The organism is Clostridium thermopalmarium DSM 5974 (assembly GCF_002995795.1).
Classification (GTDB): domain Bacteria; phylum Bacillota; class Clostridia; order Clostridiales; family Clostridiaceae; genus Clostridium_H; species Clostridium_H thermopalmarium.
Genome location: NZ_PVXN01000021.1, coordinates 57,672 through 115,342, shown reverse-complemented (window position 1 = coordinate 115,342; position 57,671 = coordinate 57,672). Strand labels below are relative to the sequence as shown.

52 protein-coding genes, 1 other RNA gene and 4 riboswitches (1 of these 57 only partly in view) are annotated in these 57,671 nt (G+C 30.9%); of the genes, 47 read left to right on the top strand and 6 right to left on the bottom strand.

Annotated features, from left to right (window positions below; all coding sequences use genetic code 11):
- Positions 1-41 precede the first annotated feature (41 nt).
- The 27 genes from gpr (at position 42) to CPAL_RS05280 (ending at position 27,806) form a co-directional block, all read left to right on the top strand.
- On the top strand, positions 42-1,019 hold the full coding sequence (gpr, locus tag CPAL_RS05410; RefSeq protein WP_061858656.1) for a GPR endopeptidase: 978 nt from the start codon (positions 42-44) through the stop codon (positions 1,017-1,019).
- Between the two features lie 55 nt (positions 1,020-1,074).
- On the top strand, positions 1,075-2,172 hold the full coding sequence (locus tag CPAL_RS05405; protein WP_061858657.1) for a stage II sporulation protein P: 1,098 nt from the start codon (positions 1,075-1,077) through the stop codon (positions 2,170-2,172).
- Positions 2,173-2,223: 51 nt separating this feature from the next.
- Positions 2,224-2,661 carry a hypothetical protein gene (locus tag CPAL_RS05400; RefSeq protein ID WP_061858658.1) on the top strand — a complete coding sequence of 146 codons (438 nt, stop codon included), beginning with the start codon at positions 2,224-2,226 and terminating at the stop codon, positions 2,659-2,661.
- 90 nt (positions 2,662-2,751) lie between these two features.
- Positions 2,752-4,560, top strand: coding sequence for a translation elongation factor 4 (gene lepA, locus CPAL_RS05395; RefSeq protein ID WP_061858659.1), 1,809 nt, complete (start codon positions 2,752-2,754; stop codon positions 4,558-4,560).
- Positions 4,561-4,594: 34 nt separating this feature from the next.
- Positions 4,595-5,716, top strand: a complete 1,122-nt coding sequence (gene hemW, locus CPAL_RS05390) for a radical SAM family heme chaperone HemW (RefSeq protein ID WP_061858660.1) — start codon at positions 4,595-4,597, stop codon at positions 5,714-5,716.
- A gap of 195 nt (positions 5,717-5,911) precedes the next feature.
- Positions 5,912-6,979 (top strand): heat-inducible transcriptional repressor HrcA, encoded by a 1,068-nt coding sequence (hrcA, locus tag CPAL_RS05385; RefSeq protein ID WP_061858661.1) that lies wholly within the window; start codon positions 5,912-5,914, stop codon positions 6,977-6,979.
- 11 nt (positions 6,980-6,990) lie between these two features.
- Positions 6,991-7,662 carry a nucleotide exchange factor GrpE gene (gene grpE, locus CPAL_RS05380; RefSeq protein WP_061858662.1) on the top strand — a complete coding sequence of 224 codons (672 nt, stop codon included), beginning with the start codon at positions 6,991-6,993 and terminating at the stop codon, positions 7,660-7,662.
- A gap of 159 nt (positions 7,663-7,821) precedes the next feature.
- Positions 7,822-9,666, top strand: a complete 1,845-nt coding sequence (dnaK, locus tag CPAL_RS05375; protein WP_106024231.1) for a molecular chaperone DnaK — start codon at positions 7,822-7,824, stop codon at positions 9,664-9,666.
- Between the two features lie 93 nt (positions 9,667-9,759).
- Positions 9,760-10,887 (top strand): molecular chaperone DnaJ, encoded by a 1,128-nt coding sequence (gene dnaJ / locus CPAL_RS05370; protein ID WP_061858664.1) that lies wholly within the window; start codon positions 9,760-9,762, stop codon positions 10,885-10,887.
- A 118-nt stretch (positions 10,888-11,005) separates the two neighbouring features.
- Entirely contained in the window at positions 11,006-11,938 is a 933-nt protein-coding gene (gene prmA / locus CPAL_RS05365; protein WP_061858665.1) for a 50S ribosomal protein L11 methyltransferase, read from the top strand.
- A 14-nt stretch (positions 11,939-11,952) separates the two neighbouring features.
- The gene (locus tag CPAL_RS05360) at positions 11,953-12,708 is read left to right on the top strand and encodes a 16S rRNA (uracil(1498)-N(3))-methyltransferase (protein WP_061858666.1); all 756 of its coding nucleotides are present in this window, start codon (positions 11,953-11,955) and stop codon (positions 12,706-12,708) included.
- Positions 12,708-14,009, top strand: a complete 1,302-nt coding sequence (mtaB, locus tag CPAL_RS05355; protein WP_061858667.1) for a tRNA (N(6)-L-threonylcarbamoyladenosine(37)-C(2))-methylthiotransferase MtaB — start codon at positions 12,708-12,710, stop codon at positions 14,007-14,009. Before CPAL_RS05360 ends, mtaB begins: the two co-directional genes overlap by 1 nt.
- Before the next feature lie 69 nt (positions 14,010-14,078).
- Positions 14,079-14,423 (top strand): histidine triad nucleotide-binding protein, encoded by a 345-nt coding sequence (locus tag CPAL_RS05350; RefSeq protein ID WP_061858668.1) that lies wholly within the window; start codon positions 14,079-14,081, stop codon positions 14,421-14,423.
- Positions 14,424-14,559: 136 nt separating this feature from the next.
- Complete coding sequence (rpsU, locus tag CPAL_RS05345) at positions 14,560-14,742, top strand: 30S ribosomal protein S21 (RefSeq protein WP_061858669.1); 183 nt, start codon at positions 14,560-14,562, stop codon at positions 14,740-14,742.
- 27 nt (positions 14,743-14,769) lie between these two features.
- Positions 14,770-15,213 carry a GatB/YqeY domain-containing protein gene (locus CPAL_RS05340; RefSeq protein ID WP_061858670.1) on the top strand — a complete coding sequence of 148 codons (444 nt, stop codon included), beginning with the start codon at positions 14,770-14,772 and terminating at the stop codon, positions 15,211-15,213.
- Between the two features lie 127 nt (positions 15,214-15,340).
- Entirely contained in the window at positions 15,341-15,628 is a 288-nt protein-coding gene (gene yqfC / locus CPAL_RS05335) for a sporulation protein YqfC (RefSeq protein WP_061858671.1), read from the top strand.
- Positions 15,625-16,800: a sporulation protein YqfD gene (gene yqfD, locus CPAL_RS05330; protein WP_061858672.1), complete on the top strand. Its 1,176-nt coding sequence runs from the start codon at positions 15,625-15,627 to the stop codon at positions 16,798-16,800. Before yqfC ends, yqfD begins: the two co-directional genes overlap by 4 nt.
- 76 nt (positions 16,801-16,876) lie before the next feature.
- The gene (locus CPAL_RS05325; protein ID WP_061858673.1) at positions 16,877-18,934 is read left to right on the top strand and encodes an HD family phosphohydrolase; all 2,058 of its coding nucleotides are present in this window, start codon (positions 16,877-16,879) and stop codon (positions 18,932-18,934) included.
- 3 nt (positions 18,935-18,937) lie between these two features.
- Complete coding sequence (gene ybeY / locus CPAL_RS05320; protein ID WP_061858674.1) at positions 18,938-19,444, top strand: rRNA maturation RNase YbeY; 507 nt, start codon at positions 18,938-18,940, stop codon at positions 19,442-19,444.
- 26 nt (positions 19,445-19,470) lie between these two features.
- Positions 19,471-20,232, top strand: a complete 762-nt coding sequence (locus tag CPAL_RS05315) for a diacylglycerol kinase (protein WP_082787885.1) — start codon at positions 19,471-19,473, stop codon at positions 20,230-20,232.
- A 97-nt stretch (positions 20,233-20,329) separates the two neighbouring features.
- Entirely contained in the window at positions 20,330-20,728 is a 399-nt protein-coding gene (locus tag CPAL_RS05310; protein WP_061858675.1) for a cytidine deaminase, read from the top strand.
- A 9-nt stretch (positions 20,729-20,737) separates the two neighbouring features.
- Complete coding sequence (gene era, locus CPAL_RS05305; protein WP_061858676.1) at positions 20,738-21,622, top strand: GTPase Era; 885 nt, start codon at positions 20,738-20,740, stop codon at positions 21,620-21,622.
- Positions 21,623-21,722: 100 nt separating this feature from the next.
- Positions 21,723-22,493 carry a DNA repair protein RecO gene (gene recO / locus CPAL_RS05300; protein WP_061858677.1) on the top strand — a complete coding sequence of 257 codons (771 nt, stop codon included), beginning with the start codon at positions 21,723-21,725 and terminating at the stop codon, positions 22,491-22,493.
- Entirely contained in the window at positions 22,486-23,112 is a 627-nt protein-coding gene (locus CPAL_RS05295; RefSeq protein WP_061858678.1) for a DUF4342 domain-containing protein, read from the top strand. The genes recO and CPAL_RS05295 overlap by 8 nt, the downstream gene beginning before the upstream one ends.
- 232 nt (positions 23,113-23,344) lie before the next feature.
- Positions 23,345-23,989, top strand: a complete 645-nt coding sequence (gene ccpN / locus CPAL_RS05290; protein WP_106024230.1) for a transcriptional regulator CcpN — start codon at positions 23,345-23,347, stop codon at positions 23,987-23,989.
- A 70-nt stretch (positions 23,990-24,059) separates the two neighbouring features.
- Complete coding sequence (gene ppdK, locus CPAL_RS05285) at positions 24,060-26,696, top strand: pyruvate, phosphate dikinase (protein ID WP_061858679.1); 2,637 nt, start codon at positions 24,060-24,062, stop codon at positions 26,694-26,696.
- Between the two features lie 327 nt (positions 26,697-27,023).
- On the top strand, positions 27,024-27,806 hold the full coding sequence (locus tag CPAL_RS05280; RefSeq protein ID WP_106024229.1) for a protein-ADP-ribose hydrolase: 783 nt from the start codon (positions 27,024-27,026) through the stop codon (positions 27,804-27,806).
- A gap of 82 nt (positions 27,807-27,888) precedes the next feature.
- On the opposite strand, the gene CPAL_RS05275 is transcribed toward CPAL_RS05280, so the two are convergent.
- Positions 27,889-28,950: a CotS family spore coat protein gene (locus CPAL_RS05275; RefSeq protein ID WP_061858681.1), complete on the bottom strand. Its 1,062-nt coding sequence runs from the start codon at positions 28,948-28,950 to the stop codon at positions 27,889-27,891.
- A 401-nt stretch (positions 28,951-29,351) separates the two neighbouring features.
- Here CPAL_RS05275 and dnaG point away from each other — a divergent pair, with 401 nt between their 5' ends.
- The 6 genes from dnaG (at position 29,352) to rnpB (ending at position 35,248) form a co-directional block, all read left to right on the top strand.
- A complete protein-coding gene (dnaG, locus tag CPAL_RS05270; protein ID WP_106024228.1) occupies positions 29,352-31,136 on the top strand; it encodes a DNA primase in 1,785 nt (594 codons plus the stop codon).
- Positions 31,123-32,250: an RNA polymerase sigma factor RpoD gene (gene rpoD, locus CPAL_RS05265; RefSeq protein WP_061858683.1), complete on the top strand. Its 1,128-nt coding sequence runs from the start codon at positions 31,123-31,125 to the stop codon at positions 32,248-32,250. Before dnaG ends, rpoD begins: the two co-directional genes overlap by 14 nt.
- A 70-nt stretch (positions 32,251-32,320) precedes the next feature.
- Positions 32,321-33,211 carry a PH domain-containing protein gene (locus tag CPAL_RS05260; RefSeq protein ID WP_061858684.1) on the top strand — a complete coding sequence of 297 codons (891 nt, stop codon included), beginning with the start codon at positions 32,321-32,323 and terminating at the stop codon, positions 33,209-33,211.
- Positions 33,212-33,221: 10 nt separating this feature from the next.
- Positions 33,222-33,911 carry a tRNA (adenine(22)-N(1))-methyltransferase gene (locus CPAL_RS05255; RefSeq protein WP_061858685.1) on the top strand — a complete coding sequence of 230 codons (690 nt, stop codon included), beginning with the start codon at positions 33,222-33,224 and terminating at the stop codon, positions 33,909-33,911.
- Complete coding sequence (locus CPAL_RS05250; RefSeq protein ID WP_061858686.1) at positions 33,902-34,717, top strand: Nif3-like dinuclear metal center hexameric protein; 816 nt, start codon at positions 33,902-33,904, stop codon at positions 34,715-34,717. Before CPAL_RS05255 ends, CPAL_RS05250 begins: the two co-directional genes overlap by 10 nt.
- 139 nt (positions 34,718-34,856) lie before the next feature.
- Positions 34,857-35,248: RNase P RNA component class A (gene rnpB / locus CPAL_RS05245), an RNA gene on the top strand.
- Between the two features lie 46 nt (positions 35,249-35,294).
- Here rnpB and CPAL_RS05240 read toward each other — a convergent pair.
- The 4 genes from CPAL_RS05240 to CPAL_RS14010 form a co-directional block, all read right to left on the bottom strand.
- Positions 35,295-36,314 (bottom strand): hypothetical protein, encoded by a 1,020-nt coding sequence (locus tag CPAL_RS05240; protein ID WP_061858687.1) that lies wholly within the window; start codon positions 36,312-36,314, stop codon positions 35,295-35,297.
- A gap of 11 nt (positions 36,315-36,325) precedes the next feature.
- Positions 36,326-37,207 (bottom strand): MBOAT family O-acyltransferase, encoded by an 882-nt coding sequence (locus CPAL_RS14225; protein ID WP_341372128.1) that lies wholly within the window; start codon positions 37,205-37,207, stop codon positions 36,326-36,328.
- Positions 37,208-37,224: 17 nt separating this feature from the next.
- The gene (locus CPAL_RS14220; RefSeq protein ID WP_341372129.1) at positions 37,225-37,812 is read right to left on the bottom strand and encodes an MBOAT family O-acyltransferase; all 588 of its coding nucleotides are present in this window, start codon (positions 37,810-37,812) and stop codon (positions 37,225-37,227) included.
- Positions 37,813-38,098: 286 nt separating this feature from the next.
- Entirely contained in the window at positions 38,099-38,347 is a 249-nt protein-coding gene (locus tag CPAL_RS14010) for a hypothetical protein (RefSeq protein ID WP_061858688.1), read from the bottom strand.
- 160 nt (positions 38,348-38,507) lie between these two features.
- A riboswitch (THF riboswitch) is annotated at positions 38,508-38,610 on the top strand.
- 57 nt (positions 38,611-38,667) lie between these two features.
- Here CPAL_RS14010 and CPAL_RS05225 point away from each other — a divergent pair.
- The 11 genes from CPAL_RS05225 to CPAL_RS05180 all read left to right on the top strand — a co-directional run bounded on the left by CPAL_RS05225 (position 38,668) and on the right by CPAL_RS05180 (position 53,908).
- Positions 38,668-39,180 (top strand): folate family ECF transporter S component, encoded by a 513-nt coding sequence (locus CPAL_RS05225; RefSeq protein WP_242862639.1) that lies wholly within the window; start codon positions 38,668-38,670, stop codon positions 39,178-39,180.
- A gap of 180 nt (positions 39,181-39,360) precedes the next feature.
- Positions 39,361-39,465, top strand: a riboswitch (glycine riboswitch).
- Positions 39,466-39,542: 77 nt separating this feature from the next.
- The gene (locus CPAL_RS05220) at positions 39,543-40,928 is read left to right on the top strand and encodes an alanine/glycine:cation symporter family protein (RefSeq protein WP_061858689.1); all 1,386 of its coding nucleotides are present in this window, start codon (positions 39,543-39,545) and stop codon (positions 40,926-40,928) included.
- Positions 40,929-41,149: 221 nt separating this feature from the next.
- Positions 41,150-41,251: riboswitch (purine riboswitch) on the top strand.
- Positions 41,252-41,361: 110 nt separating this feature from the next.
- Entirely contained in the window at positions 41,362-41,841 is a 480-nt protein-coding gene (gene purE, locus CPAL_RS05215) for a 5-(carboxyamino)imidazole ribonucleotide mutase (RefSeq protein WP_106024227.1), read from the top strand.
- A 1-nt stretch (position 41,842) separates the two neighbouring features.
- Complete coding sequence (purC, locus tag CPAL_RS05210) at positions 41,843-42,550, top strand: phosphoribosylaminoimidazolesuccinocarboxamide synthase (protein WP_061858691.1); 708 nt, start codon at positions 41,843-41,845, stop codon at positions 42,548-42,550.
- A gap of 17 nt (positions 42,551-42,567) precedes the next feature.
- Positions 42,568-43,974 carry an amidophosphoribosyltransferase gene (gene purF, locus CPAL_RS05205; RefSeq protein WP_165815354.1) on the top strand — a complete coding sequence of 469 codons (1,407 nt, stop codon included), beginning with the start codon at positions 42,568-42,570 and terminating at the stop codon, positions 43,972-43,974.
- Positions 43,975-43,984: 10 nt separating this feature from the next.
- Complete coding sequence (purM, locus tag CPAL_RS05200; protein ID WP_106024225.1) at positions 43,985-44,980, top strand: phosphoribosylformylglycinamidine cyclo-ligase; 996 nt, start codon at positions 43,985-43,987, stop codon at positions 44,978-44,980.
- Positions 44,968-45,573, top strand: a complete 606-nt coding sequence (purN, locus tag CPAL_RS05195; protein ID WP_106024224.1) for a phosphoribosylglycinamide formyltransferase — start codon at positions 44,968-44,970, stop codon at positions 45,571-45,573. Before purM ends, purN begins: the two co-directional genes overlap by 13 nt.
- Before the next feature lie 45 nt (positions 45,574-45,618).
- Complete coding sequence (purH, locus tag CPAL_RS05190; RefSeq protein WP_106024223.1) at positions 45,619-47,121, top strand: bifunctional phosphoribosylaminoimidazolecarboxamide formyltransferase/IMP cyclohydrolase; 1,503 nt, start codon at positions 45,619-45,621, stop codon at positions 47,119-47,121.
- A 54-nt stretch (positions 47,122-47,175) separates the two neighbouring features.
- Positions 47,176-48,441: a phosphoribosylamine--glycine ligase gene (gene purD / locus CPAL_RS14005; RefSeq protein ID WP_061858696.1), complete on the top strand. Its 1,266-nt coding sequence runs from the start codon at positions 47,176-47,178 to the stop codon at positions 48,439-48,441.
- A 12-nt stretch (positions 48,442-48,453) separates the two neighbouring features.
- Entirely contained in the window at positions 48,454-52,218 is a 3,765-nt protein-coding gene (locus CPAL_RS05185; protein WP_207654918.1) for a phosphoribosylformylglycinamidine synthase, read from the top strand.
- An 84-nt stretch (positions 52,219-52,302) separates the two neighbouring features.
- A riboswitch (purine riboswitch) is annotated at positions 52,303-52,404 on the top strand.
- Positions 52,405-52,492: 88 nt separating this feature from the next.
- Positions 52,493-53,908 carry an NCS2 family permease gene (locus tag CPAL_RS05180; protein ID WP_061858698.1) on the top strand — a complete coding sequence of 472 codons (1,416 nt, stop codon included), beginning with the start codon at positions 52,493-52,495 and terminating at the stop codon, positions 53,906-53,908.
- A gap of 24 nt (positions 53,909-53,932) precedes the next feature.
- Here the strand turns inward: CPAL_RS05180 and CPAL_RS05175 are convergent, their stop codons facing one another.
- A complete protein-coding gene (locus CPAL_RS05175; protein WP_061858708.1) occupies positions 53,933-54,823 on the bottom strand; it encodes an MBL fold metallo-hydrolase in 891 nt (296 codons plus the stop codon).
- A 415-nt stretch (positions 54,824-55,238) separates the two neighbouring features.
- On the opposite strand from CPAL_RS05175, the gene CPAL_RS05170 reads away from it, so the two are divergent.
- The 3 genes from CPAL_RS05170 to CPAL_RS05160 form a co-directional block, all read left to right on the top strand.
- A complete protein-coding gene (locus CPAL_RS05170) occupies positions 55,239-55,604 on the top strand; it encodes an RDD family protein (RefSeq protein WP_242976288.1) in 366 nt (121 codons plus the stop codon).
- Positions 55,605-55,619: 15 nt separating this feature from the next.
- The gene (rlmD, locus tag CPAL_RS05165; RefSeq protein WP_106024222.1) at positions 55,620-56,984 is read left to right on the top strand and encodes a 23S rRNA (uracil(1939)-C(5))-methyltransferase RlmD; all 1,365 of its coding nucleotides are present in this window, start codon (positions 55,620-55,622) and stop codon (positions 56,982-56,984) included.
- A 303-nt stretch (positions 56,985-57,287) separates the two neighbouring features.
- Positions 57,288-57,671: the 5' end (the start) of a DNA methyltransferase gene (locus CPAL_RS05160; protein WP_106024221.1), read on the top strand. The gene runs 753 nt beyond the window's last position; only the first 384 of its 1,137 coding nucleotides appear in the window; the start codon lies at positions 57,288-57,290; the stop codon falls past the right edge of the window.

Here is a 57,671-nt window from a genome sequence, read left to right as displayed (position 1 = left end):
AAAATACTTATAAGTATTGATTAAGAAAGGATAGTGAAGTTATGGTAAATGTAAGAACTGATTTAGCAATAGAAGCAAAAGAAATTTATCAAGAACAAAATCAGGGAGAAAAAATACCAGGAGTTAAAATAAAAGAAGATTTTGAAAGTGGAGTACATGTTACAGATGTTATGATAATAGATGAGATTGGTGAAAGAAATATGGGAAAACCTATGGGAAGATACGTCACCTTAGAAATGCCTGAAAGCGTTAATTTTGATAGAAATGTAGCGGATGATGTTAGCAGGGTATTTGCTAAAACTTTATCCAGTATGATTTCTTTAGATAAAAGTATGACTGCGCTAGTGGTAGGCCTTGGCAATTGGAATATAACTCCTGATGCATTAGGACCAAAGGTGATATCACGACTTATGATAACAAGACACTTAAAGGAACTAGTTCCAGACAGTATAGATGAAAATGTGAGACCAGTATGTGCATTAGCTCCAGGAGTTTTGGGACTTACTGGAATTGAGACGGGAGAAATAATAAAAGCTGTTGCAGATGATATTAAACCTAATTTAATAATCTGTATAGATGCTCTTGCTGCTAGAAGAACAGATAGAATGAATAAGACTATTCAAATCGGAAATACAGGAATATCTCCAGGGTCTGGAATAGGAAATAAGAGAATGGAAATTAGTGAAAAAACATTAGGTATACCAGTTTTAGCTATAGGAGTTCCAACTGTGGTACATGCAGCCACTTTAGCAAATGATACTATAGATTTAGCTATAGATACATTTATAAAGGAAGCAACTAAAGGTAGTGATTTTTACAATATGTTAAATTCACTAGATAAAGATGAAAAACAGAGACTTTTAAATGAGGTTTTGTATCCACAAATTGGGGATATGGTAGTAACACCTAAGGATATTGATCTAGTGATTGATGTAATTTCAAAAATTATAGCTAACGGAATAAACATAGCTCTTCAACCTGCTTTAACTTTAGAAGATATAAATAAATATATAAATTAGTAATATAAAAAAGTATCCCTTCATATATATTAATTAAAACAGAGGAGGGATATAAATGAACTTTAGAAAAAATGATGGATTTGAATTTAAAGCCATACTGAGCCTGTCTGTTGTTGGACTATTGATTGCTATAATAATGCTAAGTGGTGCTAAAAGATTTTATTTTAATAAAAATCAACCTATAAATGGATTTTATTCAAGAGTAATTCATTATACTATGCCCTTAACTAAATTAAATAGTGTGGCTAAAGGAGAAGAGTATGAAACAGATTCATTTAAAGAAACATTGTTAAGAAGTATTGGAATAAACAATAAAAATTATATGTCTATAATTGGAAAAGAAATTTCCTATGTAAGTGCAGAGTTAAGTTATTCAAAAAAATTACAAAATAATGAAGATCCTGAAAATGCATTTGATGAATTTGTATTAAACGATGATCAAGTATATATAGAAGAAAATAAAGTACAAAATGGTACAGACATGAATTCTGTACCTAGTTTTAGTGAAGAATTAAAAAAAGAACTTTCATCAAAACCTGAAGTTCTCATTTATCATACTCATACTTGTGAAAGTTATAAGCCTTATGCCAATAAGTATGGTAGCAATGTGGATAAAAATAAAAGCGTTGCAGCAGTAGGAGAGCAACTAAAAAAAGAATTAGAAAAGTATGGTATAAGTACAATACATGATACCACAATACACGACATTGAGACATACAATGGAAGTTATGCAAAATCCAGAGTTACACTGCAAAAATATCTAAAAGAATATAAGAATTTTAAACTCATAATAGATTTGCATAGAGATTCAGTAGAAAATAAAGATGTAATGACAACGACAATAAATGGAGAAAGTGTAGCTAGATTTTCCTTTGTTATGACGAAGAATCATCCAAACTCCAAAAAAAATATTCAACTTGCGGAAAAATTAAAAGAAATATCAAATAAACTTTATCCGGGAAATAAGAATACAAATAGTTTTTATAAAAGAACCTTCTATTATAATCAAGGGAGACAATTTTATAGTCAAGACCTTAATGAAAATATAGTTTTAATGGAAGTTGGTTCTCATGTAAATACTATAGATGAAGCCAAAGCGTCCACTAAATATTTAGCTAGAATAATTGCCGAATACATAAATGGAAAGAATTGAATAAAATGATATAAAAAAGTACATCCTTATATAGAAGGAGGTACTTTTTTTATGAAAAGAATAAAAATACTTTCATTAATAATGATAATATTTTTGCTTATAGGTTTATGTAAAGTAAACTTGAATTTGAATAGACAAATATATATGAGCATAGCATCAGATATAAGTAACGAAGACATTTACTATAACAATTATAGAAATCATTTGAATTTAGATCATATGATAGAAGTATTTAGCTATCCAAGTAAGTATGATATAGTAGATATAAATGGTAAAAAGAGTACTCAAGAAGATGAAATAACCATACCAAGAATTAGAATACTTTTTAGTGCAAAGCCGTTTGATTTTAGGATAGATACTAAAAATTACGTATTTTATATTAATAGTAGAATAGTATCTAATTTAAAGTTTAAATTACATAGTACTAGTGAGGATATAAAAAATGGTACGATTACATTTTTTAAAAATATTTGTTCAAAGTTCCTTTAAAAATACTTATTAATACTTATTATTGACATATGTCTAGATTCTTATGTTATAATTTATTGTAATTTATGATGTACAATGGGGGTAAAATACATGCATAACGATAGAAAAAAATATATAAGAAACTTTTCAATAGTGGCGCATATAGATCATGGAAAGTCTACACTTGCTGATAGGCTTTTGGAGGAGACTGGAACCCTTACGGAGAGAGAAATGGAAAATCAAGTGCTTGATAACATGGAGCTAGAAAGGGAAAGAGGTATAACTATAAAATCACAAGCTGCAAGATTGGTGTATAAGAGAGATAATGGAGAGGAATACATATTAAATTTAATAGATACTCCGGGACATGTGGATTTTAACTATGAGGTTTCAAGAAGTTTAGCAGCTTGTGAGGGAGCTATACTGGTCGTAGATGCTACGCAAGGCATACAAGCACAGACTTTAGCTAATTGCTACCTTGCTTTAGACCACGATCTTGAAATAGTTCCAGTTATAAATAAGATAGATTTGCCAAGTGCAAGGCCAGATGAAATAAAACAAGAGATTGAAGATATTATAGGAATAGAAGCTCAAGATGCACCTTTAGTTTCAGCTAAGACGGGATTAAATATTAAAGATGTTTTAGAAGCTGTGGTTGAAAAAATACCAGCTCCAGATGGAGATGAAGAAGCTCCATTAAAAGCTTTAATATTCGATTCATATTACGACAGTTACAAGGGTGTAGTTTGTTATGTAAGAATTAAAGATGGTTCAGTTAAAGTAGGGACTAAAATTAGGTTTATGGCTAGTGGAAAAGAATACGATGTTACAGAAGTTGGGGTTTTTACTCCTAATTTTCTCCCAACTGGAGAGTTGAAAGCAGGAGAAGTTGGATATATTACTGCTTCAATAAAAAATCTAAGAGATGCAGCAGTAGGAGATACCATAACAGATGCAACAAGGCCAGCAGAAGAGGCATTAGAAGGTTACAGACCAGCAATTCCTATGGTATTCAGTGGTATTTATCCTGTGGATGGAGCAAAATATGACGAATTAAAAGAAGCACTAGAAAAGTTAAAACTAAATGATGCTGCATTGTCTTTTGAGCCTGAAACATCTATAGCTTTAGGATTCGGCTTTAGATGTGGATTTTTAGGGTTGCTTCATATGGAAATAATTCAAGAGCGTATAGAGAGAGAGTTCAATTTAGACATAATAACTACAGCTCCATCAGTTATATATAGGATATATAAAAAGGATGGAGAAATGCTTGAAATGACCAATCCAACTAATATGCCTGACCCTACAGAGATAGATAAAATGGAGGAGCCAGTAGTTAAGGCATCAATAATAACTCCTTCAGATTATGTAGGCTCGGTAATGGAATTATGCCAAAATAGAAGAGGAACCTTTATAGACATGGAATATATTGAAACTACAAGAGTAGTGTTAAAATATTATATTCCTTTAAATGAGATAATTTACGACTTTTTCGATAAGTTAAAATCAAAAACAAGAGGATACGCATCTTTAGATTATGAATTACATGGATATAAAGAAGCTAAGCTAGTTAAATTGGATATGCTGTTAAATGGAGATATTGTAGATGCATTATCCATGATAGTTCCACAAGAAAAAGCATACCAGAAGGGTAGAGCTATTGCTGAGAAATTAAAAGAAGTAATTCCAAGACAAATGTTTGAAATTCCTATTCAAGCGGCAATTGGATCAAAAATAATAGCAAGAGAAACAGTAAAAGCCATGAGAAAAGACGTACTTGCAAAATGCTATGGAGGAGATATTTCAAGAAAGAAAAAGCTTCTTGAAAAACAAAAAGAAGGTAAAAAGAGAATGCGTCAAATCGGAAGTGTAGAAGTTCCACAAGAAGCATTTATGTCAATACTTAAGGTAGATGACTAGGATATATGAATAAAATGAAAGGTAGTAAAGAGAAATGAATAAAGATATAGCGCTTTATATTCATATTCCATTCTGCAAGCAAAAATGTTTATACTGTGATTTTCCTTCCTTTTGTGGAAAGGAAAAACAAATGATATCTTATGCAGAAGCCCTTTCTAAAGAATTGGTTAGCGTAGATAAGAGAATAAAAACAATCTTTGTAGGTGGGGGAACTCCCACCTACTTATCTTTAGAAGCGTGGAATATTATAAAAAGAAGTATAGATAAGCTGAATAAGATTTCAGATTTGGAGTTTACTGTAGAAGGGAATCCTGGAACTTTTAGTGAAGAAAAGCTAAAGCTATTCAAATCCATGGGAGTAAACAGACTAAGTATAGGACTTCAAGCTTGGCAAGATAATCATCTTAAATCTTTAGGAAGAATACACTCTAAAGATGAATTTATAAACAGTTTTAGTATGGCAAGAAAGTTAGGTTTTAAAAATATAAATGTTGACTTAATGTTTGGGCTCCCTAACCAAACCTTAGATGAATGGCAAGAAACACTTGAGGAGGTTACTAGATTAGAGCCTGAACATTTGTCTTGCTATAGTCTAATAGTAGAAGAAGGTACACCTTTTTATAAGTATTATGAAGAGAATAAATTAAATTTACCTGAAGAAGAATTAGAAAGAGAGATGTATCAATATACATTAAAGTTTTTAAAATCAAAGGGATATCATCAATATGAGATATCTAATTTTTCTAAAAAAAATAGAGAGTGTAAACATAATTTAGTCTATTGGAATTTAGATGAATACTTAGGCTGTGGAAGTTCAGCTCATTCCTATATAGATGGCTATAGGTTTAGAAATGAAGAGAATGTAGAAAAATATATAGAAGATATAAATACCCACGGAACTGCTGTGATTGAGAAAAATAAGAATTCATTGAAAGACGATATAGAAGAATTTATGTTTATGGGATTAAGAAAGATAGATGGAATATCTATGAAAGATTTTCAAAAGAGGTTTAATGTATCCATTTTTAATGTATATAAAGATGTTGTTGAAAAATATAAAAATAAAGGAATGATTATTGAAAAAGGAGATAGAATATTTCTATCACCAAGAGGAATTGAAATTTCAAACTTTATTATGAGCGATTTTATACTATGATAATAAAATATATGGGAAACATGAGAAAAAAAGAGATTTAATAAGAGAATATTAATTGAATAGAGATATTTATGAAAAATGAATACATTATGCAAACATGGTAATGTTGACAAAAAAATAGTTGAGTGATAATTTTAAAACATAGTCGTTAGCACTCAGTTGAATAGAGTGCTAATAAAAGAGGTGATGAAATATATGGATTTTAACATTGATGAAAGAAAAATTAAGATACTACAAGCTATTATCCATGATTATATCATCACGGGGGAGCCGGTAGGTTCTAGAACTATAGCCAAAAAATATGATTTAGGAATAAGTTCAGCTACTATAAGAAATGAAATGTCTGATTTAGAGGAATTAGGACTTATTGAGCAGCTTCATACATCTTCAGGGAGAAAGCCTTCAGATAAAGGATATAGATTATATGTAGATAAACTCATTAAAGTACCTAAATTGACTAAGGAAGAAGAATTAATGATAAAGACGCAGCTTATTAACGAAGCACTATATGAAGTAGATAAAATAGTCAAAAAGGCGGTGTTATTGCTCTCAGAACTTACTAAATTAACTTGTGTAGTTAAAACTCCATCTGTGAGAAATAGTTCTATAAAAATGATACAGCTTTTAGGTATTGACAATAATAACATTCTCTCTATAATAGTTACACAAAATGGAATGATTAATAATAATTTAATAAGGATTAATAAAGTGATAAACAATGATGCACTTCAAAAGATTTCAAATTTTTTAAATAGTAAGCTTACAAACTTGACTATACAGGATATAAACTTAAAAGTAATAAATGAATTAAAGAGTGGCTTAACAGGATATGAAGATATTTTTGATGCTATTATTACTGTTTTATATGATGCTTTAAATAGAGCTGATAATAGCGAAGTTTACTATGAAGGAGCATCTAATATATTTAATTATCCAGAGTATAATGATGTAGAAAAAGCAAGGCAGTTTTTATCTTTAGTAGATAATAAAGATCTTTTATCAAAGTTATTTAATGCGGGTATGAAGCAAAATTCTAATAATTCAAATGTTATAAATATAAGCATAGGTAAAGAGAATATAGTAGAAGATGCAAAAGAATGCAGTGTAATTTCTGCAACTTATAGCTTAGGAAATGAACCGCTTGGAACTATAGGCGTTATTGGTCCTACAAGAATGCAATATTCTAAAGTCATTTCATTATTAACCCAATTAGTTGGAATACTTAATAATAATATTAAGAAAATTTATTTCAATGATAAATAAGAGGTGAAGACATGATAAACGATGAAAATTTAAAACAAGTTGAGGAGAATAAGGAAGAATTAGAAGAAGCTAAAGAAGAGAATTTAAAAGAAGAAGAAGCTAAAGAAGAGACTTTAAAAGAATCAGAAGTAAATGAAGATATGGAATTTGAAGAACTTAAAGAAGATGATGATATTATAGAAGAAAATATAGTTGATGATTTAAATAAGGAAAATACAAAGCTAAAGGATGAAAATTTAAAGTTAAAGGACGAAAATACAAAACTTAAAAATGAATTGGAAGCTTTAAAAGATAGGCTTTTAAGAATAAGTGCAGAGTATGACAATTTTAGAAAAAGAACTGATAAAGAGAAAAAATTAATATATACTGATGCTTGTGCAGATATATTAAAACACATGCTGCCTGTTTTTGATAATCTCGAGAGAGCAATAGTAGCAGAAGGAAATGCTGAGGATCTTAAAAAGGGAATAGAGATCACAATTAAGCAGTTTAATGATGCATTTGAAAAATTAGGAGTAGAGGAAATTCCAACAGATGGAGAATTTGATCCTAACTATCACAATGCTATAATGCATATTGAAGATGATAGTTTTGGAAAAAATCAGATAGTAGAAGTATTCCAAAAAGGTTTTAAAAGAGAAGATAAAGTGTTAAGATTTAGCCTTGTTAAAGTTGCTAATTAAACATATAGATAATAACTTAAGTTAATCATAGAATACAGAGTTTGAGTGGAGAGCTCAAGTCTATGTTTTGGCGGAATAACTTGAATTATAAGATGATTTATTGTGAAGCGCTTATTTATCTATAAAAACATAAGTTACAAATATATAGGAGGTAATAAAATGGGAAAGATAATAGGAATTGACTTAGGAACTACAAACTCATGTGTAGCGGTTATGGAAGGTGGAAATCCAGTAGTTATAGCTAATGCTGAAGGTTCGAGAACAACTCCATCAGTAGTAGCTTTCAAAGATAATGGTGAAAGACTTGTAGGACAGGTAGCAAAAAGACAGGCAATTACAAACCCAGATAAAACAATTATATCAATAAAAAGACATATGGGTACAGATTACAGAGTGACAATAGATGGGAAAAAATATTCACCAGAAGAAATATCAGCAATGATACTTCAAAAACTTAAAGCAGATGCAGAAGCTTACTTAGGAGAACCTGTAACTGAAGCAGTTATAACAGTTCCAGCATACTTTAATGATAGTGAAAGACAAGCAACAAAAAATGCTGGTAAGATAGCTGGTCTTGATGTTAAGAGAATAATAAATGAACCGACAGCAGCATCTCTTGCTTATGGTCTTGATAAAATGGATACAAATCAAAAAATATTTGTATATGATTTAGGTGGAGGTACTTTTGATGTATCTATTCTAGAACTTGGAGATGGAGTTTTCGAAGTTAAAGCAACAAATGGTAATACAAGACTTGGTGGAGATGACTTCGACCAAAAAATAATAGATTACATTGCAGACACATTTAAAGCTGAAAATGGAATAGATTTAAGAAATGACAAGATGGCTCTTCAAAGATTAAAAGAAGCGGCTGAGAAGGCTAAAATAGAATTATCTTCATCAACAAAGACAAATATAAACTTACCATTTATAACAGCTGATGCAACTGGTCCAAAGCACATAGATATGGATTTAACAAGAGCTAAGTTTGAGGAATTAACAGCTGACTTAGTTGAAGCTACAATTGAGCCAATGAGAAAAGCGTTACAAGATGCTAATCTTTCAATCAACGATATAGATAAAGTAGTTCTTGTTGGAGGTTCTACAAGAATACCAGCAGTTCAAGAAGCAGTTAGGAAGTTTACTGGTAAAGAACCATCTAAAGGAGTTAACCCAGATGAAGTTGTTGCTATGGGGGCTGCAATTCAAGCAGGAGTATTAACAGGAGATGTTAAGGATGTATTACTTCTTGATGTAACTCCGCTAACATTAGGAATTGAAACAATGGGAGGAGTTGCAACTCCACTAATAGAAAGAAATACAACTATACCAACAAGAAAAAGTCAAATATTCTCAACAGCTGCTGACAACCAAACTTCTGTTGAGATTCATATAGTTCAAGGCGAAAGAAAGATGGCTGCAGATAATAAGACTCTTGGAAGATTCCAATTAACTGATATACCACCAGCACCAAGAGGAGTTCCACAAATAGAAGTTACTTTTGATATAGATGCTAACGGTATATTAAATGTTTCAGCTAAGGATAAGGGAACAGGAAAAGAAGCAAATATCACAATTACAGCTTCAACTAATCTAAGCGATGAGGAAATAGATAAGGCTGTAAAAGAAGCAGAGAAATTTGCAGCAGAAGATGAAAAGAGAAAAGAAGCAGTAGAAGCTAAGAACAATGCAGATTCTGTAGCTTATCAAACAGAAAAAACATTGAAAGACCTTGGAGATAAGATATCAGCTGAGGATAAAAAGGCTGTAGAAGAGAAATTAGAAGCTTTAAAGAAAGTTAAAGATGGAGATGATGTAGAAGCTATAAAGAAAGCTACAGATGATTTAACTCAAGCATTTTATTCAATCTCACAAAAACTATATCAGCAATCAGGAGCACAAGCTAATCCTGATATGGGAAATATGGGTGGTAATGCAGAAAGTGCTCATGCTAGCGACGATAATGTAGTTGATGCGGATTTTAAGGTTGAAGACGACAAATAAATTGTGTATACTTGATGTAGTAAAATGATTAAGGGATGGTCTAAGTGCCTTCCCTTAATTTGAGTTTAATATATTATTAGGTGGTGAATAGGGATGGCTAACAAAGACTATTACGAGGTGCTTGGAGTATCAAAAGGTGCTAGTGATGATGAGATAAAAAAAGCATATAGAAAGCTAGCCATGAAATACCATCCTGACAGAAATCAAGGAAATAAAGAAGCTGAAGAAAAGTTTAAGGAAATAAACGAAGCATATCAAGTTCTTTCTGACCCTGAAAAAAGAGCACATTATGATCAGTTTGGCACAGCTGACTTTAATGGTGGCTTTGGTGGGGGCGGCTTTGATTTTTCAGGCATGGGTTTTGAAGATATATTTGACAGCTTCTTTGGGGGAGGTTTTTCTTCGAGAAGAAGAAATGGTCCAGAAAGAGGTGCTGATCTAGAATATACTATCAGTCTAACTTTTGAAGAAGCTGTATTTGGAATAGAAAAAGAAATTTCTATATCAAGAAATGAAAAGTGTGAAACTTGTAACGGTAGTGGTGCAAAACCAGGAACTCATCCAAGGCAGTGTGATAAATGCAGAGGTACAGGACAAGTAAGATATCAGAGAAATACTCCATTAGGAAGTTTTGTAACTACTAGTACATGTGATAAATGTGGAGGAAGTGGAAGTGTTATAGATACACCATGTTCTACCTGCCATGGAAAAGGCACAGTAAGAAAGAATAAGAAGATAAAAATAAATATTCCTGCTGGTGTGGATACAGGAAATGTATTACCGCTGAGAGGACAGGGAGAACCAGGTAAAAATGGTGGACCAAATGGAGATTTATATATAAATATAAGAGTAGCATCACATAAGATATTTAATAGGAAAGGCTTTGATATATATACAGAAGAGCATATAAGCTTTGCAAAAGCTGCTCTAGGTACAGAACTTAAAGTACCAACTATAGATGGAGATGTAAAATATACTGTTCCACCAGGAACTCAACCAGGAACTGTATTTAGATTAAGAGGAAAAGGAGTTCCAAAGGTTAATGGTCGCGGAAGAGGAGACCAATATGTTAAAGTGATTGTAGATGTGCCTAAGAATCTAAATGAAAAACAGAGGGAAGCTTTAATAGCTTTTATGGAGGCTAGCGGAGAAAAGGTAGGAGAAAGTCGTAAAGAAACTAAAGAATCTATTGTGGATAAAATTAAAAAAAGTTTTAAATAAAACTTGTTTCTCTCAATAGGAGAGAAACAAGTTTTTTAGTTTACAACTTAGTTAGATTTGCATTATAATTAAGTGATATATACGGGAAAGAATAAAAAACAAAGGAGTGTTTAAATATATGTATAAGCAGTGGTTAGAAGTACAGATTATCACAACTAGTGAGGCTGTTGAAGCTATAACAGGGATATTATATAATACAGGAGTTCAAGGAGTTTCTATACTAGATCCTAAGGATGTTGAGGAAAAAATTAAAAGCCCAGGACTTGATTGGATAGAAGAATATCCTATAAGTTTGGACGATTCAGCCATTATAAAAGCTTACTATAAAGATAGTGAGAAGTTTAAACATGACTTACAATATATAAAAGAAAGTGTAATGAATTTAGATAAATTCGGCATAGACAAAGGAGAAGGAAAGGTTACTGTTAAAAGTGTAAATGAAGAAGATTGGGCAAATAATTGGAAGAAATACTATAAGCCTACAAAGATAGGAGAAAAAATAGTAGTTAAACCTACCTGGGAAGAATATAGTGCCAATAAGGGCGAAATAGTTGTAGAATTAGATCCAGGTATGGCTTTTGGAACAGGAACTCATGAAACTACAAGATTATGTGTTAGAGCTTTAGAAAAGTATGTAAATAAAGATGCCATCGTATTTGATATAGGAACAGGTTCAGGAATACTTGCTATAGCTGCCGCAAAATTAAAAGCACAAAAAGTAGTAGGTGTAGATTTAGACCCTGTAGCTGTAGATGCTGCTAAAAAGAATTCAAAGCTTAATAATTTAGAAAACATAGAAATACTTCATGGAAACTTAATAGATGTAGTTAAAGGAAAAGCCAATATTGTAGTTGCTAATATATTAGCAGATATAATAAAAGTGTTAACAGAAGATGTTAAAACTGTTCTTGTAGATGGAGGTTATTTTATATCTTCAGGAATAATACTAGATAGAAAAGATGATGTAATAGCAAAACTTGAAAAATGTGGGTTCAAAATTGAGGAAGTAAATGTAGATGGAGAATGGTGCTGTATAGTTGCAAAAGCATAAAAGGGGCGTTACAGATGCATAAGTTTTTTGTAAGTGAAGACATGATATTTGATAATAAGGCTATAATTGAAGGTGATGATGTTAAGCATATCTATAAAGTTTTAAGACTTAAAAAAGGTGATGTGGTAAATATAAACAATTGTAATGGGAAAGAGTTTTTAGGACAATTAGAAGATATAACTAAATCCAAGGTAGAAGTTAAACTTTTGGAGGAATTAGATATTAATAATGAAAGTCCCATAGATGTATATCTTTATCAAGGATTTCCAAAAGCTACAAAGATGGATCTAATAGTTCAAAAATGCACTGAGCTTGGAATTAAGGAGATAACTCCTGTTATAACAGAAAGGGTGCTTTCATCTCAAGGAGAAATAAAGAAGGATAATAAGAAAATAGAGAGATGGAATAGAATAGCTTTTGAAGCTTGCAAACAAAGTAAAAGAACATTAATACCTGTGGTAAATGAGCTTATAGACTTTAAAGAACTATTAGAAGAACTAAAACAAATGGATTTAATAGTGGTTCCATATGAGAACGCAGAAGATTATGGAATGAAACAAATGATTAAAAACTTACATAAGGAAGTAAAGAGAATAGGAATAGTAATTGGGCCTGAAGGTGGTTTTGAAGATAGTGAAATAAGCGTTTTAAGAGATATGGAAGCACATATTATCACTCTAGGTCCAAGAATACTTAGAACAGAGACAGCTGGATTTACTACTCTTGCTTTGCTTATGTATGAACTAGGAGATTTAGGAGGAAGAGTTTAATGAAAGTTGCTTTTGCTACATTAGGATGTAGAGTTAACCAATACGAATCAGAAGCTATGGCAGAAAAATTTATAAAGAATGGATATGAAGTAGTTCCTTTTGAAGATGTAGCAGATGTTTATGTAATAAATACTTGCACTGTTACTAATATGAGTGATAAAAAATCTCGTCAAATGATATCAAGGGCTAAAAGAAAAAATAAGGATGCTATTATTGCAGCTGTTGGATGCTATACTCAAATTGCTCCTGATAAGGTCAGCGAACTTGGAGATGTAGATGTAATATTAGGTACAAGAAACAAAGGAGAAATAGTTTATTGGGTTAATAGAGCAAAAGAAGAGAAGAAACAAATTGTTGCAGTTAATGATGTTTTGAGAAATAAAGTTTTTGAAGATTTAAGGATAGAAGATTATCAGGATAAGACCAGAGCATTTTTAAAGATTCAAGATGGATGTAATAATTTTTGCTCTTACTGTTTGATTCCATTTGCAAGAGGAGCAGTATGCAGTAAGGACCCAGAAACTGTTATTTATGAAGTAAGAGAATTAGCAAAGCATGGATTTAAGGAAGTAATATTATCAGGCATAGATATATCCTCTTATGGCGTTGATTTAGAAGAAGACTATAATCTATTAAAAATACTTCAAGAGATAGAAAAGATTGAAGGGATAAATAGAATAAGAATAGGGTCAATAGGGCCAGAATTCTTTAATGAAGAGATAATAAAGGAAATTGGAAAATTGAAAAAACTATGTCCTCATTTTCATCTTTCACTTCAAAGTGGATGCGATGAAACTTTAAGAAGAATGAATAGAAAATATAATATAGAACATTATAGAAATATAGTTAATTTATTAAGAGAATATGTAAAAGATGTATCAATAACAACGGATATTATAGTAGGTTTTCCAGGAGAGACTGAGGAAGAATTTAAAAAGACTTATGATTTCTTAAAAGAGATAAAGCTTTCAAAGATGCATATATTTAAGTATAGTCCAAGAAGCGGAACGAGAGCTGAAAGAATGGAAAACCAAGTTGATGGAAATATTAAAGAAGAAAGAAGTAAAATGCTATTAGACTTGAATAAAAAGAATGAAAAAGAATTTATGGATAAATTTATCGGTAGAGATATGGAAGTTCTATATGAACAAATGTATAATGAAAATAGTTATGAAGGTTATACTCCTAACTATATTAAAGTTATATCTCAATCAAAAGAACCTTTACAAGGTAAAATTTTAAGAACTAGGTTAAAAAGCATAAAAGAAGATTATATTATAGGAGAAATAATAAGCAAATAAAGACGCTTTTAAAGAAGGAATTTTATTATTGGTGTTGAATATAAAAGATAGAGGCAAGGAGGTGATATCATGGAAGAATGCATATTTTGCAAAATAATTAAAGGAGAAATACCTTGCAAAAAAGTGTATGAAGATGATAAAGTCTTAGGCTTTGAAGATATAAACCCAAAAGCACCAGTACATGTCCTTTTAATACCAAAAAAACACATAAAAAGTTTAAATGATTTATGTGAAGAAGATTCAGATATAATAAGTCATATGATGCTTATGGTTAAGAAAGTTGCTGAAAAGGTTAATATCCGTGATAATGGTTATAGATTGGTGGTAAACTGTGGAAAAGATGGAGGACAAGAAGTCCCACACATTCATTTTCATATTTTAGGAGGTAAGCCTCTTAGCTGGCAGCCAGCTTAAAAAAGAAAATAAGATTAACTATGAAAGTAGTTGACAGCTTGTAAAAAAATGTTGTATAATTACCAATGTGCTATTTTGCCCTCAGTAACTGCAAATTACTTAGGTTTTATTACTGCTAGGGAGGGAGGGATAATCGTTGTCAGAAATTAAATTAAGAGAGAATGAAACATTAGAAAGTGCGCTAAAAAGATTTAAAAGATCTTGTGCAAAAGCAGGTGTTCTATCTGAGGTAAGAAAGAGAGAACATTATGAAAAGCCAAGCGTAAAAAGAAAGAAAAAATCAGAAGCTGCAAGAAGAAGAAAAAGCAAAGTTAGATAAGAATTATTGAAAGAAGGTAACTCAAGTATGTCTCTTAAGGAAAAATTACAACAGGACTGGAAAAAAGCTATGTTAGAAAAAAACAAGTTTAAAGCCAGTACTCTAAGTATGGCAAAAGCTGCTGTTCTACAAGTTGAAAAAACTGATAATAGAATTTTGAATGATGAAGAAATTATTGAAATTTTATCGAAGGAAGTGAAACGTAGAAGAGATGCTATTGCTGAATTTGAAAGAGGTAATAGACAAGATTTAGTTGATCAGACTAATTCTGAAATAGAGATTTTATTAGAGTACCTTCCTAAGCAGTTGACCCAAGATGAAATTGCTGAAATAGTTCGTCAGACAATTAATGAAACAGGGGCAAGTAGTGCCAAAGATATGGGAAAAGTTATGTCAGCTGTAATGGCTAAGATTAAAGGTCGTGCAGATGGCAAGCTTGTGAGTGCCATTGTAAAACAAAATCTAAATTAAATGAAATAAAAGTTTGAAGAAACTTAAATTAGGATCCAGTTTAAAGCTGGATCTTTTTATTTTATAGTAATTTATTAAGCAGAAAGTTCATAAATTAGTATGAAAGTAATTTTTAGGAGAGCGCAGATTGAAAAAGAAGATATATAAGACTAAAGAAACTATTGCGCAAAAGCTTGGATTGCCAAGAGATGTGATTTTGGATATACCACAAATAATGGTAACAGGCAATAATGAAATTACTATTGAAAATCATAAAGGAATAATAATGTTTGGAGAAGATGAAATTAAGTTGAATTCAAATTCTGGGTCTATTTCTATCAAAGGAAAAAAACTTGAAATACTATTTATTGGAGGAAGTACTATAGTTTTAGGAGGTAAGTTTAAAGGTATAAGTTATGAGGAGAATGGGGTATGAGTAAGTTTAATTTTGAAAAGTATAAAAGAGGAATAATAACAATTGAAGTTCAAACTATGACACCAGAAAAGTTTATAAATTTACTTTGGAAAAATGGTGTTAATATTAGCAATGTAAGAAGAATAGATATAACCACATTGCAACTTGATGCAAATTTAAGATACTATGAGACAATAAATAGTATAGCTAAAAGGACCAATACTAAACTAAAAATAATTAAGAGAAGGGGTCTATCCTTTTTTATAATTAAAAATAGAAGAAGAAAAACTCTTACACTTGGTATTCTTATTTTTATCTCAATAATATATTATTTATCCACATTTATATGGAACATAAATATTACCACTGAGAACAATGTTACACCTTATGAAATAAGGAATCAGTTAAAAGACTTGGGAATTGCTCCTGCACTTAGAAAAAAGAAAATAAATGTATATGATTTAGAAGAAAAACTTATAAAAAATAATAGTGATATAATGTGGGTTAAGGCAAGAATAGAAGGAGTAAAATTGAACATAAGCATTGCAGAAAGACAGGAGCCTCCTAATGTTATATCGGATAATTCTCCGTGCCATATAGTTGCTAAGAAAGATGGAGAGATTATAAGGGTATATAGCTCAGCAGGAACAGCAATTGTAAAAAGTGGAGATATTGTGAAAAAGGGAGATATATTAGTTAAAGGAGAACAAGGAAAAGAGGAAGCTACATATCCAGTCCATGCGTCAGCAGAAGTTATAGCAAGAACATTCTATGAAGAAAAAAAACAAGTACCAATTGAATATGTTAGCAGAGATAGAACTGGAAAAGAAGATAAAAATGTATATATAGAACTGTTTGGAAAAAAAATTTATCTAAAAAAGGCCAAGAATAACTTTGAAATGTATGATAAAATATCTATAGATGACTCTTTTATAAAAAAAGAAGTATATTTTGAAGTACAAGAAAAGAAGAAAAAAATAAACACAGAAGAAGTTAAAGAAAAAATAGCTGATGAACTTTTTTCGAATATAATTGCAAAGTTAGATAAATCTGTTAAAATAGTAGATAAAATAGTAGATGCAAAAAAAGAAAATGATAAATATGAGGTAAGAGTTATGTTAGTAGTTGAGGAGAATATAGCAGAACCTCAAGTATTTGAGCCTGAGATTAATGAGAAAGAAGATAAAAAATAGAATATGTGAGTGCTATAAAGTATTTGCAGAAGACAAGGTATGACTATAAAAAACAAGGACGTGATTATAATAGATTATGAAAATCATGAGTAGAATAGAAAGCAATGATTTAAAAAAATTAATAACCTTTATTCTTACTTTTATTTTTATATCAGCAATACTAATGACTTCTTTAGTTACAAAAAAATATAATTTAGAAGCAGGCGATATAGCTAAATTTGATATTAAAGCTCCAAAGGAAGTTACAGATACTCTTAAGACTAAAGAAAAGCAGCAGCAAAAAGAGGAATCTGTGCCTCTCCAATATAATAAAAACTTAGAGATTAAGAAGGAAACTTTAGAGCAGATAGATAGTTTGTTTTTTAGAGCTAACAAGTTATTGGAAAGTGCCTTAGATGAAAGTCATAAGATTCAAGATATAAGAGAAAATACACAAATCAATTTATCAGAAGAGGAAATAAAAATTTTGGTGAGCCTAGATGACAAACAACTTAAGTCTTTGCAAGAAAATTTAAAAGTTATAATGAACAAAGTGTTAGACATGGATATAAGAGAAGATAATGAAGAGGATATTAAAAAAGCCCAGGATGCAATTGCTGTAAAATTTAATAGTTCCAAATTATCTAGAAACTTAAGAGATTTAGGAATTAGAATAGGTATATTGATGGTAAAGCCAAACTTTTTTTATGATGAAGAAAAGACAAATGAGCTAAAGGCTGAAGCAAAAAAATCTGTTCAACCTATTGTAATAAAGAAAGGTCAAATTATTGTAAAAGAAGGTGAGCCGGTAACTGATAGAGATTTAATAATATTAAAGGATCTTGGACTTTTAGATAGTGAGGATAACAAGTATATATATCTAAACATAGCTGCTTTAGTACTACTAGTAATGTTTCTTCAGTGGTTTTATATATATAAGTATTATAAAGAGATATATAATGATTATAGCAAGTTAATACTATTAAACATACTTACATGTATATCCATACTTTTAGGAAGAACTATATCTATAATTTCACCATTTTTAATACCTTTAGCATGTATTCCTATGCTCATAACGCTTTTAATTAATTATAAGATTTCAATAGCATCTAGCATTATTAATTCTATATTACTAAGTGCTGTTGTTCAATTTAATATTGAAATAACATTGCTTGCTATACTAAATAGTATATTAGGTGCTGTTGCTCTTAAAAGGCTTCAGCAAAGAAATGATATACTTTATGCGTCTTTATTTATAGGAATTATGAATATCATTTTAACTTTTACAGTAGGATTTCTTTTAAGCAACAATGTGGTAGAAGTTCTAAAAAGATCAGGATATTCCTTTATAGGAAGTATTATGGCAGCTATACTGACTGTTGGATTTCTGCCTTTTTTTGAGAGTACTTTTGATATAGTTACAAATATTAAACTTTTAGAACTCTCAAATCCTAATCATCCTGTCCAAAAAAAGCTGCTTTTAGAAGCTCCGGGTACATATCATCATAGTGTACTAGTAGCGAATTTAGCAGAGGTTGCTGCAGAACAAGTAGGTGGAAATCCTGTACTTGCCAGAGTTGCTGCTTATTATCATGATATAGGGAAGATTAAAAGGCCTATGTTTTTCAAGGAAAATCAAGTAGGACGTGATAATCCTCATGATAAGATAAATCCTAATTTAAGCACTCTTATAATAACTTCCCATGTAAAGGATGGTATTGAAATTGCAAAAGAATATAAGCTTCCAAAAGTTATAAGAGACGCAATTGAGCAGCACCATGGTACATCTTTGGTGAAATACTTTTATGTAACTGCTAAAAACAACAGCGAAAGGCCTGAGGAAATTAAAGAAGAGGATTTTAGATATTCAGGTCCTATACCAACAAGTAAGGAAAATGCTATTTTAATGCTAGCTGATGGAGTTGAGGCAGCTGTAAGATCTATAAGCGAGCCTACAAAAGGGAAAATAGAAGAGATGGTTAATAATATAATAAAAGCTAGGGTTAATGAAAGTCAGTTGGATAACTGTGATTTAACACTAAAGGATTTAGATAAAATAAGAGCAGCTTTTTTAAAAGCTTTATCAGGAATATATCATCAAAGAATTGAATATCCTTCTGAGAACAAAGTACATGAATTAAAAGGAGAATAGAAAATGATATATATAGACAACAGACAAGATAAATTAAAGATAGATGATAATATTTTAAAAAACGTAAATGATATTATAGAGTATGCTTTAAAAGAAGAAGGAGTAAATATTGATACAGAAATAAGCGTAATATTTATTGATAATGATGAAATAAGAAATATAAATAAGGATCAGAGAAACATTGATAGGGTAACTGATGTACTATCTTTTCCTATGTTGAATTATCCTAAAGGTAAAGTATATAAAGATGTATATAAGAATAATAATTTTTCTCCAGCAGATTTAAATGAAGGAAGACTTGTACTAGGAGATATTGTACTGTCTTTAGAAAGAGCAAAGGAGCAAAGTGAAGAATATGGTCATTCACTATTAAGAGAAGTATGCTATCTTACAATTCATTCAGTTCTTCATCTTTTAGGGTATGATCATATGGAAGAAGAAGAAAGAAGCATAATGAGACAAAGAGAAGAAAAAATTTTAGAAAAATTTAATATAACAAGAGAAGTATAAGTATTATTTTCAATGATTTAAATGACATGCAGTACAAAAATGAGCTGCATGTCAAAATTTTATCTTTATATAGAAGTGGAGTGATTTTTATAAAAAAGGTAAAGAAATTAATAGATAGTTTTAATTATGCTATTGAAGGTTTGATATATACAGTAAGGACTCAGAGAAATATGAGAATACACATGGTAGCAGCATTATTAGTACTTAGCGCATGTTTTTTTTATGATTTAACAAAAATGGAGCTTTTAGTTATAACTATAACTATAACTATGGTTCTTGTATGTGAAATGATAAATACTGCCATAGAATTTGCTATAGATGCTACTACAAATTACTATCATCCTTTGGCGAAACTTGCCAAAAATGTTGCTGCTGGAGCAGTATTGGTAACTGCTATAAATTCTATATTAGTAGGGTATATTATATTTTGGGATAGATTAATGCCTTTTACATTTGTAGTGATAAAAAAAATAAAGAATTCTGAACCATATATGATTTTTTTAAGTTTAGTTATTGTATCTTTGGCTACGGTAATAGCTAAAGCAATATTTGGAGAAGGTACTCCATTGAAAGGTGGTATGCCAAGTGGACATAGTGCTATAGGATTTTCTATAGCTACAACTATAGCTTTACTTACGGAGGAACCTACTGTTATAATTCTTAGCTATATCATGGCTTTCATAGTAGCACAAAGCAGGGTGGATTCTCAAGTTCATTCCGTTTTAGAAGTAATAGCAGGAGGATTGTTTGGAACCCTTTTAACGTTATTGATTTTTAAAATTTTATAGAAATAGGTAATAGATAAAAATTTTGAAATGTACATAATACATGATATAATTATATTCTAAAAAATGTTGCACAAATTAATCCTAAGGAGGAATAAGTATGGAATATAGAGAGTTGATAAGGGAAGCTTTAAAATATAGAGAAAATGCTTATGTGCCATACTCAAGATTTAAAGTAGGCGCTGCTGTTATAATGGATGATAATAAAGTATATGGGGGATGCAATGTGGAAAATGCATCGTTTGGAGCTACAAATTGTGCAGAAAGAACAGCTATATTTAAAGCTGTATCTGAAGGAAATAAAAAACTTAAGGCAATAGCTGTAGTTGGAGATACATCAACTTATACTGCTCCTTGTGGCATTTGTAGACAGGTAATTGCAGAATTTGGAGATGAAAATACAGATATAATTATTATAAAAAATGAAAATGATTATAAAATTAAAAAATTAGAAGATATATTACCAGGTGCATTCACTAAGGAAGACATAAATAAGTAAGGAGGAAATATGTTTAAATCAGGATTTATAACAATTATAGGAAGACCTAATGTGGGAAAATCAACTTTAACTAATAAAATAATAGGTGAGAAGTTATCAATAGTATCTTGTAGACCACAAACCACAAGAAATAATATACGTGCTGTGTTAACCAAAGATAACTGTCAATTAGTTTTTGTAGACACTCCAGGTATTCATAAACCAAGACATAAGCTGGGAGAATACATGGTTAAGATTGCAGAAGAATCTACTTCTGATGTGGACTTAGTTGTATTTATCACAACTCCTCAAAAAGAAATAGGGAAAGGGGATGAAATGATATTAGAGAGCTTAAAAAAATCTAAAAATCCAGTATTTTTAGTTGTTAATAAGATAGATGAAAATCCACAAGAGTTAGTTGTGGAAACATTAAAGAACTATTCTGAATACATGGACTTTACTGAGATAGTTCCTATATCAGCTAAGAATGGAAAAAATGTTGATACGCTAGTAGAACTTATGATAAAACACATGCCAGAAGGACCTAAGTACTATCCTGATGATATGATAAGTGATGTCCAAGAAAGATTTGTAATTTCAGAGATTATAAGAGAAAAAGCCTTAAGATTATTATCTGAAGAAGTACCTCATGGAATTGCGGTAGAAATTATATCAATGAAAAAAGACGATAGGAATAGATATCATATAGATGCTAATATATTATGTGAGAAAGACTCTCATAAAGGTATTATAATTGGTAAGGGCGGGCAAATGTTAAAAAAAATCTCTACTTATGCACGACAGGATATGGAAAAGTTTTTAGGAGCTAAAGTAAGTCTTGAAATATGGGTTAAAGTAAAGAAAGAATGGAGAGATAATAACTTTGTTTTAAAGGAACTAGGATATAAAGATTAAATTTAACATATATTGTAATATAGGTAAAAATTATGAAAAGTTTATAAGATTTTTAACAAAGTGCTGTTATTTATTCTCAAAAATAGGTTATAATATAAATATAGGAGATGATTTTCTGTCAATTTTTAAAACTAAAGCTATAGTGCTAAAAACGCAGGATTTTAAAGAAAATGATAAGCTTTTATGGCTCTTTACTGAAAAACTTGGTAAAGTAACTGCTATAGCAAAAGGTGCTAAGAAAAACAAAAGTAAATTTTTTTCTTCAACCCAAAATTTTTGTTTTGGAGAATATGTATTATATAAAGGAAAAAATTTATATAATATAAATGAAGTAGATATTATAGACTCATTTCAAGGTTTATTAAAAGATTTAGATACTATAGCTTATAGCTCTTACTTCTGCGAGCTTATACTTATTGCTCTTCAAGAAGAAGAAAGCAATAGATGGCTTTTTCAAGAATTTGTTAAAGGTTTTTATTTGATGAAAAATAATGTTGTTGATTTAGAAGTTTTAGCTAGGACATTAGAACTTAAACTGTTAAGAGCTACAGGCTATGGATTTCAACTTGAAAACTGCAGCATATGTGGAGATAAAATAAATAAATCTAATTATTTAAGCATACAATATCATGGAGGAACATGTAATAAGTGTAATAAGGTTAATGGAATAAGTATAAGTTATGGTGCATATAATGTTTTAAAATTTCTTGATAGAAGTCCTATTGAAAATATTCCTAGAATTTCGCTAAGCGATGATTTAAAGAAGGAAATATATAAAATTTTAAACATCTTTATTTCACAAAACTACTCAAAACAACCAAAGAGTTTAGAAATTTTTAATTATATAAAAAGGAGTGAGCAAGATGAGTGATATAACCCTAGAAAAGATTGATATATTAAGAGAAAGAACAGGAATTAGTTATACTGAGGCAAAGGAAGCTTTAGAAGAATGTGATGGAAATGTTGTAGACGCATTGATATTTATAGAAAATAAAAATAAGAAAAATAGTAAAGATGATTTATACGCTACTAAAGATGAATTTATAAGTTGGATTAAAGAAACAATCCAGAAAGGAAATGTAAATAGAATAAGAATAAAAAAAGATGATAAAGAAATTTGTGATATTCCTGTTAATGCAGGAATGGTTGCAGGAATGTTAGCATTATGGTATCCTCCACTAATGGCTCTTGGAATACTAAGCGCTGTATTTGCAAAGATAACTGTTGAAATAGTAAAAAGCGATGGATCTGTAGAAGTTGTAAATAAGATAATAAAGAATAAAGCTAAAGATGTTAAAGAAAAAGTTGATGATATAACTTTTGATGTAAAAGAAAAAGTAGAAGATATAGCATCTGAAATGAAAGAAAAATTTGAAAAAAAGAATTTTGATAATAAAAAAGATGAAAATGTATATCAATATACAGTAACTTTTGAAGAAGTTGATGAAGACAAAGAAGATAAAGATAATGAAAATAAGGACGGCAGGTAATGCTGTCGTCTTATTAATATAGATATTTCTAAATTAAAATTTACGTAAAAAACATAAATAATAAAATAGTATAGCACATTTAAAAATAAAATGTATCATAATTTAAAGAAAATAAAAGAAAAGTATACTATTAACCGGATTGTATTGCATAAAACGCCTATAATATATTAAAAGTGATATATTAATTCCTAATAATTTATGATACAATGTGCTAGTAATGGTAAAAAGGAGGTTGGCAACAATTAACTTATCATCTAGACAAAAAGAAATCATTGAGTTAGTTAAGGCAAATCAACCTATAACAAGCGAACAATTAGCAAAAAAAATTGGCGTTACTAGGGCGGCGTTGAGACCAGACTTAGCTATACTCACTATGACAGGAATATTAGAAGCTAGACCTAAGGTTGGGTATATATATTCTCAAAAACCTTCCTCAAATTTGGTGTTTGATTATATAAGAAAAATAAAGGTTAAGGACATTATGTCAAAACCTGTTACTGTAGACGAGCAAACCACTGTATATAATGCAATCGTAAATTTGTTTCTAAACGATGTGGGAACCATATTCGTGGAAAATGATGGATACCTGGTAGGTGCAGTTTCTAGAAAAGATTTTTTAAAAAGTGCTATAGGAAGGACTGATATAAACAAAGTTCCAATAGGAATTATAATGACAAGAATGCCGAACATAGTATGTGTAGAACCAGAAGATTCAGTTTACATAGCAGCAAAAAAAATAATAGATAGAGAAGTTGACAGTCTACCTGTTGTAGAAAGAGTATCGGAAGAGGATGGAGATAAGGTTAAAGTTATAGGCAAGCTTTCCAAAACAAACATAACACGTCTTTTTGTTAAATTAAGTGAAAATAAGAATTAAATGAAAATAAGTAGCATCTAAGAGGAAACTCTTTAGATATATATCTACACAAAGAAAAGGGGATGTTAATGTGGAAGTGAAGAAATATGTTTATCTATTTAGTGAGGGTAATGCAAGTATGAGAAACCTCTTAGGAGGTAAAGGAGCTAATCTTGCAGAGATGACTAATTTAGGAATTCCTGTCCCTCAAGGATTTACAATAACTACAGAAGCCTGCACTAAATACTATGAAGATGGTGAGATTATATCTGAAGATATTATAAATCAGATTATGGAAGCGTTAGCTAAAACAGAAGAAATCACAGGTAAAAAATTTGGTGACAAAGATAATCCACTTCTTGTATCAGTAAGATCTGGAGCAAGAGTTTCAATGCCAGGAATGATGGATACTATTTTAAATCTAGGTTTAAATGATGAAACTGTTCAAGGTATTGCTAAGCTTACTGGAAATGAAAGATTTGCTTATGATTCGTATAGAAGATTTATACAAATGTTTTCAGATGTAGCTATAGGAATTGAAAAAAGAAAATTTGAAGATATATTAGATGAAGTTAAAGAAGAAAAAGGAGTAGAATATGATACAGATCTAGATGCAGAGGATTTGAAAAAGGTTGTGATTAAATATAAAAAGTTATACGTAAAAGAAATGGGAGAAGAATTTCCACAAGATCCTAAAGAGCAACTTATGAGTTCTGTACAAGCTGTATTTAAATCATGGAATAATCCAAGAGCAATAGTATATAGAAGATTAAATGATATTCCATCTAATTGGGGGACAGCGGTAAACGTACAATCTATGGTATTCGGTAATATGGGAGAAAATTCAGGAACAGGTGTTGCTTTCACAAGAGACCCTGCTACAGGAGAAAAGAAGATTTTTGGAGAATATTTGATAAATGCTCAAGGAGAAGATGTTGTTGCAGGTATCAGAACTCCTCAGCCAATTTCAAGATTAGAGCAAGAGCTTCCTCAATGCTATAAGCAATTTATGGATATAGCAGCAAGATTAGAAGCACACTATAAAGATATGCAGGATATGGAGTTTACTATAGAACAGGGAAAACTATACTTCTTACAAACTAGAAATGGTAAGAGAACAGCTCAGGCTGCGTTAAAGATAGCCGTTGACTTAGTTGAAGAAGGGGTTTTAACTAAGGAAGAAGCCTTATTAAAAGTAGAGCCAAAGCAGTTAGATTCATTATTACATCCAACTTTCGATGCTGAAGAATTAAAGAAAGCTACTCCAATTGCAAAGGGACTTCCAGCATCTCCAGGTGCTGCATGTGGAAAGGTTTACTTTACTGCACAGGAAGCTAAAAGCAGACATGAAAAGGGAGAAAAGGTAATTTTAATTAGATTAGAAACTTCTCCAGAAGACATTGAAGGAATGGTAGCTGCAGAGGGGATACTTACAATAAGAGGAGGAATGACTTCTCATGCAGCAGTTGTAGCTAGAGGAATGGGAACTTGCTGCGTTGCAGGATGTGGAGAAATAAAGATTGATGAAGAAAATAAAACTTTTATAGCTTCAGGAAAGACTTATAAAGAAGGAGATTATATATCTCTTGATGGAAGCACAGGAAATGTATATGGAACAGCAATAAAAACTGTAGCTCCGGAAATTTCAGGCTACTTTGGCAAATTCATGGAGTGGGCTGATGAAGTAAGAACATTAAAGGTAAGAGCTAATGCAGATACTCCAAAGGATGCAAAACAAGCGGTTCAGTTTGGAGCAGAAGGAATAGGACTTTGCAGAACGGAGCATATGTTCTTTAATGAGGATAGAATACCAGCAGTACGTGAAATGATAGTTTCTGAGGATGAAGATCAAAGAAGAAGAGCCCTAGAAAAGCTACTTCCAATGCAAAGAGAAGATTTTATAGGAATTTATGAGGCTATGGAAGATAGGCCTGTTACAATAAGATTTTTAGATCCACCACTACACGAATTCTTACCAACTGAAGAAGAAGATATAAAAGAATTGAGTGAAGATATGGGAATAAGTTACGAACATCTAAAATCTACTATCCAATCATTGCATGAATTTAATCCGATGATGGGACATAGAGGATGTCGTCTCACAGTTTCATATCCTGAAATAGCTGAAATGCAGACTAGAGCAGTAATTGAAGCTGCAATTCATGTTAAAAAAGAAAAAGGATATGATATAGTTCCAGAAATAATGATTCCTCTTGTTGGAGAAGCAAAGGAATTAAAATATGTTAAAGATATAGTTGTTAAAATAGCTGATGAGATAATAGCTAAATCAGGAGTGGATTTAAAATATTTAGTAGGAACAATGATAGAAGTTCCAAGAGCTGCTGTTACAGCAGATGAAATAGCTAAAGAAGCTGACTTCTTCTCATTTGGAACAAATGACTTAACTCAAATGACATTTGGCTTCTCAAGAGATGATTCAGGTAAATTCTTGAATAGCTATTATGAGAAGAACATATATGAGTTTGATCCATTCCAGAAGTTAGATCAGGATGGAGTTGGAAAGCTAGTAAAAATGGCAGTAGATCTTGGAAAGAAAACAAGAGAGAATATTAAGTTAGGAATTTGCGGAGAGCATGGTGGCGATCCATCTTCTGTAGAATTCTTCCACAATGTTGGACTTAACTATGTATCATGTTCACCATTTAGGGTTCCTATCGCAAGACTTGCAGCAGCTCAAGCTGCCATTAAGAGCAAGAGCCAAAAGTAATTTGTTTAACTTTAGTCTAAAAAACTTGTAAAATCAAGGTTTTTGATATAATAAAATATAAATAAGGGTATTACCTATTAAGGAGTAAAGAGGTAATGCCCTATTTTATTATTTATTTAAACGAAAAAACAGCTTTTATTTATTATTTTTGAGGTGTTTGTTTATAAATTTCACCAGAAATATTGTAGTTTCTGTAAGAACCCAAGTTTTGTTGACTTAAAATATAGTTAAAAATAAGGTCTATTTTGTAATAGCTATAAATGCAGAGCATACGGTCTTGGTACCGGATTGGATTCGTTTTGAGTAAGTTATTTTGGAGGTAAAGGAATGAATCAGAAAGAAAGAATAATTTGGTTAATTAAATATTTATTAAAAGAACAAAAACAATATAAAAAATTAATTATACCATCTGATGAAGAGAGTCAAAATAAGCTTCTACGTTCTCTGTTCAATGTGCGACCTCCTTATCCTGTAAGCGAAGAATTTCTGAAAATTCAGGATGAGTATTTGACACAGTTTAACAAAGATCGAGGAATAACAGATGTTGCCACACTTAAGCCTACGAAAGCTGATGAACGGCTTTATATATGGCAAGGAGATATTACAACACTAAAATGTAATGCTATTGTAAATGCAGCAAATTCTAAAATGCTTGGATGCTTCCAGCCGCTGCACGACTGCATTGATAATTTCATTCATACCTATGCTGGTGTTCAGCTTCGTGCAAAATGTCATGAGATCATGCAAAAACAAGGTCATGAAGAAGCAACTGGGCAGGCAAAAATTACTCCTGCTTACAATCTACCGTCTAAATATGTTATTCATACTGTAGGTCCCATAATACATCAACAAGTAACTGAAAAGGATAAAGAGCTGCTAAAAAGTAGTTATCATTCATGTCTGGAGGTTGCAGTAGCAAACGGTGTGGAATCTATTGCTTTTTGCTGCATTTCTACTGGTGCATTTCGCTTTCCCAAAATGCTAGCGGCAGAAATTGCCGTGAAGACTGTACGGGATTTTTTAAAGGAAAGCACATTCATTAAACAAGTTATTTTTAATGTTTTTAAGGATGAAGATTTAAATATTTACAATAAATTATTAAACATATAGGAGGATACCAATATAAAAATAAAACAAAACAAGTCACTGATGTTTATTAATCAGTGACTTGTTTTGTTTTAATCTTTAAATATTATTTAATATTAAATTTTTTATTTATATGTTCCATAAATGCATATACAAACTCTATTTGAGAATCAAAATTTTTTACGGATCTATTTAACATATTTACAAAGCTTTTTTTATTGCATTTATCTATATTTTTATAATAATCTCTTGAAATCTTCCAATATTTCTGAGGAAAAGAAAGATAAGCTAAGAGATATTTGTATTCATCAATATTCAAAGAATGTATTTTTTCATATTCTTCTAGAGAGCTTAAAACTATATCTATATTCCAATTAGTTTTATCTCTTTTCAAAAGCCTTCTAAAAAAGTATGATAAATCATGTATGCAAAAATCTATTCTGCATTTATCAAAGTCTATAATCCATATATCATTATTATCATCAAATATTAGATTTTTGTTAACATAATCCATATGACAAAGAGAGATGCTTAAATTTTCAAAGTTTATTGTAGATAGCATTTCGCTAGATATTTTAGCCAAATGCAATCCTTTATCAAAATGACTAAGAAATATCTTTGAAAAGTAATCACCATATTTAAAAGCTAGATTAGAGTTTAAAAGTAGTCTTTCAAAATGCTTGTTAATTGACTCAAAAAGATTATTACATCCTTTCCTTATAGTACTACCTTCTATAGGAAAAAAATTAAAGGATACTTTATGAAATTTCCCTAGGTTTATACAAGAATTTATTACATCATCTTTATTATCATAATCACATTTGCGGCCATAAATCCAAGGGGTTAAGATAAATAGCATATTTTCATATTCTACAAACCTGCCTCCATTTTTGTTAGGAAGGATTTTAGGGGCTTTTATACCATTTCTATAAATCCATTCTATTGCTGAGTACACAAACAGAAGCTCGCCTTTATCAAAATATACTTTCTTTAAACAGTAGTCTTTGCCGGAATCTGTTACTCTATATACAGCCCTTTGTTTATCTGTATCTTTAAACTTTATAGAAGTAACTTCAGCATTTTCAAGATCATAATAGGGAAGTACAAAGTTCTTCATGTTTTCTTCAGATAATAAATTTATATCATATAATTTAGCCAGTTCAGGCATAATAACACTCCTTAAAAAAATTCTTATTATAAACATATTAAAAGAAGTTCAATATTATACATTTAATAGATTATATGCTTAGATAAATTGAGGTTTTAAGTTATAACAAAATTTATAACTTAAAACTTAAGATTATTAAAAGGATTTATGTTAGTTGCATAGAAATAATTAAATATAAGCTGTAGTAGTTTGAAATTTGCTAATATTATGAATAACATTTGCAATTATATGGGAAAATATATATGTTTATAAAAAATAAAAATGTTGAAGGATATTTGTATTTTATAAAGAATATATATATATAATTAAAAAAAATAAAATTTGAGGAAGGATATTAATGTTTTTTGTCGAATATGTATAAAGTTCATTCAAAAAAATAGTTAATAGGTGGTAATGCTTCTTTGATTAGTGAAGAAATAATTCAAAAGATTAAAGATCAAAATGACATAGTAGATGTTATTTCTGAAAGCGTTGCACTAAAAAGGTCTGGGAGAAATTTTATAGGATTATGCCCATTTCATAATGAAAAATCCCCTTCATTTACTGTGTCTCAGGATAAGCAAATATATAAATGTTTTGGATGTGGTGAAGCAGGAAATGTTATAACTTTTGTAATGAAAATCAAAAACATGAACTTCATCGATGCGGTAAAATACCTAGGAGATAAAGCTAATATAGACATAGGAGATAATACTAATAAAAATATAGAGTATAAAAATAAGATTGAAAAACTGTATAAAATAAATGTAGAGGCAGCCAGATATTATTTTACAGGCCTACAGAGTAATAAAGATGCTATACAGTATTTTATAAGAAGAGGTATTACAAATAGGACTATAAGAAAATTCGGATTGGGATATGCAAGAGATGGATGGCGCAATCTAATAAGCTATTTAAGAAGTAGAGGATATACGGAATTAGATATGCTAAATGCAGGGTTAATAGTAAAAGGTAAAAATAATTCTTATTATGATAGATTTAGAAATAGGGTTATTTTCCCTGTTTTTGATTATAGAGGAAGGGTAATAGGATTTGGGGGAAGAGTGTTAGATGACTCTAAGCCTAAGTATTTAAATTCTCCTGAGACTGCTATATTTAAAAAAGGGATAAATCTATATGGACTAAATTTTGCAATAAAAGAGAATAAAAGTAGAACAATAATAATTGTAGAAGGATATATGGATTGTATATCCTTGCACCAATATGGGATTACTAATGTTGTAGCATCACTAGGTACTGCTCTTACAGTAGAGCAAGCGAAACTCTTAAAAAGGTATGCTGATAAAATAATAGTTTCTTACGATGCAGACTTAGCGGGCCAAAGTGCTACAATTAGAGGGTTAAAAATATTAAAAAATGAGGGGTTTGACCTTAGAGTGCTTACCATACCAGAGGGAAAAGATCCTGATGAGTTTATTAAGAATAATGGCAAAGATGCTTTCATGAAACTTATTGATAATTCTTTGTCACTTGTTGATTATGAATTAAAAATGGCTGGTATGGGACTTGATCTGAAAGATGAAAATATGATTGTCAAATATATAGATAGAGCTTGCAATATTATTTTGGAGTTGCCTCCTATAGAAAAGGATGTTTATATAAGGAAATTATCAGAAGAAACGGGGGTAAAGGAGCAAGCAATTTATGATTTGATAAGTGAAAAAGCTAAAATAAATGTAAAAAAAATGGAAAAAAAGTATACAAAATATGATTTTGGACAAAAATTATATTTAGAGCCAGCTTATATGAATGCTGAAAGAAGTCTTCTTAAGATTATGGTTAAAGATATAAATGCATATCAATACATTATTGATTTGGTGTGTGAAGATGATTTAGTATTAGATAGCCATAAAAAAATATTCGGTCTTATAAAGAATGCTCTAAAAGAAGGCGTAAAAGACTTTGAGAAATATATAGAAACAAAATGTAATGATATAGAAAGTTCTAAGGAATGGATAAAGCTGCAGCAAGTTTATATTGAAAATACAGATAACTATAAAGAGTTAATAAATGATTGTATAAAGAAAATAAAAAAATTTAAGCTGGAGGAGTCGAAAAAGGAAATTATGGAAAAAATTAAAGATTTTGAGATAAAAGGATTATTTAAAGAATCTTTAAAACTTGTAAAAGAACTTGAAATAGTTCAAAAAGATATAATGCAAATGAATAGTCATGAAGGGAGGTAAGGAAATGACATCAGATAACAAGAAGAAAAACGATATTAAAAAGACTAATGTTAAAGATAATAATGAGAAAATGAAAATAATAAGAAATCTTATTGATAAAGGAAAGAAAAATGGAAGTTTAACATATAAAGAAATAATGGATGAATTAGATAATGTAGAGTTGAGTCCAGAGCAGATAGAAAAGGTATATGCAGTTCTTGAATCTATGGATATTGAAGTCATAGGGGATATGAAAGAGTTAGAAGTTGAGGAAGAAGAATTAGACCTTTCTATACCAGAAGGAATATCTATAGATGATCCAGTTAGAATGTACTTAAAAGAAATTGGTAAAGTTCCACTATTATCACCAGAAGAAGAGATAGAATTAGCAAACAGAATAGAAGCTGGAGATATTGGCGCGAAGAAAAAGTTAGCTGAAGCAAATTTAAGGCTGGTTGTCAGCATTGCAAAACGTTATGTAGGTCGTGGAATGTTGTTTCTAGATCTTATACAAGAAGGAAATTTAGGACTTATAAAAGCAGTAGAAAAGTTTGATTACAGAAAAGGATTCAAGTTTAGTACCTATGCTACATGGTGGATAAGGCAGGCTATTACCAGGGCAATAGCAGACCAAGCAAGAACTATAAGAATACCTGTGCACATGGTAGAAACTATAAATAAACTTATAAGAGTTTCCAGACAACTTCTTCAAGAATTAGGACGTGAGCCTCAACCAGAAGAAATAGCCAAAGAAATGGATATGCCAGTTGACAAAGTTAGAGAGATAATGAAAATAGCTCAAGAGCCAGTTTCTCTTGAAACACCTATAGGGGAAGAAGAAGATAGTCATTTAGGAGACTTTATTCCGGATGATGAAGCTCCTGCACCAGCTGAAGCCGCAGCGTTTACTATGTTAAAAGAACAGCTTATAAACGTACTAGATACTCTTACTCCAAGAGAAGAAAAAGTATTAAGATTAAGATTTGGACTTGATGATGGAAGAGCAAGGACTCTTGAAGAGGTTGGAAAAGAATTTAATGTAACAAGAGAAAGAATAAGACAAATTGAGGCAAAAGCTTTGAGAAAATTAAGACATCCAAGTAGAAGTAAGAAGTTAAAGGATTATTTAGATTAATATTGTTATTAGAGTAAAGTTTACCTTTACTCTTTTTTTATGATATAATATCTAATAAGAAGGTGATGATATGGATATATATAATAGTAAAAAAGGTACAAGTTCAATTAGTATATTTCTTTTCATTACAATATTAAATATATTTATGCTGACTTTAAGTCGCTTTATTGATATATATGTATTATTAACTTTGATAAAAGTCTTTTTAGTATTGGCAGATTTATATGGATTATACTATTTATTATTGTCTATATCATTAAAATATAGTATAGACGATAAAAATTTATATATTTCATGTATATATGGATTAAAGAAAGTTAAAGTCCCTTTTAAAGAGATAGAAGCCTATAATATTTCAAAAGAAAAAATGAATGGTGTTAGGTTATATGGTATTGGAAATTCTAATTTTGCTTTCGGAAGATATGCTATAGATAAAATAGGAACTACCCAAATGTTTGTCACTTCAAGGAAAAATATTATATATTTAAGAACAAAAGATATAAATTATGCAATATCGCCAGAAGATGTGGAAAGGTTTATATGCTACTTAAAAGATAAACAAGTTCCTATATTGGAATGGAAAAGTTCAAATAAAAAAGAAGTTGCTTTGCATAAGGAAAAAAGTTTTATGATTCCTTTTGTTACAGTAAGTATTATTGCATTGGCATTAACAGTAATTCCATTGATATTATATTTAAAAGGGTTAATTCCAGAAGATATGCCTTTGAGCTTTAATAGGAAATTTGAACCGGTAAAAATGGGAAGTGGAAAGCAATTTGCTTTTAAACAGACGACTTATGGAGTTTTGAATATGGCAATTTTATTCTGCATGTATTATGCAGCATATTTTTATGCAAAATATGATAGAAAGAGTGCTAATCTATACATTTATTTATCTTTAATAATATCATCAGCATTCTTTTTAATGCAATTGAAAATAGTATTTCAATTTATTGTATAGGAGATTACATATGAATATAAGCATAAGACTAAAAACTATAGCTAGCTTGATTGATGAATGTAATAGAATTTCTGATGTAGGTACGGATCATGCATATCTTCCTATTTATTTAATAAAAATGGGTATATGCAAAGAAGCTATTGCGTCAGATATAAATAGAGGACCTGTACAAAAGGCAGAACATAACATAAAAAGAGAAGGATTAGAAAATAAAATTACTTGCAGATTAGGGACAGGACTTACCACAATTGAACCTTACGAAGTTGACTGTGCTATAATAGCAGGTATGGGTGGAAATCTAATTAGAGATATAATTGAAGAAAGTAAAGATGTATTTAAAAGTCTTAAATATGCAGTATTGCAGCCCGTGCAAAATCCAGACATATTGAGAAAATACCTATATGAAAGTGGATATGACATTCTTGAGGAAGAACTTTGTATAGATGAAGGAAAATATTATGAGATAATAAAAGTAAAGTATAATAATGAGCCCAAGATATTAGATGATATATACTATGAAATTGGTGAAAAACTAATACATAAAAGGCATCCGCTACTAAAAAAATATATTAATCACAAAATAAATAAATATAGTAATATTTTAAGTTACATAGATGATAAAACAGAATTAGCTAAGTTAAGAAGAATTGAGCTAAAAAGGAAAATAAAAAAATTGGAGGAAATTGATTTATGGCTTTAAAGATAAGAGATATAAAGGAAATAATAGAGAAGTTTGCTCCAATAAATTTAAAAGAAAGTTACGATAATGTAGGTCTTATGGTAGGGGAACTAGATAAGGAAATAACTTCGATTTTAGTAGCTTTAGATTGCACCATGGAGGTAATAAAAGAAGCTGTAGAAAAGAACTGTAATCTAATTATTACTCATCATCCTTTATTATTTAAAAAGCCTTCCTCTATAACGGGAGAGACTTTAGTTGGAAGAAAGATAATGGAGCTTATAAAAAATGATATAAGCTTATATTCTGCTCATACTAATTTAGATTCTGTAGATGGTGGAATAAATGATACTGTAATGAACTTGCTTGGATTAAATGAATATGTAACTATGGAATTATCTTCAGAAAGATACTTTGAAGATAATAAAAGTGGTATAGGAAGATTAGCTAATTTAAATGAAACCATAACTTTGAAGGATTTATGTAATAGAGTAAAGAAAAGCTTTAAGATACCTTATGTAAGATACGCTGGGGAAGATTTCATGAAAATAAAGAAAGTGGCTGTAATAAACGGCAGTGGGCAAGAGTATTTTTCTCTAGCTAAAAAAATGGGAGCAGACTGTATAATAACAGGAGATACAAGTTATCATTATGTCAGCGATTTTTCAGAAGAAGGTATAGGGATAATAGATGCAGGACACTTTGGAACAGAATGGCCTGCCTTTAAAATACTAGCCTTTATGCTGGAGAGCAAACTTCAACGTGATGGACATAAAAACAGGATTTTTGTGTCAGAAAAAGTGAAGGATCCGTATAAGATATATTAGATATTATGGTGTAAAGTGTGAAATGTAAAGAAGTATTTGTCATTTATTGAGATATAATTGATAAGTTAAATATGAAATCCCATATAAGGCAAAAAATAAAATTTGATTTTTGTTATCTTCTATGTTAACATATACTTTGCGAGTAAGCCAGATGGTCGCTGCTGCATTGTATGCAGGAGAGGAAAGTCCGAGCTCCATAGGGCAGGGTGCTGGGTAATACCCAGTGGAGGCGACTCTAAGGAAAGTGCAACAGAGATATACCGCCTATTATATTGTAAATATACCCATGTATAGGCTTTAATAGCTTTTGGGATTTACAAAATAGGTAAGGGTGGAAAGGTGAGGTAAGAGCTCACCAGCGCAATGGCGACTTTGCGGCTATGTAAACCCCACCTGGAGCAAGATCGAATAGGAAGACACATGGGGCTGCCCGTCCCGTCTTCGGGTAAGATCGCTTGAGCCTATTGGTAACAATAGGCCTAGATAGATGACCATTTAATACAGAACTCGGCTTATAGACTTACTCGATATTATATTGTTTTAAACACTACTCAGAAGAGTAGTGTTTTTATTTTAGCTACTTTTTCTCATAATATTTCTTATAATCTATATTCCATTGTTCATATTCTTTATCGTTTCTACGATCTTTTAAATTATAATTTTCTTTTAAAAATTTGCCTAGGTGGCTAGAAATTTTATATGATCCTGAAATATTAGAATGTCCTGCATTAAGCATATCTGTTTTAAAATTGAAACTTATCTCATCAAGTAAGTTGTTATAGTTTATAAATGGTATATTAGTTTCATTTGCAATTTCTGCTACTTTATTAAACATTTTTGCAGGCTCTTTATGCCAATTTCTCATGCCCTTGGTGCTTTCATAATCATGAGGTGCATTTATGAATACAAGCTCAAAATTTTCTTTTTTAGACAAATCAATTATTTTGTATAGATATTCCTCAGATTTAGGCGGCAAATCTGCTGTTCCTGTCACTGTAGTATCTGACAAAGTATCTTTTCCATATTGGTCACTTCCTGCAGAAAATCCCTTATTGCAATATGTTTCAGAAGTATTATCAAAAAAGTCTTTTTTCTGTAGATCCTTCCATCTATCATGATATTTAAGGATAGGAAAAAGATAATATATCCATTGATCCTTTGGTGTTGTATGCATGATAGCCTGTATCTTGTTAACTGAGAAACGCATGTTATCAAGAACATATCTAATGTATCCTTCTTTTCCAAATTCCTCTGTTAGACCAAGATAATAAACATCTAATACAACAACAGAAATATCACGCTTCTTTAAAACTTCTTTTAACAAATAATAAGTAACGTCTATGGGTTGACCTGCAGTAGCAAAATTAAAACTAGTTATACCTTGTTCACCCCATATAATATTAGGATTCACTGCACCATTCATGTGACTTGATCCTAATAATGCAACATCATAAACTTCATTTTTGTGTTTATATAATCCTTCTTTTAACTTACTGTGATGTCCTGTCTTTAATATGAATATAGAATTAAGAATAGAAAGTATAAATACTAATACAATAGTAAAAATACTTCCTTTTAGAACTGCTTTTTTAATCATAGCTTGTCCTCCTAAAATTGAAAATATATAAACTGCTTAGCGCTATATCCTGGTCCATATATTCCAAATACTAAAATTAATACAATAGAAATTGTGTATACGGACCATCTAAGAAATACATTCTTATTAGCTAGTTCGTGGCGCAAACCTTTATTTCTCTTCATCAAGTCTACACCTACACCTATAACTATACCTATAATAGCTACAGCAAAATCCTTGCTATTTAAACCTAGCCTAGCAATTTCAGTTAAATTAAGTGTCCATGGAGTAAAGCTAAATATGTTTTTAATTATAATTCTCGAATCTGTAAAGGAATTTGCTCTAAAAAATATCCACGCAAAACTTACTAACGTGAAGTTTGTTATAATCTGAAAAAGTTTAAAACTAAATGTATGTGTTTTTACTTTAAAAGTATCTATAAATCTTTTTTTAATAGGCTTTAAAACATCTCCTATTATTTGATATATACCATGTAATCCTCCCCAAATGATATAATTTATTGCAGCACCATGCCATAATCCACTGGTCAAGAAGACTACCATAATGTTGAAGTATTTACGCATTTTACTGCATCTACTTCCTCCTAATGGTATATATAGATATTGAGAAAACCAGGTGCTAAGACTAATGTGCCAGCGTCTCCAAAATTCCTTTATTGACTTTGACAAATATGGACTCTTAAAATTTATAGGCACTTTAAATCCTAATATCTCTGCTGCTCCTCTTGCCATATCTGAGTAGGAAGAAAAATCATAATATAATTGGAAAGTAAAGAATATAGTTGCAATAAGGATTTCAATTCCTTTATAATTTTTTGGATTATCATATACGGTATTGACTAACTTGGCCAATCTATCTGAAATAACTAATTTCTGAAAGAGTCCCCACAGCATTAAAACTAGTCCATTTTTTACTCTATAGTAATCAAATGAATGTTCCTCACTAAACTGGTGTAGTAATCTTTAGATTTTCCTATAGGTCCAGAGAGTAATGTAGGAAAGAATGATACGAATAAAGCATATTTCCCTAAGTTTTTCTCTACTTTAACATCTTTTCTATAAACATCTATGGTATAACTTAATGCTTGAAAAGTATAAAAGGATATTCCTACAGGCAATAAATAATCGAAAGATGGAATATTTAATGAAATATTAGCTAATGAAAATATTCTTATAAATGTAGATGTGAAAAAGTTATAGTATTTAAATAAGAATAGGATACCTAAATTACTTAAAAGACTTAAGGATACCCAAAGTTTCTTAAAAAAGATTGACTTTTTCTCATTATTAATTTTATTTGCTTTATCTATTAATAGTCCGCTAAGATATGTGATTATAGTTGTTGTAGCTAATAAAATTACATATTTAGGGTTCCAACTCATATAAAAATAATAACTGCTTATAAGTAGCCATATCCAACGTATTTTAGACGGTATTATAAAATAGATAAGAACAACAATTGGAAAAAATATTAAAAAATCAATAGAATTAAATAACAATGTTTTTGTGCCTCCTTTAAAGCATTTTAATTAGCAATTTTTATATGTGATTTAAGACTAGCCTATATTATTTTACACTTAATTTTTACAGTCATCAAATAAATATGATCATAATTAAAAAACTCTTTACACTTGAAAAGTTTTTAATTTGATATCAGGTTGATTTAGAAGATCTTGTGAGTAATAAGGAGAATAGTATTAGGAAAATGAATCAAATAAGAAATATTAAAAGCCCGCCATGTATTATATACATGATGAGCTCTTAATATAGATATGTCCCTATTTACTAATCCCAGTCATCATCATAATCATAATCGTTATAATATGGCATGTATGGTGGATAGTATGGATAATATGGTGGATAAAATGGCCTTTGGTAAAATGGTCTTATGAAAAAGAATGGTGCAAAATAATAAGGAAATCCAGGTCTAGGTCTAGGCCTTCTTTGTCTATATAAGGAGTCAGAATAATCGTAGTCATCTTCAGTATTGTATACGTACATATTGTCCATACTATTGTTATTTATAGTATTCATAAGATACCTCCATGAAATTTATTACAATACTATATATATTAACAAATAACTAATTTGTTAATAATTTTAATGTTTAAAAATCTTTTTTATCATATTTTTTTCTTGTAATAATTTTAAGTATCATCTATAATTTATATCAAAAATTAATATTGCAATAAAAAGCAGAGTAGGTATTTGTGCGTTAAGTGCTAAAAGAACGGGAAGTTGTCTTTTAGACGAAAAATGAAATTTCATTTGCGATGCATATACCGCATTCCGCTGCTAAAAAGAGAAGCATAGCCCTCTTTTTTGGCAGGTTGCAAGAGAAAGGGGGAAAAATATTGAAAAACACAAGTACTATAGTTTATATGGCTTTATTTATTGCATTAGATGTTGTATTTACTAGGTTTTTATCTATTCAAACGCCTATAATAAGAATAGGCTTTGGATTTTTACCAATTTCTTTATGTTCTATAATGTTTGGTCCTATTATAGGTGGCATAACAGGGGCTGTAGCAGATATAGTTGGTATGGTGATTTTTCCAAGTGGTGCATACTTTCCAGGATTTACGCTAAGTGCTTTTGTATCAGGGACAATCTATGGATTAGTACTGCATAAAAAGCAAATTTCTGCTGTAAGAATTTTAATAGCTGTAGCCTTAATAATAATTCTAGTGGATTCTATTATGAATACTTACTGGCTATCTATAATCACAGGGAAAGCAGCTATGGCATTACTGATGCCAAGAGTAATTAAAAATCTTATTATGTTTCCAATACAGACTATTCTTATATATACTATGTGGAAGTTTTCTGATAAACTAGAATTAACAAGGGATATAAAAGAAGTATAAAAAAATTGTGCAGGTTTTTTATAAATGAACTTGCACAATTTTTTAAGTTTTGATATAATACAAGTTATAATTAGGTATAATAAATTGTGTTCGGATGAAGGTAGTGGGAGAGAGATGGTTTTCCATCCACCGAAGAGGTTAATCTTTCAGGTAGCTATTTTATAGCGGATGACCGTTACTGGACGAGCCTCTGGAGAGATCCATTTAATTGGACACCGAAGGAGAAAAATAGCTTGGCGCCAAAATGCTATTGAAACTCTCAGGTAAAAGGACAGAGGAAGGAATTATATTGCAACTTGTTTTTTTGCAGTAATTCGCATTCCTCCTCCGAAACATCAACATATCTTTAGGAGGATGATAACATGTCAAATGTATTAGAAGTGTTTAACAAAATCGATTCTATTGTATGGGGTCCACCACTATTAATTCTATTGGTTGGTACAGGTATTTACTTAACCATTAGGTTAGGCCTATTACAAATTTTTAAATTACCCTTGGCTTTAAAATATGTATTTGGAAAAGATGATGAGTTAGAAGAAGAAGGAGATGTATCCAGCTTTGGAGCACTATGCACAGCTTTATCTGCTACAATTGGTACAGGTAATATAGTAGGTGTAGCAACAGCTATGAAAGTTGGAGGTCCTGGTGCTTTATTCTGGATGTGGATAGCAGCATTTTTCGGTATGGCAACAAAATATTCAGAAGGATTATTAGCTATAAAATATAGAGTCGTAGATGATAATGGACAAATGGCAGGGGGGCCTATGTATTATATAGAAAGAGGGCTAGGCAACAAATGGCTTGCTAGAATGTTCGCCATATTTGGTGTAGGTGTAGCTTTTTTTGGAATAGGAACTTTTGCACAGGTTAATTCTATTACTGATGCAGCAAAGATAGCTTTTAATTTACCAGTATGGGTAACTGGTATAATAATAGCAATTTTGACGGCTTTAGTAACTCTTGGAGGAATAAAAAGTATATCAGCTGTATCTGAAAAAATAGTACCATTTATGGCTGTGTTCTATATTTTAGGTTCTATAGCTATACTAGGGGCTAATATAGGAGATTTGCCTGAAGCTATAGGTTTAGTAATAAAAGGGGCATTTACTCCAACAGCTGCAGTCGGAGGATTTGCTGGATCAACTGTTATTATAGCCATTAGGAACGGTGTAGCAAGAGGTGTATTCTCTAACGAGTCTGGCCTTGGTAGTGCTCCTATAGCAGCTGCGGCAGCTAAAACAAAATCCTGTGTACGTCAAGGCCTTATATCTATGACTGGAACTTTTTTTGATACTATAGTAATTTGTACTATGACGGGTCTTGTGTTAATTATAACAGGTGTATGGAGTGGAGATCTTAAAGGTGCTGCTATGACTAATGCAGCTTTTAGTTCAGGTTTGGGAGTTCCTATTATAGGACAGATGATTGTAACAATAGGTCTTATGTTCTTTGCATTTACAACAATACTTGGATGGAATTATTATGGTGAAAGATGTATAGTATACTTAACAGGAGTTAAGGGGATAAAGCCGTATAGAATTATATTTATAATTTTAGTTGCATCAGGAGCATTTATAAAGCTAGAATTAATTTGGACAATTGCAGATATAGTTAATGGTCTTATGGCAATACCTAATCTTATTGCTCTAGTAGGATTAAGTGGCGTTATAGTAAGTGAAACAAAGCAATACTTTAAAGAATTAAAACAAGAGAAAGAGTATAGTGAGGAAGCAGTAGCTCAACGTTAAAAATTTAAAGATTAAAGTACAGGAGTAGAGAGATTAAAAATTTCTTAACTCCTGTACTTTTGTTTTAGATAGATTATGTTTCAAAAAGTACTTATGACAATGAAGTTATACGAATATTATAATTTTAATATTATTTAATATACATAATATAACGAACTAAATTATATAATTTCGATATAAATGTATTGACAATTATATTATGCAATGATAATATTTAATCATAACAAGTAAATAAATTCATTCATATAATCCTAATAATATGGTTTAGGAGTCTCTACGTAAGAACCGTAAATTCTTCGTCTATGAGTGAATCTTTGTGGAATAATAATTTTCAAATTATTATTACTCTTTTTTGAGTTTGTTACTACCACCAGATTTGCTCTTAGTCTGATGGTAGTTTTTTTATTTAAAAATATACATAGGGGGAATTACTGTGAAGGTAGCAATTATCTTTGGAAGTAAATCAGATACTAAGAAAATGCAAGGGGCAGCAGAAGTACTAAAGGAATTTAATGTGGAATATAAAGCTTATATTTTATCAGCTCATAGAATACCAGAAGAACTATATAGAAAGATAACGGAAATAGAAGATGAAGGATATGAATGTATTATAGCTGGAGCTGGACTTGCAGCTCATCTTCCAGGAGTTATTTCATCTCAAACTATACTTCCAGTTATAGGAGTACCAATAGATGCTTCTCTAAATGGACTAGATTCTCTTCTTTCTATGGTTCAAATGCCAAAGCCTGTTCCAGTAGGAGTAGTTGGAATAAACAATAGTTTCAATGCTGGAATGTTAGCAATTCAAATCTTATCTTTAAAATATCCAGAATTAAAAGAAAAATTAATCAAATATAGAGAAAGTATGAAAGAAAAATTTATAAATGAAAATTCAGAAGGGGTGGAACTTTAATATGGAAAAGGTAATGTTATATGAAGGAAAAGCAAAGAAGGTATTTCAAGGGGAAAATTCAGATGAAGTAATAATATATTATAAGGATGATGCAACAGCTTTTAATGGTGCTAAAAAATCTCAAATAGATCATAAAGGAATTCTAAATAATAGTATAACCTCTGCTATATTTGAACTTCTTCACAAAAATGGTGTAAAAACTCACTTTATAAAAAAGCTCAATGAAAGAAAGCAGTTGTGTAAAAAAGTAGAAATAGTACCTCTTGAAGTAATAGTAAGAAATGTAGCCGCTGGTAGTATGGCAAAGAGGCTTGGAGTACAAGAAGGGAAGGAATTGAAAACAACAGTATTTGAAATTTGTTATAAGAATGATGAACTTGGAGATCCCCTTATAAATGATTATCATGCAGCTGCATTAGGACTTGCTACCTTTGATGAATTGCATACAATTTATGATACTACATCGAAGGTAAATGAAATTCTCAAAAAGTTTTTTTTAAAACAAGGTATAAAACTTATTGATTTTAAATTAGAGTTTGGAAGATATAACGGAGAAATAATTTTAGCAGATGAGATATCACCAGATACTTGCAGATTTTGGGATGCCGAGACCAATGAGAAGTTAGATAAGGATAGATTTAGAAGAGACTTAGGTAATGTGGAAGAAGCCTATGTTGAAATATTAAATAGAATATCCAAAGCTCAATAGTAAAAATGGGGGATATTATGGGAAACATAGAAATAGATAAGTTTAAAGAAGAGTGTGGGGTTTTTGGGATTTATTCTAAGTCAGGTTTAGATGTGGCTGCGGTAAGTTACTACGGTCTTTATGCTTTGCAGCATAGAGGACAAGAGAGCGCTGGAATTGTAGTTTCTGATGGGAAAAGTCTTATGTGTCACAAGGATATGGGACTTGTAGCGGATGTTTTTAATGAAAAGACATTGAAGAATATGAAAGGCAAAGCTGCTATAGGACATGTTAGATATTCTACTACAGGAGAAAGTAAGGTTGAGAATGCACAGCCGCTATTAAGCAAGTTTAAGCTTGGATCAATAGCTATTGCACATAATGGAAACTTAATAAATGCAGATGTAATAAGAGAATTATTAGAAGATGCTGGAGTACTTTTTCAAACCTCTATAGATTCAGAGGTAATATTAAATCTTATAGCTAGAAAAGCAAAAAAAGGATTGGAACAAGCTATAGTAGACACAGTGCAGGCAATAAAAGGTTCTTATGCTATGATCATGATTACTGAAGAAAAGTTAATAGGTCTTAGAGATCCAAATGGCATAAGACCGATGTGCATAGGAAAAATAGGAGAGGATTATATTTTATGTTCTGAAAGTTGTGCTTTAGATGCTGTTGGAGCTGAATTTTTAAGAGATGTGAAACCAGGAGAAATTGTAATAATAGATGATGATGGTTTGAAGTCTATAGAATTTGCAGAGAAAACAAGATGTATGACCTGTGCATTTGAGTATATATATTTTGCAAGACCAGATAGTAGTATTGATGGTATTAACGTTTATACTTCAAGAATTGCTGCTGGAGAGGAACTTTATAGAGAAGCGCCCATAGATGCCGATATTGTTGTAGGTGTTCCAGACTCAGGAATAGCAGCTGCTGTAGGGTATGCAAAGGCATCAGGAATTCCTTACGGCATAGGATTAATAAAAAATAAGTATGTAGGAAGAACATTTATAACACCTTCTCAAAAGTTAAGAGAACGAGCGGTTTCTGTAAAATTAAATGCTCTCAAGGTGAATGTAGATGGTAAAAGGGTAGTGCTAATTGATGACTCCATTGTAAGAGGAACAACTAGTAAAAGATTAGTTGAAATCCTTCGTAGAGCAGGAGCTAAAGAAGTTCACTTTAGAGTATCATCACCTGTTGTAAAGTATCCATGCTATTTTGGAATAGACACACCTTATAGAAATGAGTTAGTTGGCTCTCAAAGAACTGTAGATGAAATAAGAGACTTTATAGGGGCAGATAGTCTAGGTTATTTAAGTATTAAAGGTTTGCTCAATACTTTAAAAGGAAAAGAAGGCTTTTGTCTAGGATGTTTTAATGGAGAGTATCCAATGTCAGCACCTATTGAGAATTTTAAGGATTATTTAGAAAGGTAGGGCATATTATATGGTAACTTATAAAGAAGCAGGAGTCAATATAGAAGAAGGATATAAAGCAGTTACTCTTATGAAGGAACATGCATCAAGAACCTTTACAAGTGGTGTACTTAATAACCTAGGAAGCTTTGCAGGTATGTTTGAAATACCAAAATATCATAATCCAGTTCTTGTATCTGGAACAGATGGAGTTGGAACTAAATTAAAAATAGCATTTGATATGAATAGGTATGATACTGTGGGAATTGATTGTGTTGCCATGTGTGTTAATGATGTTTTATGTCATGGTGCAAAGCCTTTATTTTTCTTAGATTATATTGCTTGTGGAAAGCTAGAAGGAGAAAAGGCTGCAGATATTGTTAAGGGTATAAGTCATGGATGTATAGATGCAGGTTGTGCTCTAATTGGAGGGGAAACAGCAGAAATGCCAGGATTTTATAAAGAAGGAGAATACGATATTGCAGGCTTCTGTGTTGGAATTGTGGAGAAAGATGAGATCATAGATGGAAGGGAAATAAAGCCTAATGATGTACTTATAGGAATTGAGTCTTCTGGAATTCACAGCAATGGATATTCCTTGATTAGGAAACTTATTACTGATTTAAATCAAGATTTTAATGGAAAGAAAATAGGAGAGATTCTTCTAACTCCTACAAAAATATACACAAAGTTAATTTTTAATTTAATGAAAAAGTATAAAATTAAGGGAATGGCTCATATAACTGGAGGAGGCTTCTATGAAAATATCCCAAGAATGTTCAAGCAAGACTATACAGCAGTTATAGATAAGAAAAGTTTTAATGTGCCAGAAATATTTAAATATATTATGTCTTTAGGCGTAGAAGATAAGCATATGTTTAACACATTTAATATGGGAATAGGTTTCGTGTTATGTGTTGATTCTGAAAATTCAGATAAAATTATTGAGGATATAGAAAAAATGGGAAGCATGGCCTATAAAATAGGGCATGTAGAAGCTGGAGGAAGAGGTGTATGTTTAAAATAGCTGTTTTGGTATCTGGAGGGGGAAGCAACCTACAAGCTATTATTGATAGTATAGAAAAAAAGTATTTAAACTGCAGCATAGAATTTGTAATTAGTGACAAAGAAAAAGCTTTTGCTATAGAAAGAGCTAAAAAGCACAATATAAAAACTTTTGTTTTAAATAGAAAAGCCTATGGTGAAACATTATCGGATAAAATTTTAGAGATAGTAGATGAAAAGGTAGATTTAATAGTTCTTGCAGGTTTTTTATCTATTTTAAAAGGCGAAATACTAAAAAAATTTGAAAACAGAATTATAAATATTCATCCTTCATTAATACCATCCTTTTGTGGTAAAGGTATGTATGGAATAAAGGTTCATGAAAAAGCCTTAGAATATGGTGTTAAAATTACAGGATGCACTGTTCATTTTGTAGATGAAGGTACTGATACTGGCACTATAATAATTCAAAAGGCAGTGAAGGTTGAAGAGGACGATACACCAGAAAGTCTTCAAAAAAGAGTGCTTGTAGAAGAACATAAAGCACTAGTAGAAGCAATAAAACTCATATCAGAGAAAAAGGTGATTTTACAAAAGGGAAAGATTTACGTATAATTTAGTTTATTAAAGTGATAAATTATTAAACAAGGAGGCACTGATATGATTAAAAGAGCATTGATAAGCGTTTTTAACAAAGAAGGTATATTAGAATTAGCAAAATTTTTAGTTAACAAGGGTGTGGAGATTATATCAACAGGTGGTACATATAAATACCTAAAAGAAAATGATATCAATGTTATAGAGGTTAATGAAGTCACAGGTTTTGATGAGATTTTAGATGGAAGAGTAAAAACTCTTCATCCTAGCATACACGGCGGAATATTGGCTGTAAGAAATAATGAAGAACATATGAAGGTTATAAAAGAAAAAAATATAAAACCTATAGATATGGTAGTTGTTAATTTATACTCTTTCTTTGAAAAAGTTAAAGAAAATTTAGATTTTGATGAAAAGATAGAGTTTATAGATATAGGTGGACCAACTATGATAAGAGCAGCAGCCAAAAACTTTAAAGATGTAATTGTACTTACAGATACAGAGGATTATAAAAATGTTATAGAACAGATTGAAAATACTGGTGATGTAGACTATAGTACTAGAAAAAAGTTTGCAGGAAAGGTATTTAACCTTATGTCAGCTTATGATGCTGCTATAGGCAATTTCCTTTTAGAAGATGAAGAATATCCAGAATATTTATCACTTTCTTATAAAAAATCTATGGATTTGAGATACGGAGAGAACTCTCATCAAACCGCCGCTTACTACACAGCAACAACTGGTAAAGGTGCGATAAATAACTTTAAATTATTAAATGGAAAACAACTTTCTTATAACAATATTAAAGATATGGATATAGCTTGGAAGGTTGTCTGTGAATTTGAGGACATAGCTTGTTGTGGCCTTAAACATAATACCCCTTGTGGAGTTGCACTTGGGGAAGATGTATATGACGCTTATATAAAGGCTTATTCTTGTGATCCTGTTTCTATATTTGGAGGAATAGTAGCCTTTAATAGAAAAGTTGACAAGAAAACAGCAGAAAAAATGATATCTATATTTTTAGAAATAGTAATTGCCCCAGATTTTGATGAGGATGCCCTAGATGTACTTAAAACAAAGAAAAATTTAAGAGTTGTAAAGTGTACTGTAAAGCCAGAAGATAAGTTTAATTTAGCAAAAGTGGATGGAGGAATACTAGTTCAAAGTGAAGATACTTTATTTGCAGAGAAAATGGAGGTAGTAACAGAAAAGAAGCCAAGTCAAGAAGAAATGAAGGATTTAATCTTTGCTATGAAGGTATGTAAATATGTAAAATCCAACGCTATTGTAGTTGTTAAGAATGAAATGACATTAGGTATAGGTGGAGGACAAGTTAATAGAATCTGGGCAGCTAAGGAAGCCTTAGAAAGAGGAAAGGGTGCTCTAGTAATGGCATCAGATGCTTTCTTCCCATTTGACGATGTAGTAAAAACAGCAGCGGAATATGGAATTAAGGCTATTATTCAGCCAGGAGGTTCTATTAGAGATGAAGACTCTATAAAAGCATGTAATGAAAATGGTATAGCAATGGTGTTTACAGGAACAAGACACTTTAAGCACTAAAGAAAATTGCAGAGCAATTTTCTTTAGTTGAAATTTTAGTTGGGGGTTAAAAATATGAAAGTTTTAATCATTGGTTCTGGTGGAAGGGAACATGCTATGGCATGGAAGATAGCACAAAGTCCTTTAGTAAGTAAAATCTATTGTGCTCCAGGAAATGGAGGCACAAAAATGGAAGAAAAGTGTGAGAATGTAGATCTAAGAACTATAGAAGAACTTATTGTTTTTGCAAAGAAAGAAAAAATAAAATTCACAATTGTAGGACCAGAAGTGCCTTTAGTAGAAGGAATTGTGGATGAATTTAAGAAGAATGATTTAAAAATCTTTGGACCAAGCAAAAAAGCTGCTGCTCTTGAGGGAAGTAAGAGTTTTGCAAAGAGCTTTATGAAAAAGTATGGGATTAAAACAGCAGAATATCAAACTTTTGATAATGCGGATAAAGCTTTGGAATATTTAAAAATATGTACTTATCCTACAGTAATAAAAGCAGATGGATTAGCAGCGGGAAAAGGCGTTGTTATATGCCACAATGAAGAAGAAGCAAGAAATGCTGTGCAGGAGATTATGATTAAAGACATATTTGAAGGTGCCGGAATTAAGATAGTTATTGAAGAATTTTTAGAAGGAGTAGAAGCTTCAATTCTTTCAATTACTGATGGAAAAACTATAATTCCATTTATATCAAGCAAGGACCATAAACAGATATTTGATGGAGATAAGGGGCCTAATACTGGTGGAATGGGAGTTATAACACCAAATTTTTATTGTACTGAAGAAGTTTTAGAGGAATTTAATAAAGATATTTTAGAGCCTACTTTAGTAGGAATAAGAGAAGAAAACATGGATTATGTAGGCACTATATTTTTTGGAATTATGATAACTAAAAAAGGAGTATATCTTTTAGAATATAATGTAAGAATGGGAGACCCTGAAACTCAAGCAGTTTTATCTATTATGGAAAGTGATTATGTAGATTTAATATTAAATGCTCTAGATGGGAAACTGAAAAACTATAATATAAAATGGAAAAATGCTCATGCTTGTTGTGTTACAGCTGTATCTAAGGGATATCCGGGAAAATATGAAAGTGGATATGAAATAAAAGGTATAGAAAATACAAACTGCAAAGTATTTATAGCAGGAGCAGAAGAAAAACAAGGTAATTTAGTTACATCTGGAGGAAGAGTATTAAATGTAGTAGCCCTAGGAAATAGTTTAGAAGAAGCGAGGAAAAGAGCTTACAATGAAATTGAGAAGATTACCTTTGAAGGTATTTATTATAGAAAAGATATAGGATTAAGATCGGATAAAAATAATTTATAAGGGGATATGCACATGAAAACTGAGATTAAAAGGATATTTGTGGAGAAGAAATCTCCTTTTGATGTAGAAGCAAAAGGGCTTTTAAAGGATATTAGAGAAAATTTGAACATAAAAACTATAGAAAATCTAAGAATTTTAAATCGTTATGATGTATCCGGAATATCAAAGGAAGAATATGAAAAAGCAAAACATATAATCTTCTCAGAGCCTGTAGTAGATATGGTGTATGATGAAAAAATAACTGTTAAGAAGGGTGAAAAGATATTTGCTGTAGAATATCTGCCAGGACAATATGACCAAAGGGCTGATTCTGCAGCTCAGTGCATTCAGATATTAACTCAAAATAAGAAGCCAATAGTTAGATGTGCAAAGGTTATTATAATCTCAGGGGATGTAAGCAGTGAAGAGTTAGAAAGTATCAAAAAATATTATATAAATACTGTGGATTCTATGGAGACAACTTTAGAAAAACCTCTAAGTCTTGAAATGAACTTAAAGGCTCCAGAAGATGTTGAAATTTTAGAGGATTTTATAGACAAAGATTCAGATGAGCTTAAAGAATTTATGAATGATAATGGACTCGCTATGAGCTTTGAAGATTTAAAGTTTTGCCAAGATTATTTTAAAAATATAGAAAAAAGAAATCCTACCATAACAGAAATAAAAGTAATAGATACTTACTGGTCAGATCATTGTAGACATACAACATTTCAAACACAAATCCAAGAAGTAGAATTCCAAGAAGGAAAGTATACAGATATAATAAAGAAAACCTATGAAGAATATAAAAATTTGAGAAATTACGTTTATGAAGATAAAGAAAAGAATAAAGATATATGTTTAATGGATATAGCAACAATTGGTATGAAAGAACTTAGAAAAAAAGGACTTCTAGAGGACTTAGAAGTATCTGATGAAATTAATGCCTGCAGCATTGAATGTGACGTAGATGTGGATGGAAAAAGTGAAAAATATCTTATAATGTTTAAAAACGAAACTCACAACCATCCAACAGAAATAGAGCCTTTTGGAGGCGCTGCAACCTGTCTTGGTGGAGCTATACGTGACCCTCTATCAGGAAGGAGTTATGTGTATGGGGCTATGAGAGTAACAGGAAGCGCAGATCCAAGAAAACCAGTTGAAGAAACTTTAAAAGGAAAACTTCCCCAAAGGCAGATTACTATAAAAGCAGCTCAAGGTTACAGCTCATATGGAAATCAAATAGGAATTGCTACAGGTCATGTAGCAGAGGTTTATGATGAAGATTTTTTGGCTAAGAGAATGGAAATTGGAGCCGTAATTGGTGCAGCGCCTAAAGAAAATGTTATTAGAGAAACTCCAATAGAAGGAGACTCTATTATACTTGTAGGAGGAAGAACAGGAAGAGATGGCTGTGGAGGTGCAACAGGTTCATCAAAAGAGCATGATGAAACATCTATACTGAACTGTGGTGCTGAAGTTCAAAAGGGAAACGCTCCTGAAGAGAGAAAACTTCAGAGGCTTTTTAGAAATCCAAAAGTAAGCAGAATCATTAAGAGATGTAATGATTTTGGAGCTGGAGGAGTTTCTGTTGCTATAGGAGAATTAAGTGAAGGTCTTTCTATAAACCTGGATTTAATTACAAAAAAATATGAGGGATTGAATGGAACAGAGCTTGCCATCTCTGAATCCCAAGAGAGAATGGCTGTGGTAGTAGGAAAAGATGATGCAGCAAAATTTATAGAATATGCTAAAGAAGAAAATCTTGAAGCTGTAGAAGTAGCAAAGGTTTCTGGAGATAGAAGACTTAAAATGCTGTGGAGAGGGCAAACCATAGTTGATATAAGCAGAGACTTTCTAGATACTAATGGAGTTAAGCAAAAGATTAATGTAAAAGTACAGAGTCCTTCAGAAAAGTCCTATTTCAAGGTAACAAATATAGAAGACATAAAAGGCAAATGGATAGAGACTATTGAAAATTTAAATATATGCAGTCAAAAAGGACTTGTAGAAAGATTTGATAATACTATTGGTTCATCAACAGTACTTATGCCTTTTGGTGGAAAATACTGTAAAACCCCGGCGGAAGCTATGTGCTTCAAAATACCTGTGCTAAATGGAGAGAGTTCAACGTGTACTTTGATGTCTTATGGATACAACCCTAAAATAGGCAAATGGAGCCCATTTCATGGAGCATTATATGCTATAGTAGAGGCAGTAACAAAGATAGTTGCTTCAGGAGGAGATTATAAAAATGTTAGACTTACGCTTCAAGAATACTTTGAAAAGCTTGGAGATGATCCTAAAAAGTGGGGCAAGCCTTTATCAGCACTTTTAGGAGCGCTTTATGCACAAAGAAAGTTGGGTATAGCAGCAATAGGAGGAAAAGACAGTATGTCTGGAACCTTTAAAGATATTAGTGTTCCACCTACTTTAGTTGCTTTTGCAGTAAATGTAACAAATATAGACAATATTATATCTCCAGAATTTAAGAAAAAGGGGAGCAAAGTAATCTTAATAAAGACTCCAAAGAATGAAAATGATATACCAGATTTTAATGAATTGAAAAAAAATTATGAATTAGTTAATAGATTAATAAACAGAAAGTTAGTCTTGTCAGCTTACAGTGTAAAAATGGGCGGAATTGCAGAAGCAATATCTAAGATGAGCTTTGGTAATAAGATAGGTTTTAATTTTTCTAATAATATAAAGGTAGGAGACTTATTCACTCCAGATTATGGCTCTATCATTCTAGAAATATGCAACAAGGTAGAATTAAAGAAAGAATTGAACGATATAAATTATATATTGCTTGGATTTACTCAAAGTACACGTAAAATAAAGATTAAAGATGTAGAAATAGATTTAGAGACATTGATAGAGCATTGGGAAAGGCCTTTAGAGAATGTATTTCCAACTAAAGTAGAAAAGATATGTGAAGATATAGAATTACAGCTATATGAAGGAAAGATAAGTAGAGGACCCTGTATAAAACTTCCAAAACCTAAGGTTTATATTCCAGTATTTCCTGGAACAAATTGTGAATATGATATAGAAAAGAGGTTTAAAGCAGCTGGAGCTGAAACCAAAGTAAGTGTATTCAGAAACTTGACATCTAAGGATATAAAAGAATCTATAGAAGATATGGTAGATAGTATAAATAATTCTCAGATAATAGCTCTTCCAGGAGGCTTTAGCGCTGGTGATGAGCCAGATGGTTCAGGGAAGTTTATAGCCACCGTATTTAGAAATCCTAAGGTTAAAGATGCAGTAATGAAATTCTTAAATTATAGAGATGGTTTAATTCTTGGTATATGCAATGGATTTCAAGCTCTAATAAAACTGGGGCTGCTTCCATATGGAGAAATAAGGGATATAGATGAAGAATCTCCTACATTAACTTACAATACTATAGGAAGACATAGTTCTAAATTTGTAATGACCAAAAAAGTTTCAAATCTATCACCGTGGCTTTCTAATATAAGTCTTGGAGATGTCTATAGTATACCTATATCTCATGGAGAAGGAAGATTTGTATGTACTCCTAAAATGGCTCAAGAGTTATTAAAAAATGGACAGATAGCAACTCAATATGTTGATTTTTGTGGAAATCCAACCTATGATATAGAATTTAATCCTAATGGATCTATGTATGCAGTTGAAGGCATAACAAGTCCTGATGGAAGAATATTTGGGAAAATGGGGCATTCAGAGAGAATTGGAGAAAATCTTTATAAAAACATAGCAGGTGAAAAGGATCAAAAAATATTTGAAGCTGGAGTTAGCTATTTTAAATAAATAATAATGCTATTTAATTTAAAAATAAAAAAATGTTCATATGTGTTGACTAATGTAGAATATGGTGATAACATAGTAGAAAACAAAATATCTTTTTATTTAACTCATATAAATCCGATAATATGGTTCGGAAGTTTCTACAGGAAAACCTTAAATTTTTCTACTATGAGTAAGCTTAGCTACGATTGTCATAGATTCTAGTTGCAGGTTTACTTGTGCCTGTAGCTAGAATTTTTTACTTTAAAAAAGTTTTTTATAACGAAGGAGGAATAACATGGAAGTAGCAGACAAAGATAAAGTTTCTATACTTGAAAAAGTATTTAAACTATCAGAAAATAACACAAACATAAAAACCGAGATATTAGCGGGTCTTACAACATTTATTACAGTAGCTTATGTGCTTTTAGTAATTCCTAATACACTTAAGGCATCAGGCATGAACTCAGCAGGATTACAGGGAGATGCTGCAGGAACTTTGACTATATTGAATGATCCAATCGTAGGTTCGGCTTTTGCTAGTACTTGTATAGCATCAGCTATAGGTACCTTTATAATGGCCATTTATGCTAATTTACCAATTGTATTAGCTCCTGGAATTGGACTTACAGCATTTTTCTCATATAGTGTTTGCTTAAATCTAGGATATACGTGGCAGCAGGGGATAACAGCAGTTTTTATATCAGGAAGTGTATTTATATTAATAACATTAACCTCTATAAGAGAAAAAATAGTAGATGCACTACCACAAAATCTTAAGCTTGCTATAACAGCAGGAATTGGATTATTCATATCATTAATAGGATTGAAGAGTGGAAATATAATAGTGTCCAATCCAGGTACTTTAGTTGGTTTTGGAGATTTTAAAAATCCAAGTACTATACTTACTATAATAGGTATAGTTATTATGGCTATATTAATGGCTAAAAAAGTAAAAGGTGCTATGTTAATAAGCATGATAATAACAACAATTATAGGAATACCTATGGGAATAACTAAGACAGGAGGAATGCAGTTATTCTATGTTCCACCAATCGGAAAAACTTTTTTCTCATTTGATTTTCAAGGATTATTAGGACATGGAGGAAGTGGAGTAATTGGTGCCATTGTGAGCATATTCATGGTTATAGTAACATTTAGTCTTGTAGACTTATTCGATAGTATAGGAACATTAGTAGGAACAGCTCAAAAGGCAGATATGGTAATGGAAGATGGAAAAGTTAAAAACATGAAACAAGCACTTTTATCAGATTCTTTAGCAACGACTATGGGAGCAATGTTTGGTACTACCACTTTAGCTACAGTTGTAGAATCAGCGGCAGGAATTGCAGAAGGTGGAAGAACAGGACTTACTTCTTTTGTAGTTGGAGTTTTATTTTTAGTATCACTTTTCTTCGGCGGATTAATTGGGATAGTTCCATCAGAAGCTACAGCGCCAGCATTGGTTATTGTAGGAGTTCTTATGTTAGGAGCAGTTAAAGAAATTGATTTTGACGATTTTACAGAAGCATTACCAGCGTTCTTTACAATTGCTATTATGCCATTTAGCTACAGTATTGCTAATGGAGTAGCAGCCGGAATCATCTTTTACCCAATAATGAAGTTAGTTACAGGTAAATACAAAGATGTACATCCAATTATGTATGTGTTAGCATTATTATTTATCTTTAGATTTGTTATGCTGCCGCAATAAAGAAAAATGCGCAGCATTTTTCTTTTATTTTTTAAAGTAATAAAGCTTTCCGTCTTCAATAGAGCTGTCTATTAGTTCGTGATTGTATAGATAAGAAATAAAGGCGGAGACTGCAGATAGGTCAAGCATATATTGTTTCATATTGATAGTTATGTCATTCAATACTATTATGTTCTCTAGGATATCTTCTCGGGTACAAGGTTGTTCTAAAATTTCGAGTATGGTTTCCATATGGCTATTGATATTTTCTATATTTTTATCTGCCAGGGTTATGATTTCTTCCTTATTAAGAATATCCTTTCCATGGCTTATTACAAAGTAGTCTGCGTCTATTTCTTTTATGTTATTAAGAGTCTTTAAAGTGTCTTCGATATCAAATAAAAAAGGAAAGGCGTACTTATTTAAAGTATCTTGACTAAAAATAGAATCTCCAAGAAAACATACTTTCTCAGGGGTTATAATTCCTATATGCTCTTGTGAATGTCCACTTAAAGGTATAATTTCAAATTTTTCATCATTAATCTTGTTTGTGCCGTATTTCAAAACAAAGTGAACTTCTAGAGGTTTTGGATTTTGAGAAAGTTTTTTTATTGGACTTGATGAAGATAATACTATAGAAGATAATTCTGGATTCTCCATATATATTCTTTCTTTTTCAGATGCATAAACTAGGATTCCAGGGTAGTTTTCTTTAAAGTATAGATTTCCACCGCAGTGATCAGTGTGCGCATGAGTATTTATTATATACTTTGGATGAAGTTTGTTAGAGATTAATACTTCATCAAATTTTTTAGCAGCTGAACTGTTAAGACCACTATCTATCAAAAGACAAAATTTATTTTTAAATGTATATACTCCTATATTGGTAGGAGAGTCTATAAAATATGTATTTCCTCTGATTTTATTGAGTTCCAATATTAACACATCCTTTGTATAAAACTTAATAAATAAAAATATATCACATATATATGGAAATAACAAATCTATTTGTATATTGTTAAAGTATTTATCAATTAAAGCTTTGATAGCAACCATTTATTTTTATACTTGACAAGCTTATATAAAAGATGTATATTAAATATGTAAATATTTACATAGCTAATGTAGCTCATGTATGGCAGTTGACCAAATATAGGCAATTGACATATAGAAAGATTTAAGCAGGCAGTTGACTGAACAAGCAACTGACCTGCTTTTGATTTTTTGTTAATTTGACTAAGTTAGAAATTTGTTTATAAAATAAGGAAATACTAATATATGTACTTTACATATGAAGAATACTAGTGCATAATAATTTTTATTGATATAAATTTGGTTAGGAGGAAAAGTAATGGAAAATATGAGTAATGAAGAAAAAAATATAGTAGATGTTGAATTTACAGCAGAAAATGAAGAGATAACTAAAGAAGAGAGTGTGGGAAATTCAGATATAATAAGTAAGGTAAGTTTTAAAGATGCTTTTATGTCTTCAATTTTAGACATACTAATCACAGGAGCTATATCTATTGCAGGATTATATATCTTTGATTTCATACTTAGAATTGCTGCAGGATACTATGTAAAGGAAAAGGTTTCTGTATTTTTAATTATATATTTAATAGTAACTCTATTATATACTACTATAATGGAAAGCTCTAAAAGTGGAAATACTATAGGGAAAAGAGCGGCAAATTTAAAAACAATAAAAATAAAGTAGTTTAGGAGAGTACATATGAAGAGGAGAAAAGTATATGAATTTGACATTATAGATACAGAATTTCCAGGGGTTGGAGTAGCATATCATGAAGATGGAACTAAAGTTCTTATAAAAAATGCTCTTCCTGGACAGAAAGTTGAAGCTTTTGTAAATAAAAAGACAAAGGAATATGCTAAAGCAAGGTTAAACAAAGTTATAAAGGATGTAGATTATAAGATAGAACCGAAATGTCCGATATTTGACTTATGTGGTGGATGCAGTCATCAATTTGTTCCATATGAAATGCAATTAAAATATAAAAAAGAGCAAGTATTGAAGTTGTTTAAGGAAGCTGAAATTGAAAATTTTGAATTTCTAGGTATTGAAGGCAGTCCGGAAATTTTTGGGTATAGAAATAAAATGGAGTTTACCTTTGGAGACATGGAAAAGGGTGGAGAACTTACCCTAGGAATGCATGCTTATGGTAAGAGTTTTGCAATCATAATTGCAGACATATGTAAAATAGTAGACAGTGATTTTACTTTAATATTAAAAACTGTGCTAGATTATTTTAGAAAACAAGGACTTCCCCACTATAGAATAATGAGTCATGAGGGATATCTTAGAAATCTTGTAATAAGAAAGGCTACAAATACAGGACAAATACTTATAAACCTAGTGACAACTTCTCAAATAGATTTTGACATGAGTGAAATAACAGAAATATTAAGTTGCTTAGAGTATAAGGGTGAATTAAAGGGAATAATTCATACAATAAACGATTCTTTATCTGATGTTGTTCAAGCAGACAGTATAAAAATATTGTATGGACAAGATTATATAATAGAAGATATCCTAGGACTTAAGTTTAAAATATCTCCTTTTTCCTTTTTTCAAACAAACTCTAAGGGAGCAGAAAAGCTATACAGCATAGTAAGAGAATTTATGGGAGATGCAAAATCAAAGATTGTATTTGACTTATACTGTGGTACAGGAACTATAGGACAAATATCAGCTTACAATGCTAAAAAAGTTATAGGAATTGAGCTTATAGAAGAAGCTGCAAAAGCTGCTAATGAAAATGCAAGACTAAACGGTATTGACAACTGTGAATTTATAGCAGGAGATGTAGCAAAGGTAATTAAAAACATAAAAGAAAAACCTGATATAGTAATTTTAGATCCGCCAAGACCAGGAGTTCATCCAGATGCACTAAAATATGTAGCAAAGTTTGATCCAGAAGAGATAATCTATGTTTCTTGTAATCCAAAGACTTTAGTAGAGGATTTAAAAATATTGATGCATGAAGGATATAAAGTGGAAAAGGTTAAAGTAATGGATATGTTTCCGCATACGGCACACGTGGAGTGTGTCGTCTTGATGTCAAGGGTGGAGAAATAGGACTACTTAAATCGTTGATAAATAAAGGGTTTTCAAGAGTGATGGATTTTCTGCCTGATGTCTGGCAGTCCTCTTAACCTTGGAAATCCTTATTTTTATTTATTGAGGAAACAGGTCGACTGTAAAAAAGTGTGTGGGGTTGAGTTGACAGATTAGATTTTTTATTAGGGTTGAGAAGATAGAATAGATGTAATTTAATGCCTGATGTGACAAGTGTTGATAAGTGTTGACAAGTGATGATAAATATGTTATACTAAAATAGATATTAAACTACATTTAAGCAAGCGAAAGGTGATTACATATATGAATGGCAAAGACAAAGAACTTGTTAGCACAAAGAAAGCTGCTGAATTTTTAGGAGTTAGTATATCTACGATATATAGAATGGTAGAGCAGGGCACTCTTGAACCGTCAAAAACTCCTGGTGGACAAAGAAGATTTGATTTAAAAGAATTGGAAGTGTTTAAGGAAAGTAGTAAGACAATTGAGGCACCACAAAATCCTTCAAAATCTAAAAAACAAACTTCAAGCGTTAATGATGAAGTTGAAAATGATAAAAAAGATGCTAAAGAACCTGTTGAAGAAAAACCAGTTGACAAAAGAAATACACTGAATGATTTAAATGGTACACAGTGGCTTCCGGTAACAAAGAGTTTTTTCTATCAAAAAGGTTTGGGGGCCAAACAC

What these genes read in the sequence shown, in the direction of transcription:
- CPAL_RS05340 (WP_061858670.1), top strand. Translation starts at nt 14,770, where the DNA reads ATGTCTCTTAAGGAAAAATTACAACAGGACTGGAAAAAAGCTATGTTA.
- hrcA (WP_061858661.1), top strand. Translation starts at nt 5,912, where the DNA reads ATGGATTTTAACATTGATGAAAGAAAAATTAAGATACTACAAGCTATT.
- purN (WP_106024224.1), top strand. Translation starts at nt 44,968, where the DNA reads ATGTTTAAAATAGCTGTTTTGGTATCTGGAGGGGGAAGCAACCTACAA.
- era (WP_061858676.1), top strand. Translation starts at nt 20,738, where the DNA reads ATGTTTAAATCAGGATTTATAACAATTATAGGAAGACCTAATGTGGGA.
- CPAL_RS05240 (WP_061858687.1), bottom strand. Translation starts at nt 36,314, where the DNA reads ATGATTAAAAAAGCAGTTCTAAAAGGAAGTATTTTTACTATTGTATTA.
- grpE (WP_061858662.1), top strand. Translation starts at nt 6,991, where the DNA reads ATGATAAACGATGAAAATTTAAAACAAGTTGAGGAGAATAAGGAAGAA.
- CPAL_RS05180 (WP_061858698.1), top strand. Translation starts at nt 52,493, where the DNA reads ATGGAAGTAGCAGACAAAGATAAAGTTTCTATACTTGAAAAAGTATTT.
- CPAL_RS05360 (WP_061858666.1), top strand. Translation starts at nt 11,953, where the DNA reads ATGCATAAGTTTTTTGTAAGTGAAGACATGATATTTGATAATAAGGCT.
- CPAL_RS05295 (WP_061858678.1), top strand. Translation starts at nt 22,486, where the DNA reads ATGAGTGATATAACCCTAGAAAAGATTGATATATTAAGAGAAAGAACA.
- CPAL_RS05170 (WP_242976288.1), top strand. Translation starts at nt 55,239, where the DNA reads ATGGAAAATATGAGTAATGAAGAAAAAAATATAGTAGATGTTGAATTT.
- CPAL_RS14010 (WP_061858688.1), bottom strand. Translation starts at nt 38,347, where the DNA reads ATGAATACTATAAATAACAATAGTATGGACAATATGTACGTATACAAT.
- mtaB (WP_061858667.1), top strand. Translation starts at nt 12,708, where the DNA reads ATGAAAGTTGCTTTTGCTACATTAGGATGTAGAGTTAACCAATACGAA.
- purC (WP_061858691.1), top strand. Translation starts at nt 41,843, where the DNA reads ATGGAAAAGGTAATGTTATATGAAGGAAAAGCAAAGAAGGTATTTCAA.
- CPAL_RS05315 (WP_082787885.1), top strand. Translation starts at nt 19,471, where the DNA reads ATGCAGTACAAAAATGAGCTGCATGTCAAAATTTTATCTTTATATAGA.
- CPAL_RS05260 (WP_061858684.1), top strand. Translation starts at nt 32,321, where the DNA reads ATGGATATATATAATAGTAAAAAAGGTACAAGTTCAATTAGTATATTT.
- gpr (WP_061858656.1), top strand. Translation starts at nt 42, where the DNA reads ATGGTAAATGTAAGAACTGATTTAGCAATAGAAGCAAAAGAAATTTAT.
- CPAL_RS05280 (WP_106024229.1), top strand. Translation starts at nt 27,024, where the DNA reads ATGAATCAGAAAGAAAGAATAATTTGGTTAATTAAATATTTATTAAAA.
- CPAL_RS05185 (WP_207654918.1), top strand. Translation starts at nt 48,454, where the DNA reads ATGAAAACTGAGATTAAAAGGATATTTGTGGAGAAGAAATCTCCTTTT.
- CPAL_RS05325 (WP_061858673.1), top strand. Translation starts at nt 16,877, where the DNA reads ATGAAAATCATGAGTAGAATAGAAAGCAATGATTTAAAAAAATTAATA.
- CPAL_RS05275 (WP_061858681.1), bottom strand. Translation starts at nt 28,950, where the DNA reads ATGCCTGAACTGGCTAAATTATATGATATAAATTTATTATCTGAAGAA.
- CPAL_RS05400 (WP_061858658.1), top strand. Translation starts at nt 2,224, where the DNA reads ATGAAAAGAATAAAAATACTTTCATTAATAATGATAATATTTTTGCTT.
- yqfD (WP_061858672.1), top strand. Translation starts at nt 15,625, where the DNA reads ATGAGTAAGTTTAATTTTGAAAAGTATAAAAGAGGAATAATAACAATT.
- CPAL_RS05250 (WP_061858686.1), top strand. Translation starts at nt 33,902, where the DNA reads ATGGCTTTAAAGATAAGAGATATAAAGGAAATAATAGAGAAGTTTGCT.
- CPAL_RS05310 (WP_061858675.1), top strand. Translation starts at nt 20,330, where the DNA reads ATGGAATATAGAGAGTTGATAAGGGAAGCTTTAAAATATAGAGAAAAT.
- ybeY (WP_061858674.1), top strand. Translation starts at nt 18,938, where the DNA reads ATGATATATATAGACAACAGACAAGATAAATTAAAGATAGATGATAAT.
- prmA (WP_061858665.1), top strand. Translation starts at nt 11,006, where the DNA reads ATGTATAAGCAGTGGTTAGAAGTACAGATTATCACAACTAGTGAGGCT.
- dnaK (WP_106024231.1), top strand. Translation starts at nt 7,822, where the DNA reads ATGGGAAAGATAATAGGAATTGACTTAGGAACTACAAACTCATGTGTA.
- CPAL_RS14225 (WP_341372128.1), bottom strand. Translation starts at nt 37,207, where the DNA reads ATGCTGTGGGGACTCTTTCAGAAATTAGTTATTTCAGATAGATTGGCC.
- CPAL_RS05220 (WP_061858689.1), top strand. Translation starts at nt 39,543, where the DNA reads ATGTCAAATGTATTAGAAGTGTTTAACAAAATCGATTCTATTGTATGG.
- rlmD (WP_106024222.1), top strand. Translation starts at nt 55,620, where the DNA reads ATGAAGAGGAGAAAAGTATATGAATTTGACATTATAGATACAGAATTT.
- dnaJ (WP_061858664.1), top strand. Translation starts at nt 9,760, where the DNA reads ATGGCTAACAAAGACTATTACGAGGTGCTTGGAGTATCAAAAGGTGCT.
- CPAL_RS05255 (WP_061858685.1), top strand. Translation starts at nt 33,222, where the DNA reads ATGAATATAAGCATAAGACTAAAAACTATAGCTAGCTTGATTGATGAA.
- purH (WP_106024223.1), top strand. Translation starts at nt 45,619, where the DNA reads ATGATTAAAAGAGCATTGATAAGCGTTTTTAACAAAGAAGGTATATTA.
- hemW (WP_061858660.1), top strand. Translation starts at nt 4,595, where the DNA reads ATGAATAAAGATATAGCGCTTTATATTCATATTCCATTCTGCAAGCAA.
- CPAL_RS05405 (WP_061858657.1), top strand. Translation starts at nt 1,075, where the DNA reads ATGAACTTTAGAAAAAATGATGGATTTGAATTTAAAGCCATACTGAGC.
- rpoD (WP_061858683.1), top strand. Translation starts at nt 31,123, where the DNA reads ATGAAGGGAGGTAAGGAAATGACATCAGATAACAAGAAGAAAAACGAT.
- lepA (WP_061858659.1), top strand. Translation starts at nt 2,752, where the DNA reads ATGCATAACGATAGAAAAAAATATATAAGAAACTTTTCAATAGTGGCG.
- purF (WP_165815354.1), top strand. Translation starts at nt 42,568, where the DNA reads ATGGGAAACATAGAAATAGATAAGTTTAAAGAAGAGTGTGGGGTTTTT.
- CPAL_RS05350 (WP_061858668.1), top strand. Translation starts at nt 14,079, where the DNA reads ATGGAAGAATGCATATTTTGCAAAATAATTAAAGGAGAAATACCTTGC.
- purD (WP_061858696.1), top strand. Translation starts at nt 47,176, where the DNA reads ATGAAAGTTTTAATCATTGGTTCTGGTGGAAGGGAACATGCTATGGCA.
- purM (WP_106024225.1), top strand. Translation starts at nt 43,985, where the DNA reads ATGGTAACTTATAAAGAAGCAGGAGTCAATATAGAAGAAGGATATAAA.